This is a genomic window from Streptomyces chiangmaiensis, assembly GCF_036281785.1.
In the GTDB taxonomy this organism is placed as follows: domain Bacteria; phylum Actinomycetota; class Actinomycetes; order Streptomycetales; family Streptomycetaceae; genus Streptomyces; species Streptomyces chiangmaiensis.
Window position 1 is genome coordinate 1 of record NZ_JAYWVC010000054.1, and the last position, 41500, is coordinate 41500.

38 protein-coding genes are annotated in these 41500 nt (G+C 68.4%); 17 read left to right on the forward strand and 21 right to left on the reverse strand.

Annotated features, from left to right (window positions below; genetic code table 11):
• Window positions 1–344 precede the first annotated feature (344 nt).
• Window positions 345–3014, reverse strand: coding sequence for an ATP/GTP-binding protein (locus VXC91_RS17925; protein WP_408057405.1), 2670 nt, complete (start codon window positions 3012–3014; stop codon window positions 345–347).
• Window positions 3015–3397: 383 nt separating this feature from the next.
• On the opposite strand from VXC91_RS17925, the gene VXC91_RS17930 reads away from it, so the two are divergent.
• Together VXC91_RS17930 and VXC91_RS17935 are read left to right on the forward strand one after the other, a co-directional pair.
• Complete coding sequence (locus tag VXC91_RS17930; RefSeq protein ID WP_329508267.1) at window positions 3398–5113, forward strand: hypothetical protein; 1716 nt, start codon at window positions 3398–3400, stop codon at window positions 5111–5113.
• On the forward strand, window positions 5113–5514 hold the full coding sequence (locus VXC91_RS17935; RefSeq protein ID WP_329508300.1) for a hypothetical protein: 402 nt from the start codon (window positions 5113–5115) through the stop codon (window positions 5512–5514). Before VXC91_RS17930 ends, VXC91_RS17935 begins: the two co-directional genes overlap by 1 nt.
• Window positions 5515–5687: 173 nt before the next feature.
• Here VXC91_RS17935 and VXC91_RS17940 read toward each other — a convergent pair whose 3' ends face one another.
• Both VXC91_RS17940 and VXC91_RS17945 read right to left on the reverse strand, forming a co-directional pair.
• Entirely contained in the window at window positions 5688–6236 is a 549-nt protein-coding gene (locus VXC91_RS17940) for a class IV adenylate cyclase (RefSeq protein ID WP_329508268.1), read from the reverse strand.
• A 28-nt stretch (window positions 6237–6264) separates the two neighbouring features.
• The gene (locus tag VXC91_RS17945; RefSeq protein ID WP_329508269.1) at window positions 6265–6546 is read right to left on the reverse strand and encodes a hypothetical protein; all 282 of its coding nucleotides are present in this window, start codon (window positions 6544–6546) and stop codon (window positions 6265–6267) included.
• A 588-nt stretch (window positions 6547–7134) separates the two neighbouring features.
• Between VXC91_RS17945 and VXC91_RS17950 the strand changes: the two genes are divergently transcribed.
• The 5 genes from VXC91_RS17950 to VXC91_RS17970 all read left to right on the forward strand — a co-directional run bounded on the left by VXC91_RS17950 (window position 7135) and on the right by VXC91_RS17970 (window position 13966).
• Window positions 7135–7989 carry a helix-turn-helix domain-containing protein gene (locus VXC91_RS17950; RefSeq protein WP_329508270.1) on the forward strand — a complete coding sequence of 285 codons (855 nt, stop codon included), beginning with the start codon at window positions 7135–7137 and terminating at the stop codon, window positions 7987–7989.
• An 88-nt stretch (window positions 7990–8077) separates the two neighbouring features.
• Window positions 8078–8554 (forward strand): YbaK/EbsC family protein, encoded by a 477-nt coding sequence (locus VXC91_RS17955; RefSeq protein WP_329508271.1) that lies wholly within the window; start codon window positions 8078–8080, stop codon window positions 8552–8554.
• Window positions 8555–8691: 137 nt separating this feature from the next.
• Window positions 8692–10266: a cobalamin-dependent protein gene (locus VXC91_RS17960; RefSeq protein WP_329508272.1), complete on the forward strand. Its 1575-nt coding sequence runs from the start codon at window positions 8692–8694 to the stop codon at window positions 10264–10266.
• 192 nt (window positions 10267–10458) lie between these two features.
• Window positions 10459–11943, forward strand: a complete 1485-nt coding sequence (locus tag VXC91_RS17965; RefSeq protein ID WP_329508273.1) for an amino acid adenylation domain-containing protein — start codon at window positions 10459–10461, stop codon at window positions 11941–11943.
• Between the two features lie 187 nt (window positions 11944–12130).
• Window positions 12131–13966: an APC family permease gene (locus VXC91_RS17970; protein ID WP_329508274.1), complete on the forward strand. Its 1836-nt coding sequence runs from the start codon at window positions 12131–12133 to the stop codon at window positions 13964–13966.
• A 138-nt stretch (window positions 13967–14104) separates the two neighbouring features.
• Here VXC91_RS17970 and VXC91_RS17975 read toward each other — a convergent pair whose 3' ends face one another.
• Window positions 14105–14425, reverse strand: coding sequence for a site-specific integrase (locus tag VXC91_RS17975; protein WP_329508275.1), 321 nt, complete (start codon window positions 14423–14425; stop codon window positions 14105–14107).
• Window positions 14426–14694: 269 nt separating this feature from the next.
• Between VXC91_RS17975 and gltX the strand changes: the two genes are divergently transcribed.
• Window positions 14695–16068, forward strand: a complete 1374-nt coding sequence (gene gltX, locus VXC91_RS17980) for a glutamate--tRNA ligase (protein WP_329508301.1) — start codon at window positions 14695–14697, stop codon at window positions 16066–16068.
• Window positions 16069–16075: 7 nt separating this feature from the next.
• Here gltX and VXC91_RS17985 read toward each other — a convergent pair whose 3' ends face one another.
• Genes VXC91_RS17985 through VXC91_RS18025 form a run of 9 tightly spaced genes read right to left on the reverse strand, consistent with a single transcriptional unit; the run spans window position 16076 to window position 25184 of the window.
• Window positions 16076–17062 carry a glycosyltransferase gene (locus VXC91_RS17985; RefSeq protein ID WP_329508276.1) on the reverse strand — a complete coding sequence of 329 codons (987 nt, stop codon included), beginning with the start codon at window positions 17060–17062 and terminating at the stop codon, window positions 16076–16078.
• Window positions 17059–17673 carry an HD domain-containing protein gene (locus VXC91_RS17990; RefSeq protein ID WP_329508277.1) on the reverse strand — a complete coding sequence of 205 codons (615 nt, stop codon included), beginning with the start codon at window positions 17671–17673 and terminating at the stop codon, window positions 17059–17061. The genes VXC91_RS17985 and VXC91_RS17990 overlap by 4 nt, the downstream gene beginning before the upstream one ends.
• A gap of 5 nt (window positions 17674–17678) precedes the next feature.
• Window positions 17679–19394 carry a carbamoyltransferase family protein gene (locus tag VXC91_RS17995; RefSeq protein WP_329508278.1) on the reverse strand — a complete coding sequence of 572 codons (1716 nt, stop codon included), beginning with the start codon at window positions 19392–19394 and terminating at the stop codon, window positions 17679–17681.
• A 23-nt stretch (window positions 19395–19417) separates the two neighbouring features.
• On the reverse strand, window positions 19418–20215 hold the full coding sequence (locus VXC91_RS18000; RefSeq protein ID WP_329508279.1) for a radical SAM protein: 798 nt from the start codon (window positions 20213–20215) through the stop codon (window positions 19418–19420).
• 25 nt (window positions 20216–20240) lie between these two features.
• Window positions 20241–21368, reverse strand: a complete 1128-nt coding sequence (locus VXC91_RS18005) for a hypothetical protein (protein WP_329508280.1) — start codon at window positions 21366–21368, stop codon at window positions 20241–20243.
• Window positions 21368–22477 (reverse strand): GTP 3',8-cyclase MoaA, encoded by a 1110-nt coding sequence (locus tag VXC91_RS18010; protein WP_329508281.1) that lies wholly within the window; start codon window positions 22475–22477, stop codon window positions 21368–21370. Before VXC91_RS18010 ends, VXC91_RS18005 begins: the two co-directional genes overlap by 1 nt.
• Window positions 22478–22480: 3 nt before the next feature.
• Window positions 22481–23479, reverse strand: coding sequence for a D-2-hydroxyacid dehydrogenase (locus VXC91_RS18015; RefSeq protein WP_329508282.1), 999 nt, complete (start codon window positions 23477–23479; stop codon window positions 22481–22483).
• Window positions 23476–24786 carry a glycosyltransferase family 4 protein gene (locus tag VXC91_RS18020; RefSeq protein ID WP_329508283.1) on the reverse strand — a complete coding sequence of 437 codons (1311 nt, stop codon included), beginning with the start codon at window positions 24784–24786 and terminating at the stop codon, window positions 23476–23478. The genes VXC91_RS18015 and VXC91_RS18020 overlap by 4 nt, the downstream gene beginning before the upstream one ends.
• A gap of 44 nt (window positions 24787–24830) precedes the next feature.
• On the reverse strand, window positions 24831–25184 hold the full coding sequence (locus VXC91_RS18025) for an ATP-binding protein (protein ID WP_329508284.1): 354 nt from the start codon (window positions 25182–25184) through the stop codon (window positions 24831–24833).
• Between the two features lie 371 nt (window positions 25185–25555).
• Here VXC91_RS18025 and VXC91_RS18030 point away from each other — a divergent pair, with 371 nt between their 5' ends.
• The 4 genes from VXC91_RS18030 (at window position 25556) to VXC91_RS18045 (ending at window position 28847) form a co-directional block, all read left to right on the forward strand.
• Window positions 25556–27001 (forward strand): carph-isopro domain-containing protein, encoded by a 1446-nt coding sequence (locus VXC91_RS18030; protein ID WP_329508285.1) that lies wholly within the window; start codon window positions 25556–25558, stop codon window positions 26999–27001.
• A gap of 10 nt (window positions 27002–27011) precedes the next feature.
• A complete protein-coding gene (locus VXC91_RS18035; RefSeq protein ID WP_329508286.1) occupies window positions 27012–27965 on the forward strand; it encodes an FAD-dependent oxidoreductase in 954 nt (317 codons plus the stop codon).
• A gap of 63 nt (window positions 27966–28028) precedes the next feature.
• On the forward strand, window positions 28029–28442 hold the full coding sequence (locus VXC91_RS18040; protein ID WP_329508287.1) for an NUDIX hydrolase: 414 nt from the start codon (window positions 28029–28031) through the stop codon (window positions 28440–28442).
• Between the two features lie 108 nt (window positions 28443–28550).
• Window positions 28551–28847, forward strand: coding sequence for a hypothetical protein (locus VXC91_RS18045; protein ID WP_329508288.1), 297 nt, complete (start codon window positions 28551–28553; stop codon window positions 28845–28847).
• A 325-nt stretch (window positions 28848–29172) separates the two neighbouring features.
• On the opposite strand, the gene VXC91_RS18050 is transcribed toward VXC91_RS18045, so the two are convergent.
• From VXC91_RS18050 to VXC91_RS18070, 5 genes are all read right to left on the reverse strand, one after another.
• Window positions 29173–29541 (reverse strand): hypothetical protein, encoded by a 369-nt coding sequence (locus tag VXC91_RS18050; RefSeq protein WP_329508289.1) that lies wholly within the window; start codon window positions 29539–29541, stop codon window positions 29173–29175.
• A gap of 105 nt (window positions 29542–29646) precedes the next feature.
• Window positions 29647–31362: a relaxase/mobilization nuclease domain-containing protein gene (locus VXC91_RS18055; protein WP_329508290.1), complete on the reverse strand. Its 1716-nt coding sequence runs from the start codon at window positions 31360–31362 to the stop codon at window positions 29647–29649.
• On the reverse strand, window positions 31359–31967 hold the full coding sequence (locus VXC91_RS18060; protein ID WP_329508291.1) for a plasmid mobilization protein: 609 nt from the start codon (window positions 31965–31967) through the stop codon (window positions 31359–31361). Before VXC91_RS18060 ends, VXC91_RS18055 begins: the two co-directional genes overlap by 4 nt.
• 190 nt (window positions 31968–32157) lie before the next feature.
• Complete coding sequence (locus tag VXC91_RS18065; protein ID WP_329508292.1) at window positions 32158–33039, reverse strand: DUF2637 domain-containing protein; 882 nt, start codon at window positions 33037–33039, stop codon at window positions 32158–32160.
• A 203-nt stretch (window positions 33040–33242) separates the two neighbouring features.
• Entirely contained in the window at window positions 33243–34490 is a 1248-nt protein-coding gene (locus VXC91_RS18070) for a DUF3631 domain-containing protein (RefSeq protein WP_329508293.1), read from the reverse strand.
• A gap of 255 nt (window positions 34491–34745) precedes the next feature.
• Here VXC91_RS18070 and VXC91_RS18075 point away from each other — a divergent pair, with 255 nt between their 5' ends.
• The 3 genes from VXC91_RS18075 to VXC91_RS18085 all read left to right on the forward strand — a co-directional run bounded on the left by VXC91_RS18075 (window position 34746) and on the right by VXC91_RS18085 (window position 37348).
• Entirely contained in the window at window positions 34746–35297 is a 552-nt protein-coding gene (locus tag VXC91_RS18075) for a helix-turn-helix domain-containing protein (RefSeq protein WP_329508302.1), read from the forward strand.
• Window positions 35298–35433: 136 nt separating this feature from the next.
• Window positions 35434–35811 carry a helix-turn-helix domain-containing protein gene (locus VXC91_RS18080; protein ID WP_329508294.1) on the forward strand — a complete coding sequence of 126 codons (378 nt, stop codon included), beginning with the start codon at window positions 35434–35436 and terminating at the stop codon, window positions 35809–35811.
• A 31-nt stretch (window positions 35812–35842) separates the two neighbouring features.
• Window positions 35843–37348, forward strand: a complete 1506-nt coding sequence (locus VXC91_RS18085; RefSeq protein WP_329508295.1) for a LacI family DNA-binding transcriptional regulator — start codon at window positions 35843–35845, stop codon at window positions 37346–37348.
• A gap of 58 nt (window positions 37349–37406) precedes the next feature.
• On the opposite strand, the gene VXC91_RS18090 is transcribed toward VXC91_RS18085, so the two are convergent.
• Both VXC91_RS18090 and VXC91_RS18095 read right to left on the reverse strand, forming a co-directional pair.
• Entirely contained in the window at window positions 37407–38540 is a 1134-nt protein-coding gene (locus VXC91_RS18090; RefSeq protein ID WP_329508296.1) for a hypothetical protein, read from the reverse strand.
• A 1-nt stretch (window position 38541) separates the two neighbouring features.
• Window positions 38542–38916, reverse strand: coding sequence for a DUF4365 domain-containing protein (locus VXC91_RS18095; RefSeq protein WP_329508303.1), 375 nt, complete (start codon window positions 38914–38916; stop codon window positions 38542–38544).
• Between the two features lie 68 nt (window positions 38917–38984).
• On the opposite strand from VXC91_RS18095, the gene VXC91_RS18100 reads away from it, so the two are divergent.
• Entirely contained in the window at window positions 38985–39455 is a 471-nt protein-coding gene (locus VXC91_RS18100) for a hypothetical protein (RefSeq protein ID WP_329508297.1), read from the forward strand.
• Between the two features lie 75 nt (window positions 39456–39530).
• On the forward strand, window positions 39531–41036 hold the full coding sequence (locus VXC91_RS18105; protein WP_329508298.1) for an ISKra4 family transposase: 1506 nt from the start codon (window positions 39531–39533) through the stop codon (window positions 41034–41036).
• A gap of 15 nt (window positions 41037–41051) precedes the next feature.
• On the opposite strand, the gene VXC91_RS18110 is transcribed toward VXC91_RS18105, so the two are convergent.
• Entirely contained in the window at window positions 41052–41234 is a 183-nt protein-coding gene (locus VXC91_RS18110) for a hypothetical protein (protein WP_329508299.1), read from the reverse strand.
• Window positions 41235–41500 lie beyond the last annotated feature (266 nt).

Sequence of the window (41500 nt, forward strand, 5' to 3'; positions counted from 1 at the left end):
TGAGGCCCGATCATGTTACTAACCTGCCGCGAAGGGTGTCTGTGCAGGTCAGGGAGTTGGTGGTGGTTGGTCTCGGGTGGTGTGGTGGGGGTTCTGGGAGAAGATCTTCTCCCGGATTTCTCCCAAAGACGTGGTGTGGCAACACGCTTGCCGTGTCTGCATGACGCGTTGCGTCGGCGAATTTGCGCTTCGGCAGTTGGGCAGTGCCGCCGCTGCCTTGGTGGTGTTCCGCCCGCGAGCCCCATCACGGACACAGGTCGCCCCCGCCCATGAAGGGAGGCAAGGGGTGAGGGTGTTGTGTGAGAGCTGGGCGATCTCCTGGCAGCAGCAGACCGTACTGCCGCTCAACGGGCCGTACCGACGTGATCGCGGCGTCCCAGCACTATGTTGCGCCATCGTTCCTGGGTTTGTCGTTCCCCGTCGATCCACCGTGCTCGTTCGGTGTTCGGGGGGAGTGGGAGGTCGCCCATGAAGTGGGCGATTTCGACGTAGTAGGCGTAGTAGCCGTTTTGTGTGAGTTCACGCAAGCCGGCGATGCCGGCCGCGAGGTTGTCCGGGTCGTCGAGGACCGCGTGGTGGAAGCACAGGGCCAGCTGCAGTTTGGCCGCGGCGTAGGAGATGCCGGAGACGCCGATTTCTGCGAGCTGGACGGCCGCCCGGTCAGGCAGGTCTTCGGCGAATCCTGCGTGGCGTACGAGTGTGGCGATGTGAGCGGTCATCTCGTTGGAGCGCAGGCTCAGGGGCGATAGCAGTCGGTCCGCGAGGTCGAGTTCGTCATCGGCACGAAGCGGGTCGACGAAGGATACGGCGAAGGCGAGATGTGCCTGGACCACGGCGGTCTCGCCGACCACACCGTGGTCTTCGGCCTCGCTCCGGGCCGCCAGATACGCGGCTGCCGCCCGCTCCATGTCTCCCTGCACCCACCACACATCCCCCAGCACCCGGTGGTGCCGCCCAGCCCAGCCAAGTCTCCCGGCGGCCTCCACCGCCGCAGGGAAATCTCCGGACACTCGGCTCAGGTGCGCCAGCCCCCGTCGAGCGGCGGAAGCGAGCCGACCCTCGGTGGACGCGACACGCTGCATGCCGCGGCGGGAATCGTCGGTCAACCCGAGGTCCCGCTGGGCCTTCGCCCGGTAATACGCGGCCAGTTCGATCAGGCCATCGGGGAGCAACCCCGATGCAAGGACGGCGGAGAGCCGTCTGACTGTGCGTTCACGGTGTTCGTGCTGGCGCCGGGCGATGGCACTGAGCGTTTCCACCAGGGCATCCGCAGCGGTCCGCACGCCCCCCGACGGCGCGGCGTCGGCAGCGGGGAGCACCAGCGGTTCCCAGATCGAGTCCCCTACGTACTGGAATGCCGCATCGCCGAGCCAGCCGAGATCGAGATGGAAGTTCCGTGCGAGGAGCAGCCCTTGTTGGAGGCATCCGACCAGGATGGCGCGATCGCGTCGCAGGTCCTGGCGCCACTGCGATTCCAGAGCGTGGAAGGCGCGTTGGGCCGCGCGCCGCCAGTCCTGCTCCGACCAGCGGTCGTCACCGGTGTCGTCTGCACTGCGAATGGCGGCGCGGATCAGGTCGTGGACGTGGAACGGCCACACACCGGAGGGGGACTCCCGGATGAAGGGGCGCTCGGTCAACCGCAGGGCAGGAGCGTCGTGCTGCATGCCGGCGGCCTGGGTGGCCAGGGGCACCGAGAACGCGCTGAGCAGGCTGACCGAGCGGAGTACGTGGCGTTCCTCGGCGGTCAGGTCCCTGAGAGTACGGGCGATCAGGGCGGGGAAGTCGTGGTCGAAATCCGTGACCTGTGGCTGTCTGCCGCTGCGTCGCAGTTCCAGGTAGCGCATGACCGACAGGTCCAGGTACAGAGGCAGCCCGTGGGAGCGCTCGGCGATGATCCGGCGGACCGGTTCGTCGATCAGTGGCTGCCCGTTGCGGCTGAGCCTGCGGGACAGGTAGTCCTCGCAGTCTTCCGGGGAGAAGTCGCCGATCAGGATCTGGCGGCCGGATACGCCTGACCCGGTATGGGCCGTGTCGGAGACGAGGCCGGGCCACGCGTTTGGACCGATCCAGTCGAGTTGCCCTTCCAGGCTGCTCTCTGCCCACTGGAGGCGGTTGCGTCCGGTGACGACGAAGAACGCGTTGGGCATCAGCCATACGATGCGCTGGAGCAGGCGCTCGAAGTCACGGTGGGTGCGGTCGCCGGTGTCCTCGAAGGTGTCCAGCAGGATCACGGGCAGTGCGCTCTTGTGGGCTGGGAGTTGGGCCAGGTCCCAGGCGAGGAGGTGTGGGTAGAAGCTGAGGGCTTCCAGGTCGGGCTCGGCTTCCAGGAGGTCGGCCAGGCGGGAGCAGCCGGCGAGGGCGCGTACGGACTGGCGGCGCTCGCGTAACGCCTTGATCAGTGCTCCGGTTCCGTGACCGAGTGCGCTGCCGACGGTGCCGGGCAGGAGCAGGGCCTGGGCGACATCGCTGAGGGCGGACTGCATCTGCTGCGGCAGTGCCGCAGCGGCGCTGAAGCGGCTCAGCAGCCCACCTCTGCGCAGGAAGTCCTCGATCGGTTCGCCCGGGTGGTTGTGCTCCCAGTAGCGGCGCAGGGCGAGGTCGAAGGCCGGCATCGGACGTCCGAGCGTGGCGATGGCAAGTCGGATCGTGAGGACGACACGCTCGAAGTCCATGCCCGCGGCGTGCGCGAGGTCGATGCGGACCGGCAGGATCCGTTCCTCGTGGGATGACGCTTCCCACTGCACTGGGCGGTGCTCGCTGTGGGCGAGTGATGCCTCGATCTTGCGGGAGAGCGTTGACTTACCGATCCCGCCCACACCGTGGAACACGAGGATGTTACGGCGGGGACTTTCCAAGTCCTCCACGTCGAAGTCAGAACGGGTCACGTGCCGTATGTGCTCTGCGAGGCCGCTCGTCACCGCCTGCCACTGTGCCTGCCGGTTCGTGAACGCCTCACTGGCGGAGAGGCTCCGGTCGTTCGAGCTGAACAGCGTTCGAAGATCCCGTCCTGCCACGGTTCCCCCTGACGATCAACTGGAGCCAATCTACGTCCCTTTGGGGGCAGCCTGACAAGCGTGCATTCGGGCAGGGTCCGCAGGCCGCATACAGCAGGCGGCGTCAGGGTCCGATTGTGGCACCGGCTGTCACGCAATGCATGCGCCGAATCCCACCGGACGAACACCAGTCCAAGTCGCGGCGGAACTCTGCGCGAGGAGCCTGATTCGGTCAATCCTCGCTCTTGCAGGTGTTTTGAGTGCATTGCCGCGTTTGTGGTCTGGTGGTTTTCGAAGTTCACCGTGAAGATGCCCGCCGGATCGACGAACGGGGGCGCATGGCTTTGGGGTGGGGGCTTCGGGCTCAGGAGCGGGTGGGTGGAGGTGAGGCCGAGGGGCCGGAGGTGCCGATTCAGATCGACCCCGAGACCTCCGGTGGGGCCCGCGACGGCGAGGTGGATCCAACCTCTTCGGAGGTGACCAGGCTGCTGTGTCAGGCCGTTTACGTGCGTCCTGACCGAGTGGGAGCGGTCAAGGCGTGGTGGCGCAAGTTCAGGGGCAAAGGCAAGAAGCCAAACAAGCCCAGACGCAGCACCCGTAGACGCATCTACCTGGAGGGCAGCGACGACTCCCCGCCGCTGGGCGAGCCTGTGGCGCAGTGGGTGGTGGACCACGTGCTGCATGGGCCGCCGCTGCCTGTTCCGTCGTACGGATTCGACCTCGTCCCCGTGATGGCGCACAGCCTGCGTGCACGGCGCCGTCGGTGGGCTCGACGCTTGACGGTGCTGTTCCTGGCTGCCCTCGCGATGTTCGTGGCACCACGAGCGTCCGTCGTGTGGGCAGTGGCCGTCCTGGTGGCTCTCTTGATGCGTTGGGCCGCGTACCGGGCGTTGCGCGAGGGCAGGAAGTCTCGACTGGCCAGATCGCCCCGGGTGGCGTATCTCGTGCTGGGCATCCCATGGGTGCTCGCGGTCGTTCCGTACAAGCCGGTCGCTGACGAGGTCGTCACCCTCCGGGTCGGGCTTGTCCTCTTGCCGTTCGTGCTGCTGGTTGGAGCCGCGCTGGTGTGCGTCGGCGACCGGCTCGCGGCGCGGGCGGCGCTGGCCCGGCTCGTCCGGGAGGGTGTGTCGCCCGATCGGCTGCCGTGGGTTGCCGTGAAGGGCGGGCACCGGATAACGCGCATAGGCGACGAGCAGGGAAGGCAGGAGCTGCCGTATGACGAGCCCGAGTACTTCGTGGGAGCCGGGCGTGACGTGTGGGGATCCGCCGACATCGCTATCCCGTTGAAGCCGAAGGATCCGGAGGAGTCGGTCAAGTCGTTCGGAGAGGAGGAACTGTTACGGCGGATGGGCGGGGCGCTGCAGGAGCTGGGGCGCGGAGCCCGGGAGATTACTGATCCACTGCCCGGCTTCTCCGTCACGAAGGTTAAGGGGCTGCCGTCGGCTCTGTGGCTCCAGCGCACCCGGGCAGCGAAGCTGGAGCTGCCGGACCTGCGCGGCCGGGGGCGCCGATCGCCGTCCAGTGTGCCGGACCGATTGTATCTGCGGGCGCAGTGTGTCAGCTGGGGCGGCCAGGTCGTGGTCACCGTATTCGTGCACGCCGCGCTGGAGGCGGGCGAACTACGGCTGACCGTGCGTCCGCACGTGATGACGCCCCTGTACAACGAACTGCGGGTGACCGACGCGCCGGTTGCCAAGCGCGGGACACGGTTGCTCGGCTGGGTCGTGACGCAGTCGCTCTTGGACGCCGCTGCGGGTCCCCTCGCGTTGTGGCGCTTGGTGGCGCGACTTGGGCTCGGTGAACAGGCCGAGGACGGCCGCGCCGAAGAGAAGGATCCGGTCAGCCTGCGCGATCGATACTCCACCGAAGAAGTCATGGACATGCATCAGAGCGATGACGCCAAGAGGCACGTTGTGTTGATGCAGACCTGCATCTTTCGGACCGTCGCCGAGTACCTCGACGAACTGGGCGTGGACACCGCCCCGTACGAGCGTCAGGTGGCCGCGGTCATCACCAACATCCAGGTGTACGGCGACAACAACGCGCCTATCCAGAACGTCGCGGGCAGCGGCATCAGCAATGTCGGACAGGACAACAAGGCTCAAGGAGGAGGAAGTTGATGGCTTTAGGACGTCGCCGCCCTGACTCGGAACAGGGGCACGGCTCGGGTATCAGTATCGGCGGCAACAACATCGCCCCGCTCCAGAACGTGGTCGGGCAGAACATCTCGAACGTTCACCAGTCCGCGTCTGTCGAGAGTCCCACCGCGAGCGTAGAAACCGTGCGCGAGTTCCTTGCTGCATTCCGCACCGAGGTAGATCGGAACGGAGCGGTCCTGCCGAACGCGCAGGTGCTCCGGGCTATGGCGGACTCTATCGATACCTCGTTGACAGCCTCGGATACGCCGGCGGTTGGGGCGCTGCGCGGGGCCATGCAAGCGTTGCCGGCCTTGGTGGCGGGGACCGTAGTGCAGCAGGGGGGTGATGCACTGGCTCATGCCATTGCCGGATGGCTTGGCTGAGGTGGGGGTTGCGCCAGTTCCGGCCTGGTTCCCGGGCTGCCAGGGCGTAGAGACGGATTCGGATGCTCTCCGTGTACCTGCATCGCCGCGTGGTGATGAGCCCCGGCCTGGGACTGGGACATGCAGGTGGGCCGTCACCCTCCAAGGACGACGGCCCTCGCGCTGCATGTCGGTTACTCCGCGAAGAGTAGCGTTGGCTCGGCGAGGATGTCCCGGTCCAGTTCGCTCTTGTAGATGAGGTCGATGCTGCCGTAGCGGGCCTGCTCGTAGTCGAAGCCGAGTGCGGCCACGGCCTTGCGGACTGCCTCTTCTGAGGGGCCTTCGATCTCGATGAAGGTGGGGAGGTCGGGCCAGGTGTCGAGATCGTAGGTGATGTCGCCGAGCTGCCATTCCTCGCGGTAGTTCTGCTGGTATCGGACCTGGCGCAGCCCGAGGGCGGCGAGGAGCTCGGCTGTCTTGTCGAGGTCGTTGACTTCGATTTCGATCTCGGTGGTGCCGTTGATGGTGGTGGCGTCGCTGACCTGCTTCAGGGTGAGGGTCTTCTTGCCGCCCTCGTCCCTCAGACGCAGCCACTGTTCGCCTTGGACCGTGTCGTTCTCGAAGATGAGGCGGGTGAACATGGTCTTGTCGAAGGCTAGTTGTGCACCGGCGGCGTGGAGTTGGTCGCGTACCCCGTCGACGTCGATGCTGAGGAATTTCGCCTCGTACTCGTGCTGGGCCATTGCTGTCTGTGCTCCTGGTGATCGGTTTCTATGCGGTCATGTCTCGGAGGTCGCTCTCCCGTAATCTGACGACCTCGTCGCAGGCGTCGCCGACTACGAACTCTTCCACGGGCTGGCAGAGGTCCATGCGTTGAATGCAGACCCCGACATGGAATCGGCTTTGGGTGTCCCGGTACAGGCGCACGCCGTAGTAGCCCTCCTCGCAGTCGGTGCTGATGTTGAACCGGCAGTCGGCGCAGGTTGTCAGCAGCCTCACGGCCCGTATGTGCTTGACCACGAGTGGACGGCCGTCGGGCAGCCGGTAGGACATGCGGAAGCCCGAGGTGCCCGCGAAGAGGCGAACCTCTTGTCGGGTCGAAGTGGATCGCGGCACGAGAGCCCGCGGCGCGCAGGGCGCGTCCCACGCTGGGAATAGGGCGGGTCCTGTGGGAGGAGATTCACGGTCGGAGGGTGCGGAGTGGGCGGGTGGCCCTCCGTCGGCTGCCGAGCTCGCTCATAGGCAGCCGACGGAGGGGGAGGGTCCGCCCCAGGTGGGCCCGGGGGAAGCCGACCCGCGGTGCGGGTACTCGTCTGGGGCGGACCGGTCTCTGGAGTCCGTGCTGTTGCGAGTGTCAGCCCGACGGCGAGGCCGCATGATGCGCTGATGCCGATGATGAAGCGGACTCCGGCGTAGCGGTGCCGACGACGCGCATCACGGCTGTCGCCTCCCGCCGCCGGCGGGTCGCGGTGGCTCGGCCCCCACCCAGAGTGACGGCGTCGGTGTGGGAGAAGATCAGGTCGCTCATTTCCGTGACGGGCCTGGGCCATGGCGCCGACGCCCTGGCCGTGGCGATGCGCAGGGCGGCGGTGTAGCCCGGTTGTGGCGTAGTCGTTGGGTAGTTGGTAGACGAGGAAAGTCGTGCTCGCGCAGCAGGCCGCGGGTGACCTCGATAACCAGCTCGGCGTCGTCCCGGAGCCGGCGCAGGACCCTGGCGAGCCCGCGCATGGCGGTGGTGCCGCACAGCATGGCGATCACTCATGTGGCGTCAAGGGCACGAAGTTGACGCGGCGGATTGCCGGAAGCAGGGGTGCAGCCGCGTCACGGGACATCAGCGGCGGCATCCGTCACTTCGAGGGGGCTGGGCTGGTCGTTTTAATGGACGTTCGGGCATCTTGCCATTACGGGCATGGAGGCGTACTGTCCAGTGCTGTGACGGACATCATGGGGTCGGTTGCCGCCAATATTCGCCGAATCCGTGCCGTGCGCGGGCTGTCGTTGAACGAGTTGTCACGTCAGTCTTCGGTGGCCAAGGCCACTCTCGCGCAGCTGGAACTGGGGCGGGGCAATCCCACGCTTGAGACGCTCATGGCCTTGGCGACGCATCTGGGAGTGCCCCTTACGGATCTCATCGCCTCGGAGAGTGTCCCGCTGATGCACGTCACGCGGGCGAACGAGGGCACGATAGTACGCGGCGACGGCCTTGACCTGCGGCTGATCCACCGCATGACCAACGAGAGGACCATGTACGAGGTATACGACATGCGCATGCCGCAGGGTGCGTACGAGTCACCTCCGCACAGCATGGGAGTGCTTGAGCACCTGATTGTTCATCAAGGGAGTCTGCTCGTCGGGCCCAAGAGCGAGCCCAGCAAGCTCGATGTCGGCGATTTCATCGCTTTTTCAGCCGATCGCCCCCACCTGTATGAATGCCTGACGCCGACTGCGGAAGCAACTTTGATCGTGCTTTACCCGATGGGCGCGGCTGATCGATAGCGGACGTGCCGGATGAGACCGGCGATCCTGCCCCTGGCACGTACCGGCGACAGGGGCAGGGTGACACATGACGCAACGGGGAGAACTCTTGCACACGTCAGTACAACGGGTCCGTGATTTCCTGACCCAGCACGGCTCTACGGCGGAGATCGTGGAACTGCCTGCCCCGGCCCCCACCGCCGCGGCTACGGCAGAACAACTGGGCTGCGATGTGGGTGCCATCGCCAACAGCCTCATTTTCTCCATCGACAGCACTCCCTTGCTGATTCTGACCAGTGGCGCCCACCGTGTGGACACCCGCCGCGTTGCCCAGTTCTTGGGCGTAGGACGCGGCAAGATCCGGCGCGCTGATCCGGACTTTGTCCTACGGGTCACCGGACAGGAAGTCGGCGGTGTCGCTCCCATCGGCCATCCGTCCCTCGTACGCACCCTGGTCGACACGCACCTGGACGACTATCCGTACGTCTGGGCCGGTGCCGGGCTGCCGCACACGGTGTTCCGTACGACGTTCACGGAACTGGTGAAGCTGACGGCCGGCGAGGCCGCCGCGGTCGGCTCCAGCTGACTCTCCGCTCCCTTCGCATTCACGTTGCCCTGCACCATCTCGCCCGAGGTGGTGCTGTTCGACACGCTCGATGACACGTATTACGGCACATCCAGAGCCTGCCCATTCCCCTGCCTGCACGAGAGTGGTGGTTACTCATGGCCGAAGACGTCCGGTACATCCTGTTCATCAACGCGAACGACACCTCGCGCCACACATCGAGCGCGAACACATCGATCTATCCGAATCTGGGCCTGCTGACGCTGATGAGCTCCTTACGGCCCCGATTGGAAGGAACGGGCCTGCACGCCGGGTACCTGGACGGCACGGTCCACGGCAACCCCGCGCTGGAAGAGTTCATCGATGCTCACGCCGACCGAATACAGGCGCTCTGTTTCAGCGTCCTGACCGCGAACTACGGCGCCTCGGTGGCGATGGCCCAGCGCGCCAAGCGGATCAATCCACAGGCTCTCGTCGTCTTCGGCAACGACCACTTCTCCGCTCTCTACGACAGGGTGATGGCCAACCAGCCGGTGGTGGACGTCGGCTTCTACGGCAACGACGTCGTCGAGGGCTTCACCGGCTTCATGGCCGACCGGTTCACCGGAGCCCTGCGGCCAGCGATGGACTATGCGGGCCTCGTCTACCGCGACGCGAGCGGGACGGTGCACCGCAACCCGGAGAACCCTGCGGAGTACGGGCGTCTACCGCTCGTCGACTACTCCCTGGCCGACAGCCTGATGCCGCACGAGAAGCACTACCTCGACGGACAGCAGCAGGTCTACTTCTTCATGCGAGACCGTGAGCTGCGCAGTCAGGTCGTCGACATCGGCCGCGGCTGCGTGAAATTCGCTGGCGAGCGCCTGGAAGGTGTCCCCCTCAACGCCTGCGACTTCTGCGGCATCGTCCCTGGTGTCCGCGAGATCATCGCGCCGGAGGCCGAGCGGGCCTGGGCGATTCTTGAGAACGCCTACCGCCAAGGGTTCAACTACTTCTACATCACCGCGGACGAACTGCCGCTGACCCTATGGCGAATGCTGCGCTCCATGGCCGCCCAGCCACCCGACTGGTTCCTCGCGCTGCCCGAGCCGGACCGCCCGAAGATGTTCGGCTACGCCCGCGCCGAGGCGTTCGCCACCGGCGCCGACCGGATCGACACCCTGGTCAACGGGCTCGGGCTGGACCACTTCTTCATCGGCTTCGACGGCCTGTCGGATGTGTCGCTGCGCGTGATGAACAAACAGCCAATCGGTGGCCGAGGTCGGAACCATGCCCCGATGGACCACAATCTGCGTGCGCTGGAAGGGGTCATCCACCGAGGCGGCATGATCACCGCAGGGCTCGTGGTCACCCATCTCGGCATCACCCCCGAGATCATGGCGGCGAATCACGCGGCCCTCACCCGCATCGTTGAGAACCACCCCAAGACGTTCGCGGCGCTCGATTTCGGCCCGCTGTGCCCGATCCCAGGCTCTCAGTCCTACCGCTACCTCACGCACCCCGAGTACGCGCAGGCCCGCGCCGGGGAATTCGGACTGCGCGTGGACCGTGACTATCTCGAATCCCGCAAGAACTTCTACCGCACTGCGGATGAGCTCGACATGGACGAGATGATCCGTGACTTCGTCGCCGGCTGCTGCCCCGACATCACGATGGACCTCGTGGACGAGTACATCGACAAGATGGGCGCGCTCGCCACCACACACGACATCGTGATCGGCGGCGGAGTCTGAGCGTTCTTCCGCGCTGACTCTCCCGGCGGCTGCCCCCGCATCCACCTCCCGCTGCCTCCGGGCACCTCGCTGCGCCTTCACCAACCTCCGCATGCCCATTTCGCTGCCCGTGGCCAGATCCGGCCGCGGAGAACGGGGAGAACTACATTGAGGACACAGACCGCTTCCAGCAACCAGCTTCTCGTACATGAGATGGTCGCTGCCCAAGCCCAGAAGCACCCCGATGCCGTCGCGCTGCGCTGGCCTGACGGTGAGCTCAGCTACCGCGACCTCCAGACGGCCATCCAGAGGCTGGCTGGCCACCTTGCCGGAACCACCCGGGCCGCGCTGTTCAACGACCGCTCTCCGGAACTGGCCATTGCGGTCCTCGCGGTCCTGTCCGGCGGTGGCTCGTACGTCCCGCTCGACAACACCTACCCGCGGGGCCGACTCGATTACATGCTCGCCGACAGCGGTGCCGACCGCCTGCTGTGCCGCGCCCACCTCGCCAACCTGATCACCATCCCCGACGGCTGCGAACTGGAGATCCTCGACCCTGTCCTGGACGACCTGCACGCCAGCGATCTGCCGGAGTGGGGCGCCAAGTCCGCCCCCGAGGACCTCGCCTACATCAGCTACACATCCGGGTCCACCGGCCGTCCCAAGGGAGTGGCGATGCCCCACGGGGCCCTGGCCAACCTGAACTCCTGGCAGGTGGCCAACTCCGGCTCTACCGTGGGCTGGAACACCCTGCAGCTGTGGCCGCTGAGCGTGGACGTCTCCTTCCAGGAAATCTTCGGAACCTGGTCCAGCGGCGGCACCCTCGTCCTGATCGAGGAGGACGTCCGCCAGGACCCGCGCAAGCTGCTCGCCTACATCGACGAACAGCAGATCCACCGCGCCTTCCTGCCGTTCGTCTCCCTGCACCAGGTCATCGAGGCCGCCGTCCAACAGGACCGCTATCCCGCATCGCTGCGAGAGATCATCACCGCAGGAGAACAGCTGCAGATCGGGGACTCGGTACGGAAGTTCTTCACTTGCACCGGAGCAACTCTGGAGAACCAGTACGGCACCACCGAGACGCACGTGGTCACCGCGGAGAAGCTGGTCGGCGATCCCGCCGCGTGGCCGGTCCTGCCCTCCATCGGCACAGCCATCACCAACACCGTCGTCAAGATCGTCGACGGCGATATGCAACCGGTCTCCGCAGGCGAGGTTGGCGAGATCTGCATCGGTGGCATCGCCGTCGCCGACGGCTACCTCAACCGCCCCGAGCTGACCGCCGAACGCTTCCGTGTCTGGCCCGGCCCCAACATCCCCGCCTATCTGACCGGCGACTTCGGGCGTCTCCTGCCTGACGGGAAAATCGAATTCCTCGGCCGCCGCGACACCCAGGTCAAGATCAACGGGTCACGTGTCGAGCTGGGCGAGGTCGAGAGTCAGCTGAGGGAATTGCCCGGCGTCAGTGACGCGTTGGTCACCGTCCATCCGACCGCATCAGGCCAGAACGTCCTCGCCGCCCACTGCGTCCGCATCCCCGGCACCGAGATCGAGGAATCGGTTCTTCGCGACGGGCTCAGCCAGGTTCTGCCCCGGCACATGGTCCCGGCCCACTACGTCGTACTGGACGCCTTCCCCTTCACCCCCACGGGCAAGGTCGACCGGGCGGCCCTGGCACAGGCCCTGCCCACGGTCTGACCGCAGCAGGTTCTTCCCTCCCCCTCCATCCGTCCGCCTCGGGGCCAGGAGACCCGCTTCTGGTCCCGAGGCGGCGACCGAGCATGCCTAAGCCCCGAGCCAGCCAGCGAAAGGCAGCCTGATGGACCTTCTGAAACGACCACCCGACACTTCTCGCCGCATGCGCAGAGAAGTCACGCTCCCACAATTGATCTTCCTCAGCATCGGCGGGCAGATTGGCTCTGCCTGGCTGTTCGCCGTCCTGTCAGCCGCCGGAATCGCTGGTCCCGCCGCGATCCTCTCCTGGGTGATTGCTGGCGCCGTCTTCATGGTCATCGCCCTCACCTGGATAGAACTGGGCGCCATGCTTCCCATGACAGGCACCGTGGTCCGCTACCCCTATCTCACCCACGGCGCCTTCACCGGATGGATTACCGGCTGGGCCGCCTGGCTCTTCGCCGTCTCCATCCCGGCCGTCGAAGCCGTCGCCGTGATGACCTATCTCGGCAGCCGTTTCCCCAACCTTCACGTCGTCGAGCAGCGCAGCGGCACCACCATGCTGACCTGGCCCAACGGGATCCTCTGCGCCATCGCTCTGATGGTGATCTTCTTCCTGATCAACATTGCGGGGATCCGCAAGTTCAGCGAAGCCACCAACTGGGTCACCATCTGGAAGATCGCCGTTCCCGTCATGACCTTCCTGCTGCTCTTCTTCATCCTGCGCAGCGACAACTTCTCCCTCGGCGGAGGATTCCTGCCCACAGGCGGCGCCAGCACCGTACACGCCGTCTCCTCCACCGGCATCGCCTTCGCCTTCGTCGGCTTCCGCCAAGCCCTCGACTTCGGCGGCGAAATGAAGAACCCGCAACGGGATGCCAAGATCGCCATCATCGTGGCCATCGTCGTCCCGACCATCCTGTACACCCTGCTGCAGATCGCCTTCATCGGCGCCGTCGACTGGCAGGACGCCGGTGTGCGGCCCGGAGACTGGGCCGCCCTCAACAACAGCTCGTGGGCATCCGGCCCCTTCTTCCACGCTCTGGACGCCGCAGGCACCGCTGCCTTCGCGGCCTTCGGGAACCTCCTTCTGGTCGACGCTGTACTCTCCCCGGCCGGTGCGGGCTGGATCTACCTGGGCAACAGCGCCCGCGTCAGCCAGGCCCTCGCCCTGCATGGCGCCGCCCCCGACGTCTTCCGACGCCTGTCCCCGCGTGGCATTCCGGCCACGACCACCTTCGTCTGCTTCGCCGTCGGCTGCCTCTTCTTCATCCCTGCCCCCAGTTGGTACCAGCTCGTCTCCTTCATCTCCGCCGCTGGCGTCCTCACCTTTCTGATGGGCAGCGCCAGCCTCTCCTCGCTCCGCAGAACCGCCCCCGACCTCCCGCGCCCCTTCCGGCTGCGCTGGGCCACCCTGTGGTCACCGGCCAGCTTCACCTGCAGCGTGCTGGTGATCTACTGGTCCGGTTTCAGCACCCTGGTCACCCTGCTGGTGACCGTTTTCGCCGGACTGCCACTCTTCGCCGTCTACACCGCGGCGCGCCGAGGATGGGTCACATCCGCACTTGCCATGCCGCTCAGTGTCGTCTTCCTCGCCGTCTGGATCTACGTCAACGCCGCCGGAGGATGGTTCCTCGCAACGCCGGCCCAGCAGCACAGCGGATGGGGCTTCGGTTGGTACATGGCCGCGTTCAGCGGCAGTCTCCTCGCCTTCATCCTCACGCTGTGGGTTGTCAGCAATCCCACAGGACGCCGTCACATCGAACGAGGCATGTGGCTGGTCATCCTCCTATTGGCGCTCCTGCCCACGTCGTACTACGGCGAGTACGGCCCTCACACCGCCATCGCCTTTCCCGCAGACATCGCCGTTGTCGCCGCGATCTCCCTCCTGGCATACCGCTGGGCGGTCTCCAGCGGCTATCACACGGAAGACCTGGAACAAATCCTCCACTCGGAGAACAATCCCCGAGATGCCGACGAGCGCGACCAGCAAGCCCACAGCCGCACCGGAAACGAGCCAGCCGCTACCCAGCAGGACGGGGCATAGATCACACCCACGTGGTCGCATCCACCGGACGCGGTGGGGTCGCCTACCATCCGGCGCGAAAGCAACGGATATCGCTGGCCGGGACGATGCTGCTCGGGAGCGCGGTGTTATCGGGGAGCAAGTTGTGAGTGCTCCGGTTCAGCCCCGTCGGCTGGCGGCCGGATCGGATGCGGTGACGTGGGCTGCAACCGCGTCGCCGCTGGGGGCGTACCTCTCCAGGGAGCGGACGGAGGCACGGCGGGAGCGGGCCAGCAGCATCGGGGTGGAGGTGCCCCGCTCGGCATCGTGCGTCAGCGCGGAGTGCCGTAGCCGGTGCAGCGTGAAGCCCTCCAACTCGGCGATGCCCTCCGCGCGGGCCAGCGGGTTGGCCAACAACCGGGTGGACTCCTCGAAGATTTCCTCGGCCCGGTGGTAGGACAGCCTCGCTCGGCCGGTCTCCGGGCACACATCCAGCGCCACGGAGAACGGCGTCCTCGCCTTCCATCGTGTTTACCTCGGGCTGTGGAACAGCTTTGTCTCGTTACCGCTCGGCGCGGTGAACGGTTTGGGATGAGAGGTCCTCGGTATCGGGAATGGTGGAAGGCGACGCGCAAGTAGAAGCTGAGGACGGCCGAAAAGCATCGGTGCAGGGGAGGCCGAGTGGTCCGGGGCGGAGGCCCTGCGTCGGTACCCTGGAGCGCATGTCTACTGCCCCGGTTCGCGTTCGTTTCGCCCCGTCTCCGACCGGCATGTTTCATGTCGGTGGTGCGCGGTCCGCTCTCTACAACTGGGCGGTGGCACGACAGTCCGGCGGCATGTTCGTTCTGCGGATCGAGGACACCGATGCGGCCCGGAACAAGCCGGAGTGGATCGACGGCATCATCAACGCACTCGCAGCGATCGGCATCCACGGCGAGGACCCGGCCTTCGAAGGACCGTACTTCCAGTCGCACAACGCCGACCGGCATCGGGAGGCGGCCCAGCAGCTCTTCGAGGCCGGCCGGGCTTATTACTGCGACTGCACACGGGAGCAGCTGAAGGAGCGGACGGGGTCGGAGCACCTCGGGTATGACGGGTTCTGCCGGGACCGGGGGCTGGCCTTCGAGGAGGGGCGGGCGTTGCGGTTCCGGACGCCGGACGATGGTGAGACCGTCGTGGTCGACCTCGTCCGCGGGGAGCCGGCGTTCCCGAACAACGCGATCGAGGACTTCGTGATCGCCCGTGGCGACGGGTCCCCGGTCTTTCTGCTGGCCAACGTCGTGGATGACCTGGATGAGGGAATCACGCAGGTCATCCGGGGTGAGGAGCACCTGTCGAACACGCCGAAGCAGCAGCTGCTGTGGGAGGCGCTGGGTGCCGAGCCGCCGGTGTGGGCGCATCTGCCGGTGATCGTGAACGAGAAGCGGCAGAAGCTGTCGAAGCGGCGTGACAAGGTGGCGCTGGAGGACTACCTCGCCGAGGGTTTCCTGCCCGAGGCGATGGTGAACTACCTCATGCTGCTTGGCTGGGGTCCGGGTGATGACCGGGAGATCATGCCGTACGAGGAGTTGGAGCAGCTCTTTCGGATCGAGGACGTCAACACCGCCCCGGCCTTCTTCGATGTGAAGAAGCTGACGGCGTTCAACGGCGACTACATCCGCGCCTTGTCAGCGGAGCAGTTCGCTGCCGCCTGCGCGCCGTGGCTTGTCGCCCCGTACGCGCCGTGGCGCCCGGAGGCGTTCGACAAGGACGTCTTCGAGGTAGCGGCGCCGCTGGCCCAGACCCGGTTGCCGCTTCTCTCTGAGATCACCGGCTATGTGGACTTCCTGTTCCTCGACGAGCCTGTAGAGGACGAGGCGTCGTGGAACAAGGCGATGAAGGCGGGAGTCGACGGCATCCTGTCGGACGCTCGCTCCGAGCTGGCCGTTGTCGAGGAGTGGAGGGCGGACGATCTGAAGGCCGTCGTCCTCGCCGTCGGGGTGAAGCACGGGCTGAAGCTGGGCAAGGCCCAGGCGCCCATCCGGGTCGCGGTCACCGGCCGGACAATCGGACTCCCGCTGTTCGAATCCATGGAGCTGCTCGGCCGGGACCGCGTGCTGGCCCGTCTGGACGCGGCGGCCGGGAAACTGGCCGCACAGGCGTAGCCGCTGGTCAGGCGACCTGTGCGAGGAGGTCGCCCCAGGCGTTGCCGAAGTAGTTCAGGTCGAACCGGGCCAGGGCCTCGTACGCGGTCTTGGCTTCGGTCTGGCGGGCCGCCGCGCGTTCCCGGACCTGCGCTGGCAGGCGGCCGAGGTCCGGGGTCGGCTGGCCGGTCAGCGCGGCGAGGTCGCCCAGGCCGGCCACCGGGCGGATGAGACAGGGCAGGCCGAGCAGCAGGGCCTCGGCCGCGCAGCGGCTCCAGCCCTCCCGCATCCGGGGGAGGAAGATGCCGACGTCGCACGCGCGCAGCAGGCGTAGGTACCGCTCGCGTTCCACGTCGTAGTGGGCGCCGTTGGAGCCGATGGTGTTGCTGCCACTGGTGATCACCCGCATCCCCGGAACGTCGGCCAGGGCCGCCGAGACCTCCTCGGTGCCTTTCCAATGCACGGCCTTGCCCGTGTACACGCCGATCACGTCCGGGGACAGGCCGAACTCGGCGCGGCATTCGGTTCGGTCGAAGCCGCGGGCCCGCTCGACCTCGGTCATGTCGAAGGCGTTGTAGATCACCCGTACGTTGTGGACGCCTCGGGCCTGGAGGAAGTCCGCCCAGTACGGGGCGACGCACACCACGGCGGCGCATTGCGGCAGCACCCGGAACAGCCGTTCCCAGAGCATGGCCTCGACGGGGGCGGAATCGTGCTGCAAGGGCTCGTAGTGGTGCAGGAGGAACACCGTGCGGGCGCGCATCTCGGGTGTGAAGAGCAGCAGGCTGAGGTCATCCCAGACGAACGTGCCGGTGGCGTCGTTCAGCGCCCGGACGGTTGGGGCCACGCGGGCGAGGTGGCGGAGCTTGCGCCAGCGGCGGATGCGGTAGGTGCGCTTGTGGTCGGAGATCGTGCGCCACTCCACGTCGTCGGCCATCACCTCGTGGAGCATCCGCAGGTAGACCCGGCCGCCGGTCCGACCGACCGGCTCCATCGAGTGGACGACCCGTTTCACGGACGTATCTCCTGTCGGTGTCGGACGTACTCGGTGTGGAGTAGCGCGTGCATGGCCTCCAGGTGGGGGCTGAGGTCACGGGCGGCGTCGGCGAGCGGGAGCTGGAAGTCGGCCAGGCTCTGGAGGAACCGCCGGCTCCGGTCGGAGTTCGGTGAGGCGGCGAGATCGCGCAGGTTGTGGAGGCGGTCGGCGAGCCGCACGAGGAGGTCCTCGGACGGGAGCGCGGCTTGCTTTGCGCGCCAGCGGGTCTCGTCGCCGACAGCCTTTGGGCGCTGTTCGAGGCGGTGGTCCGCCGTCATTGCACGCAGGCGGGCGGTGAACGGGCCGCCGAGGTGTTGGACGAGCAGTGCCTCCGATCCGGGGGCCACCTCCAGGGCGTCGTGGAGGAGGGCGAGGAGGAGGGTTTCGGGGTGGCTGATGCCGATCTCTGTCCTCAGGAGCGTGATGACGGCCAGTGGGTGCTCCAGGTACGGCGTGCCCTGGTCGCGGGTGTGGCCGTCGTAGACGGTGAGGGCGAGGCCGCCGGCCACGCGGGCACGGGACCGCTCGTCCGCGTCCCATGCGGCGGCGCCGAGCACGGCCAGGATGTGGTCCAGGTTGATGGGGTTCATCCGCTTCACCTCGTACGGAGGGTTGTGGCGCAGGGGTCGGGCACGTGGTCGGCGAGCAGCAGGGTGTCGCCGACGGCGAGGGCGTCGAGGCCGAGGTCTGCCGCCGCTGGCACGGCCTGTTCGGCGGTCCGCAGGATCGGGGTGCCCTTGCGGTTGAAGGAGGTGTTGAGCAGCAGTGGTAGTCCGGTGCGGTTGTGGAAGTGCTGAAGGAGATCGCGTAGGCCCTGGTGGTCGGCGGCGACGGACTGGACGCGGGCGGTGCCGTCGTGGTGGGTGACCGCGGCGATGCGGTCGGCTCGGCACCGGCGGACGGTGGCGACTCGGTTCATGAAGGGGTCGCCCGCCGACATGAACCACTCCGTGGCGTGCTCGGCGAGGACGGCCGGCGCGAAGGGGCGGTACGTGGCTCGCTTCTTGATGGCATTGAGTCGGTCACGCGTGGTGGCATGGCCGGGGTGGGCGAGGATCGAGCGATGGCCGAGGGCGCGCGGCCCGAATTCGAGCTGTCCCTGCATCCAGCCGACGATGTGGTGGTCCGCAAGCAATGCGGCCACCGTGGGCGCCAGTTCCGGCCCGAGGCCGGTCAACGCGCGGTATCCGGGCGGCACCGCCGTCGTCGGCAGGGCACCCGGGTATGGGCCCCAGGCCGCGTCGGTCGGTACGGGGAGGCGCTCCTGCCCGAGCTGGTAGATCCAGGCGTACAGCGCGGCGCCCACGGCTGTGCCCGCGTCGTGCGGGGCCGGCGCCACGAAGAGGGTGTCGAATCCGCTGTCGGCGGCCAGTTGGCCGTTGAGGTGGGAGTTCAGGGCGCATCCGCCCGAGAACACCAACGTCGAGGCTCCGGTGAGTCGTTGCAGGTGGCGGGCGATGTGTACGACGGATTCGGCGAAGACTTCCTGGACGGCGGCGGCCAGGTCAACTCGCTCGTGTTCCGGCTGCTCCGCGGCGTTGTCGGCGGTCCAGGCACGGCCACCGAGCAGGAGCGGTGTGCTGCTGTCCGCGGAACCCCAGGGGTGATTGATGCGGATCTCGCCGTCGTCGCCGAGCTGTACGAGGTCCCGAACCTGGGCTCCGTAGTGCTGGGGGTCGCCGAAGGCCGCGAGCGCCATCATGCTGCCCTCTGGTTCGTCGCCGGGTGGGATCACCCGGCGGGCGAGGTTCCGGTAGAAGTGCCCGAGGGAGGAGTGGACGCGCCGGGGCCCGGCCGGGCTGGGGACGATGGTCGGCATGCCCTGGTGGAGGCGGTCGATGCGATCGGGCAGCAGGTCGTACCCGGTGATGCGCTCCCGGCCTGGGCCGAAGTCGGTGCCGAGGGAGGAGCCGCCGGCGTCGATGACGAGGCCCGCCGCGTGCTCATGGCCGGAGAGCAGGTAGCCGGAGAGCACGTGGGCCGTGTGGTGGGAGAGGAGGCGGAGGTGTTCGCCGAGCGGGGTGGGCAGGAGGGCGGCGAGTTCGTCCCGCTCTTCGGCCAGCCACCAGCCGGCGGCGGGGTTGGGGCGCATGGAGGCGGCCCAGACGGCGTCGATGTCCTGCGGTTCGAGGCCGGCGGCCTCCAGGCACCACTGGAGCGCGCGGGTCGGGGAGGCGAGCGTGCCCTTGCGAGTGGGGTGGTTGTGCTTGACGCCGCTCCAGCGTTCCTCTTCGGCTGCGTAGAGACGGCCGTCGACGACCAGGGCGGCGCTGGTGTCGTGGTGGAAGTTCAGTCCGAGGACTGCGGGCATGATGGTGTACCTCCGGTCTGGGGTCAGACGGTGAGGGCGGGGGCGGGAACGCGGGTGGCGCCGGAGTCGGTGTACTCGTGGCAGCGCAGGCAGAACCGGAAGTGGTGGCCTCGGGGCGCGAACACCTTGGCCGCGAAGTCCTCGTCCCAGATGCCGAATTCGCTGTCGACCTTCGCCATGGCGTTGAAGCAGCGGTAGCAGGACCCGTCCATCTCGATCATCAGGTGCTGGTCGAGGTAGCGGTCGCAGATGCCGCGCAGCTCGTTGGTCGGCTGGCCGATGTCGACGTGGTGCACGTGGTTGGTGACGTGGACGGCCCCGTACGTGTCGCACAGCCTCGCGAGCTGCGCGAGGCGGGAAGAACTGATGCCTTCCAGGACGCTGTTGATGACCACGGTCTTGCCGGCCTCGCGGAGGCGGGGGACGACGGCGTGCACCTCGTCGTAGTTCTCGTGCTCGTCGTCGCAGCCGATGAGGACCTGGTCGTACGAACGGAGGGTTGCCTCCATGATCCGCTTGTTGCGGGCCAGGGTGATGGCGTTCGTGCCCAGGACCATGACCTTGCCCGGCAGGCGGGTGCGGGCCGCGTCGCTGAGGGCGGGGAAGTCCCGGTGCACGGTGGGCTCGCCGCCGTTGATGTGCAGCTGCTGGAAGGGGATGGTCTCCAACCGGGCCAGGACGGTGGAGAACAATTCCAGGGACATGTTCTCGCCCTGGGCGCCGTCGGCGAAGATGCAGAAGTCGCAGGACCGGTTGCACTTCGTCGTGATCTTGATCTTCGCCGTCTTCAGGGTACGGGGCAGGGGCGCACGCGCGGGCATGGCGGGACTCCTTGGGCAGGCGGTGTCAGGGGTGGATGTCACTGGTGGTGAGGCTGAGGAAGTCCTCCACGGTGGACTTCTGCCGGTGCCAGAGCGCGAGGCTCGTGCGCAGGGTGTCCGCGGTGGTCGGTCCGGTGGGGATCAGCGTCGCCATCCGGGCGGCCAGCCGTTGGGCGGAAGTAACCTCGTTCGCCGCGAGCGCGGTCAGCGTCCGCGCGGCGGAACGGAGTTCCTTCTCCTCCCGGCGGATCAGGTAGTCGGTCGCCACGCCGGGCGGCGGATCGAGGTAGTAGAGCCAGCGGGCGACGCGTACGCGGAGCATCCCGGCGGTCATCACCCAGTCGGGACAGTCAGGATGGGCGTGTTCGTCGGCCTGGTCGGCGGTGCGGTCGGTGTCGGGGATGCGGCGCATGGCCGCTTCAAGGGCGACGTGGGCCGTGCGGAGCAGGTGACGTGGACTGAGCGGACGGGCATCGGGTTGGTCTTCGGCGTGCCGGAGGAACAGCTCGGCGTACCCGTCAAGCCCGTCCGGGCGCCACTGGGTGAGGGCGGCGGTCTTGCCGGGGCAGCGGGTCCGTGTGGCGAGCGCGGCTGCGGCGAACCAGCATGGGGCAAGGTAGTGCCAGGCCACGCAGTGGCGCCGGTACGCGGTGATGTCCTCGACCACGTTGTCGGTGCTGTCCGCCGCCAGCTGGTACCGGCCGCCCAGCCTGGCCTTGAGGATCCCCTGGTAGAACCGCTCGTCGACCTCGCACCACGGCGCCATCTGCGCCCGGGACTTCCAGCGCTGGAAGTCCCGGGCACTGCCGCTGATCAGTGACCAGGTCGCAAGCTCGGGCGCGGAGACGAGCCGGCCGTCCGCCTCGGCAACGGTGAACGCGAAGCCCGGCGGGTGCTCCAGGAGACGCCGATGGGAAATCTCCCGACCGACCGAGGCGGTATGCGCGGCGGCCAGGCGGTGGTTCCACTCCTCCCAGTCCGCAGGGGGCCGGGGGAGGAGGACCCGGACGTCGATGTCGGAGTGGGGAGCCAGCAGGTCGGCCGGCTGCCATTTGTGGGTGAGCATCACCGCCCCGACGTCGTGCGCGTCCAGCTCGCGTTCGTACAGCGCTCCGAGCCCCGTGTACAGGTGCGGCGCCTCGGCCACGACCATCACCGCTCCCCGGTGGAGGCACGGGCACAGGCGGGCTGTGCCGCGTCCGTGGAGAGGAGGGGGAGCAGGGGCAGGACCGGGGTGCCTTCGGGGCGCTCCATCCGGTCCCAGCGCAGGTCGTAGTCGACGTAGTGGAAGCCCTGCCAAGCGTCGTTGGTGTTGCGGTCGAGCATGGCCTGGAAGAGGTGGGCGAATGCGTCGCCGAGGGTGCCGTCGGCGAGGTGGGGCTTCAGGGGGATGTCGCGGTTGTGGAGGATGCAGGGGCGGGCCACGCCGGTAGGGGTGATCTTGATGCGGTTGGCGTCGGAGCAGGTGGCGCAGCTGGAGTTGGAGATGAAGCCGATCGAGCCCGCCCAGCCGTCGGGGCGGAGGTACTGCCCGGGGCTGCGGACCCCGAGTTCGTCCCTGCGGACCTCGCCGGCGTTCGTGAACCACTCGTGGAGGCGGTCGCGTACCTCCGCCTCGCTGATGAATTCGGTGTCGAACAGCGCCTGGGCGGGGCCGATGTTCTGGAGTTCGATCAGGCGGACGGCGATGGGCAGGTCGCGGGCGAGTTCGGCCACTGCGAAGGCGTCGTCCAGGTAGGAGCGTTGGAGAACGCAGTTGATCTTTACGCGTAGGCCGAGGGAGAGGGCGGTGTCGAGGGTGCGCCGGGTGGTGCGCGGGTCGCCGCCGCCCATGATCTCGGCGGACCGGTCGGGGTCGAGGCTGTGGAGGCTGAGGTTGAGGTATGTCAGGCCCGCGCTGTGGAGCTTCTCGACGCTCAGGCCGCGGCGCAGGTTGCCGTGGCTGGTCATGCCGATCGCGGCGTCGGACCCGAGGCCGTCGGCGAGGCCCGCGATCACGTCGAGGATGTCCGCCCGGAGGGTCGGTTCGCCGCCGGAGCAGTGTGCTTTCCTGATCTTCCAGGCGCCGGCCTCGGAGGCGATGGCCGCGTAGTCGGAGGCGGTCAGGGGACGGTCCTTGTGCCCGTAGTCCGGCATGCAGCGGGGCTTGCAGAACACGCAGTCCAGGTTGCAGAGCGAGTTCAGGGTGAAGGCCAGGTAGGGGTGGTTGCGGCCGGTTGCGGCGAAGGCGGCGGCCAGGTCGTGGTGGTGTGCGGTGGGCATCGGTCAGCCTCCTACGAGGGGTGAGCGGGCATCGGGCACCTCGGCCAAGCCGTTGAGCGGCTGGCCGGCTAGATAGCGGCGCAAGTTGTCGGCGAAGAACGCGACCGCGTCGTCCATGTACGTGCGGCTGAGCGTCGAGCTCTTCGGCGTGAGCAGGACCCGGGGGTGGAGCCGCAGCGGATGGCGGGCGGGCAGCGGCCTCGGGTCGGAGACGTCCAGAGCGGCGCCCCGAAGGTGGCCGGTGTTGAGGGCCGCCAGGAGCGCCCTCTGGTCGACGGTTGCCGCGCGGCCGAGGTTGAGGAAGAGCGACCTGGACTTGAACGCCGTGAACAGGTCACGGTCGAAGAAGCGGTCCGTGCCCCGGGTGGCGGGCAGCAGATCGACCACCACGTCGGCGACGGCGACCGCCTGGTGCACCGCCGACGTGTGCATCCATGTGATCCCACCCTCGGCAGCGACCGGCGGCGTCCGCCGTACGCCGATCACGTACATGCCGAAGGCGCGGGCCACGCGGGCGACGTGTTCTCCGATGCTGCCGCAGCCGACGATGGTCATCGTTGCCCCCGCCAGATCGAAGAACTCGTCGGCCAGGTCGTCCTTCCACCAGGTCCGGTTCCGCTGGGCGAGTCGGCTCATGAAAAGCCCGCGGGAGAAACCCAGGACCATCCCCATGGCGTGCTCGGCCATCGGCCGGCCGTGGAACCCGAACGAGCGGGTCAGGGCCACCCCGACGGAGCGGGCCTCGGCGACGGGCAGATGGTCGGTACCGGCGGCCGGGGAGGCGATCCACCTCAGACGAGGTGCGCCGGACAACCACGACGGCTCGAACCTCCAGCCGAAATAGATGTGAGCCTCGGCCAGCTGGCGCGGTACGGCCTCCTCGGTCGCCGTACGGAACTCCACGTCGGGGAAGGCGGCGGACAGCGCACGCTCGTGTGCGGCGGACAACTGCCAGAAGGAGTGCGGGGACTCCAGACTGATCAACACCACCGGTCGGTTCATCGTCCTCGGCCCTCCGCGGTGGGCGACGGCGCCAGTGCCCAAGGGGCGATGCGTTTGATGACGGAGCCGATGCTGGCCGCGTAGTTGTGGCGCGAGCGCACCAGGGCTGCCCCGGCGCTTCGGAGCCGGTCGCGTTCTCGGGGCAGGACGGTCAGTGCGCGATGGAGCGCGGACGCCAGGGATTCGGGATCCCGTGGCATGGCGGTGAACCCGGTCTCGCCGTCGACGACGGTTTGGGCCAGTCCGCCGGCGGTGGTTGCCACCACCGGGCCGGCGCCCGCCGCGAACGCTTCCAGAGGGATGCGCCCGAACGGCTCCTCCCGCGATGGCACGATGATCGCGCGCAGTGCCGGGTTGTGCAGCCAGGCGCGGATCGCGGGGGTGAAGTGCGTGATCAAGGTCGCGTCCAGGTTGCACCTGCGGATGTATGCCGCCAGGTCCTCCTGGTACGAGGTCGGGCGCTCGTGCTCGTCCGCGGTCACGGCAGCCAGGAGCAGGTGCGGGGTGCGGACCTTGCGCTCCTTGAGAATGCGCAGCGCCTCCAGGAGGTCGTCGAAGCCCTTCGTCGGCACGGCGCGGCCCATGGCGAGCAGGAATCCGGCGCGGGCGTTGAAGGGCAGGGGCGGTGCGCCGACCGGCTTGGCCATCTCCTCCCGGATCAGTCCGTTCGGGACGCTCACGATGCTCTTTCGCGGGACGTCGTAGCTGACGATGAGATGGCCCTGCATATGGGAGGAGATGGCACCGATCCGCCCTCCTCGGGTGGTCGCCGCGCGCAGGGCGTCGCGCTCCCATCGGACTCGGGACATGTCCTTGGGCCGCGTCAGCGCGGTCGTGGAGCGAGGTATGAGCAGCAGGTCCATGGCAGGCGACGTGTAGGGAGCCAGCCCGAGGAACGGGATGTCCAGGCCGATGAGCAGGGACCGGCTCGCTCGATCTGCGATACGCAGGGCTGCCTCGCCCGCCAGGTCGCACAGTTGCACGGAGCCGTGGATCGAGTCCGGCGGCGCCTGCACCTCAGGAATCGTGATGACCTCGGCGCCGACCTGTCGCAGCATCTGCTGGACCTCGCTGGTCCACCGCCGGTCGTGCGCTCCTGCTGTCTGCGGAACGTGCGGGGTGATCACGGAGAGGCGGCCCGGCGGCAGCAGACGGGTGAGGGCTGTGAGGAAGGCGCGGTTACTGAAACCGGTGCCCGACTCCGCGCCGAAGAAGCCCTCGTGGAGGGCAACGACGACACGGGGCTGCCGGGCCGCGTCCGGTACGTCCGTGGGCGAGGGTGGTGGAGTCGCGTGGTCGATGCGCACCGTCTGGTGCCTCCTTCGAAGACGGGGTTTCGCGGGCGTGGGCATCAGGTCTCGGCGGTCGAAGGGTGGGCCTCGCGGGTGAGTCGGCACCAGGCGCGGGTGCCGTGGGTGCCGGTCGTCAGCGACCAGGCGTCGGCAAGGGCCTCGACGATGACCAGTCCGCGTCCCGATTCGGCCTCCTCCCCAGCGACCGGAGGAGGTGCGGGTGTGGGACGAGAACAGCCGCCATCGGTAACGGTGATCTCGACTTCCAGGCCGCCGACGGTCGGACTTTTGCGGTCGACACACAGGACCAGGGGCGGGCTGCCCGAGACGAACGCGTTCGTCGCGAGCTCCGACGTGATCAGGCGGGCGTCATCGAGCAGGTCCGTCGCGGTGCCGTGGAGCGCAACCGCCACAGCCTCACGAGCGACCTCGGCTGCCTTCGGTCCATACGGCAGATCTGTGATCAGCGTGGTTGCGTGGTCGCCGTCCGTGTGGCCGTGGTTGGGGGCGGAGGCCGGCTGCGCACTTATCGGCCAGCCTCGGGAGGTACTCGTGCGGTGTGTCAAGGCCCCACCCCTTCTCCGTCGGCATCGAGGGCGGCGCCTTCCGCCCGGCTCCAAGAACACCGGAGGAGGGCGGTCACGCAGGACCCGATCAACGGGTCAACTCGGTCAACTTCCTTGAGGAGGAGGTGAATCAGCCGCCTGAGGGCGTCACCATGAGGGAGCGCGAGAAGTGATGCGAGAAGTGATGGACGAACCACTGGGGCAAGAGGTGGTCGCAGGTGGCACCACAGGCAGGGGAACCCAACGCCGTGCTGGCGGGGTGTCTCGACGAACTCGGGTGGAGCCCGAAGGCTCTCGCCCGCAAGCTCAACAGGGTGTTCGGAGTGGGGACGGTAGCCGAGTCGGCGCCGTACCACTGGCGGGACGCCGGTTCCCTGCCGCGCTCTCCGCTACCGATGATGGCCGCCTACGTGCTCTCCCAGGAACTGGGTAGATCTGTCTCAGTGGCCGAACTCTGGCAGGGCCGCGTGGGCGACTCCTCAGCGCTGGTCCCGGCTGACACGGATCTCGCACGGCCCTGGACCGTGCAGGGCATGGAGGCGATCGTGGAGGACTGGGTGATGGGAGGGCTCGTCGACCGCCGCCGGTTCCTCGCGATCTCGGGCGCGGGGCTCCTCGCGATCGTCGCCCAGTACCTCGACGGCACCGCGGGGCGTGGCCAGTACGCGCCTCGGATCACGCCGTCTCCGGGCACCGATCCGCTGGTGGACCAGGTCGAGCAGCACCTGCCTATGCTTTCCGCGCTCGACGACGAGCACGGAGGGGCACGTCATCTCCCTTACGTGGGTGTCCAGTTCCGGGCCGTCGGGCTGCTGATTCGCGAAGGCGGTCACTCTCCCGGCGTCGCGAGTCGCCTGATCCGCGCGCTCGCGGAGATCGGTCAGCTGGCCGGCTGGATGGCCTTCGACGCGGCCGACCACGGTCTGGCCCAGCGCTACTTCGCCACGGCGCTGCGGGCGGCACACCAGGTCAACGACCTGCCCTTGTGCGCCCACATCCTCGGGGACCTCTCCTTCCAGGCGGCGAGCCGGGGCCACCCCGCGGACGCCATCGCCCTCGGCGAGGCTGCCCGCCGCGCCAGCGACGCCGCCCCGCCCGGCGTTCGGGCGTCCGTCCTGTCCCGGCTCGCCTACGCGTACGCCGCTGCCGGCCGCGACAACGACTTCGCCCACACCCGCGGGGCCGCCCGCGAACTGATCGCCAGCCGGGACGGCAGCCAAGAAGAACCACGCTGGATGTATTTCCTCACCGACAACCACCTGGACTGCCAGGCCGGTTACGGCCTTGTGCAGATGGGCCGTGCGCAGCTCAAGGCAGACGGCGGTACGAGGGGACGGCGCTTCCTCACCCGGGGGGCTGAGATGCTCCGGTCCGGGGCGTACGACGTCCCGCGCGGCGACCCCAGTCAACGCAGGGCCATGTTCGAAGGGGCGTGGCTGGCCCTGGGGCACAGCGCCCACGGTGAGCTGGAGGCCGCCTGCAAGGTCGGCCAGATCGCCGCTGACCGCCTCGACGTCGTGCGCTCGCCTCGAAGCGCGGCCCTGCTCCACCGGCTTGCCGCCGACCTTCGTCGCCGACAGCGAAACCCTCACGTGCGCAGCTTCCTGCCGACCCTGGAGCACGCCCTCGCCGAACACGCCCCGTCCACTCCACCCGGCCGTTAAGGTCGGCAACATGACCGCAGGGGAGCGCGTTGTCGTCGTCGGCGCCGGGGTGACCGGGCTCACCACCGCCGTCGTTCTCGCCGAGGCCGGAGCCTCGGTGCACGTGATCGCCGAACAGGTGCCGGGCGGCACGTCGCTGGCCGCCGGGGCGATGTGGGGGCCCTACCTGGTCGAACCGAAGGACAAGGTGAACCAGTGGGGGCAGAGGTCCCTGGAGATCTTCAGCGAACTGGCCGAGGACCTGGCTACAGGCATCCGGCTCACCAGCGGCATCGAGGCGTCCCGCACAGCCGAGGCTCCGCCGGACTGGGCCACCGCCCTGCCAGGCTTCCGGCCCTGCGAGCCGGCCGAACTCCCACCCGGCTTCACCGCCGGCTACCGGTTCACCGTGCCCCTGATCGACATGCCCACCTACCTCGACTACCTCCTGCGTCGTCTCCATGCCTCCGGAGGAACCGTCGAGCGGCGACGTCTGACCTCGCTCGCGGACGCCCACCCCGCCCCCGCGATCATCAACTGCGCGGGCCTCGGCGCCCAGAAGCTGGTCCCGGACCCTGGCCTCCAGCCCATCCGCGGCCAGCACGTCGTCGTCACCAACCCGGGACTGACCGAGTTCTTCTCCGAGGACACAGGCCCGTCGCCCGAATTGCTGTGCATCTACCCCCACGGCGACACAGTCGTCCTGGGTGGCACGGCCATCGACGGCGAGGGCGACCTCGCCCCCGACGACAAGGCGGCGGCCGACATCCTCGCCCGCTGTGCCGAGATCGAACCCCGTCTCGCCCAGGCGCGCATCCTGGAGCACCGGATCGGAGCCCGACCTACCCGAGCCACAGTCCGGGTGGAGGTGGACCGGTGGGAGGACGGCACCGTGGTCGTGCACAACTACGGGCACGGAGGTGCCGGCGTCACATTGTCGTGGGGATGCGCTGAGGAAGCTCGGGGGTTGCTGTCGGTCAGGTGAAGGTAAATGCGGCGCAGTTCATCTATTGCGGCGCATCCAGGTGCTGACTCTGGAGGAACAGGCGTGGTATCGCCGAACGCGGAGAAGGATCCGGATGTTGCCGCCGCCATCATCGTTCACGGGGGACGTGTTCTGCTGGTGCGTCGTCGTGTCAGCGAAGGTTCGCTGTCCTGGCAGTTTCCCGCTGGAAAGGTCGAACCCGGCGAGACCCGGGAAGACGCCGCTGTGCGGGAGACCCAGGAGGAGACCGGCCTGAGAGTGGTAGCAGTGGAACTGCTCGGTGAGAGGATCCACCCGACGACGGGCCGGCGGATGTCGTATACCGCGTGCGGGGTAGTGAGCGGCACGGCCGCCGTTGCGTCTCCCGAGGAGTTGGCCGGAGTGGCTTGGGTCGCCCATGGCGATATCCCGCGGTATGTGCCGTACGGCCTGTTCCAGGTGGTACAGGACTACCTTGACGCGGCCCTGTCCTCCTGAGCGGCCTCGGGTTGGTTCTGTTCATGAGTTCCGGATGGCAGATGTGCACGACTTGGGGGCCCCGCCCGGGCCGTGCGCCAGCGTCCGAGCGCCCCATAGGGTGATCTGATGTTCGATCGCTTGGAGATCAGGGTGTTGCCGCCTGGACCGCGGTTCGCTGCGCAGCTGCGGTTCTGGGTAAACGGTGAGGATGTGGTCGAAGAGGCGGTCGGCGAAGGGGGCCGCGGACCGTACGCGGCTGATGTGCTGCCGTTGGGCCGATCCAGCCTTCTACGGGCGACCGGTGAGGCGCGCCGCCTGGAGCTGGGGGAACCGGACTGCACCGGTGGACGCTGCGGCTTCCTGATCGTGGTCGTGCAGCGGTTCGGGCAGGTCGTGCAGTGGTCGGACTGGGAGGTTCCGTAGGAGGCGCATACCCCCGTGCCCCACCTCCCGCCGGAGCTCCACTTCGACGCGAGCCAGTACGACACCGAAGTGGCTCGCGCTGAAACGGACCCCTGGTGGCAGGTGCACCCGTAGTCCAGCACTGCGCGACCTCGCCCGGCCCGCGGGGGCTCTTACCAGCTCAGCTTCCTTGGCCAACGGGGAACACCCAGCGGGTCACGGCCCTGCGGGCAGGGGCGCGGTCCGAATAGAACTCGCGGCAGGCGGAGTGACACACGCCCGGCGGGCAGCCAGTGGCCGTCCGCCGAGCGCTTCCACAGGTGGATTGTGGCCGTGTCGCCCCTTGTCAGAAGGTGTACGGGGCGAAGAGGCGAACGGGCTCGAGTATGGAGCCGAGCAGGTGGTCGAGCTCGGCACGATCGTCTTCTGTCATGAGTTCGACGGCATTGCCGAGGGTCTTCTCGGTGAGCTGTTCCATGTATGGGGCGAGGAAGTGCTCCAGGGCTTCGGGCGTTTCCGCCTTCTGCATGTAGCGGTCGATCTGCGCCTTTACCTCCTCGACTTCGGCGCGAGTGGCGCCGAAGGCCGTGACCTGTTCCTCCTTGGTGAAGGGGCGGCCGTCCCGGTGGGACCAGGTGTTCGTGTCGGGACGGTATTTGAAGTCCGCATCGCAGAGGAGAGTGACGATGTGCGGTCGGATTTCGGACTGGGTCATGCAGGATTCCTTCCGGTGGTCGGGTGGGAAGGTCCATGGTCTGGAGAATCGCCGGTTGGGCTAACCGGCGATCGTCGGCTATGTTCGTCGGCTCACGAATTGCGGTCAGCGTCGTCGCGGAGAGCTGTTTGCGGGCCTGGTCCCGGTTTGTGCGGCTCGTGCTGGCGATGAGTCGGCTCGGTTGCCTCGTGTGCGGCGGCCTGGGAAGTTCTGGGGATCGGCTGGGAGATCGGCCATTCGCCGCAGTCGCCAGACCAGCACGTCGCTCACCCGCTCCGCTGTGTCCAGCTCCCGTCGCGCAGCGGCTTTGACGAGCAGGCTGGCCGGGTTGCGGCCGGCGGTCTGGGCGTCGGCGAGGGTAGCTGCGAGAGCGGGCCAGCCGGGTTCGACGAGGATTCGGTCGGCCAGGTCGGGCAGGGCGTGGCGCAGGACGGAGGCTTCGTGCCGCTGCAGAGATGGGGCCAGGCGGCGGCCCCGCTCGCGGAGTACGGTCATCGGCTGATTGGCGGCGGCCTGGTAGGCGGCGCGCAGGTGTTCGGCCGCCTGCTGAGCGGCTGCGGCCTGCTGGGCGTGTTGCTTCTTCGCGTGCCAGTTCGCCGCCGCGATCGCGAGGAAGAACACCGTGTCGATGAGCATGGCCGTGGTGGCGCCGTCTTCTCCGCGGCCGAAGGCCGAGCCACTGTGGACGAGGTCGCGGGCGGCTCGCCGCAGGGCTTGGTCGTGGCCGTGCGCGGCGCGGATATGGGAGCGGGAGGCCCGTTCGAACGCGGTGGCGGCGGCCTGGAGTTCGTGGCGGGTGTGGGCGGCGGAGGTTTTGGCGAGGGCGTCGAGGACTTCCCCGGTGACGGCGATCTGGGCGGCGATCACGCCGTCGTCGCCGTGGTCGGTGACGAGGAGTGCCTGCCAGGCGGCGGTGGTGGCGCGTCGGCGCGCGGACGCGGGTTCGGTCACCGGCGGCGGGGTCGGTTGCTGGGCTTCGTCGGGGGCGGGCTGGGTCCAGCGTTCGCGGATGCGGGGCAGGGACAGGTCCGGGGCGAGTTTGGAGCCGGAGTAGAAGACGGGCTCGCCCTTGCCGTTGCGGTCGCCGGGGAGGGCGACGGTGTAGCCGAGGGTGTCACCCGACGGTGCGATGCGGCGTCGGATGAGCAGTCCGGCGGCGGCGAGGCGGTCGAAGAACTCCTCCTCGCTCGCCGCGCCGGCCACGGAGCGGCGGACGGACTCGCGGAGTTCCTCGCGCGGTGTGCGTTGCCGGTTGTGGCGTTGGGCTTTGTGGCGTTCGGCGCTGGTGGGGCGTTTGGCGGCGGTGCCGTCGCCGGGTGCCACACGGTGGAGGCCGTATTCGGTTTCGATGTGGCGGCATTCGGCCTGGGCGCGTTTGGCGGAGCGGTGGTGGTCGGGGCGGCGGCCGTCTTCGCGGACCAGGGTGGCGATGAGGTGGATGTGGTCGTCGGCGTGGCGGACGGCGGCCCAGCGGCAGCCGGCGCCGTCGCCGGGGTCTATGCCGGTGGCGGAGATGACGCGGCGGGCGATGTCGGCCCATTCGGTGTCGGTGAGGGTGCGGTCGCCGGGGGCGGCGCGGACGGAGGCGTGCCATACGTGTGTGGTGGGGCGTGTGTCTTGGGGGAGGAGGTGGAGGGGTTCGTCCAGGAGTTGGGCGAGGTCGTCGAGGGTGGTGTTCGGGTTGCGGCCGGGGTCTGGGGCGAGGCCGTCGTAGGAGGCGGCGAGGTGGGGGTCGGTGTGTTCTTCGCGGCGGCCGGGGCCGTAGAGGTAGGCGAGCAGGCGGGTGGTGTCGCGGCCCTGCTTGTGGATGGAGGGGATCAAGCGGTACCGCGCTCGGTGTTCGGATCGGTGATGCGGGTGGTGGTGCGGCGGACGTCGTCGGCGGCGCGGTGGACGGCGGTGATGGTGGCGTCCAGGCCGTCGGGGTAGGCGCCGCTGTTGAGTGCGTGGGCGACCTGGTTGAGGTTGTTGTTGGCGTACCCGAGCTGGCGCCGGATCGCGAAGAGGGCGGTCAGGGTGTCCTGCTGGGAGGCTATGGTGGCGGCGGTGCGATCGAGATCGCGGGCGGCGGCGAGGGCACTTTGCGCGAGGAAGCCGGCGATGCTCATGCCGACAGCTTCGGCGCCGGCGGCGATGATCTCGTGCTCGCGTTCGCTGAGGCGGACGCTGTGCGCGCGGCGCTGCGTACGGGCGCGCAGGCGGGGCTTGCCCCGGCTTCGGCCAGGCTGCGGACCGCCCCCGGCCGCTGCCCCTGCCTCCCGTGCCCCCTGGCGCGGGAGGACGCCCGCCACCCCCGGGGCGGGCACGGGTTCGAACGCTCCCCCCGCGGGGGAGTGTCCGAACCTCCAACTTGCTGGCGCGTGGGTGGCTGGTGTGGTGGTCGTCTCCTGCTGGATGGTGGGGAGTTCGTGGTGACGCTTGTGCATGAGCGGGTGCTCCGTGGGGTGTAGGTGTGCTGGTGGCTGGTCGGGACTGATGCGGACGGGGTGGCGGTGACGGTTGGCTCGTCACCGGGTGGTCACTCGTCCCTGCGCTGGCCTGCGCAGGGACGAGTACGGCGGAGTCATGTGGGTGCTGCGTAGTCGGACGGGCGCGGTGGTGCGTGCGTGTGAGGGATCAGGGGGCGTCGACGGGGTCTTCGCGGAGGTCGTCCTGCCGGTCTGGTGCCGCGGTCTCGTTGAGTTCGGCCTGCAGTACGTCTTTGAGCGTCTCCGCGTCGGCCCTGCTGATGGACAGGCCCTTGCCGCGGATCGTCGCTTCGATGTGGCGGCGCGAGGCGCGGCCTCCGCGTCCCAGTGGTGCGGTGCGGGCCACGGTGAGGAGTTCGTGGTCGACAGCGTGGGGCTTCTGTGCGTCCGTCGTGGTCGACGGCAGCGGGGGTGGCGCCACATTCGCCACATCAGAGGTCTCCTGCGCTAGATCGATGTGGCTGCCGGCCACGTTGGGGAGGGCGGGGGCCTGCCGTTCGAGGGTGTCCTCGGTGCGGGAGGTGGGTTGGGGGCTGTCGTGGCCGTGGTCGGCAGGACTGTGGCGGTCGGTGGCTTCGGCCCGTTCGGGGCGGGGTGTGGGGTGGCGGCGGATGACGATGTAGAGGTGGACGGCGCCGGCCAGCGCGAGCGGGGCGACGGCGGACAGGACACCTGCGGTGACGTTGTCCAGGTGCAGTCCGTCCGGGCGGGTCTGCTCGTTGAGGCGGACGGCGTGCAGGGCGTTGGCCCAGATGCTCGTCACGGTGGCCACACCGACGAGCGTCCACACGTATATGCGGGAGTGCAGCGGTGCGGTGCGGAGCATGAGCAGGGCGCCGACGCCGATGGCGATGAACCCGTCGATCACGAGTGGGAAGGCGTAGGTGAGTAGTCCGCGGACGTGGATGGCGACGGCCATCTGGCGCAGGGCGTCGTAGGAGAGGGCGAAGGCGAACGCGGCGAGCAGGGCGACGCCGACGCGGATCGCGGACGTACCGGGTATGGCTTCGGGGGAGGTGCGAGCAGGCAAGGAGGGTGCTCCTGGCGGGGGTGGGGCGGGGCTGCTGGCGTCGGGCGAGGGGCCCGGCGTGAGGTGTGGCGACTCGTACCACTCGTTGCATGCCTGGTAGGGCTGGTACGGGTGGTGTGGTGATGGCGGGTCGACCCGTTGCGGGGCGGTCACCTGTCCCCGCTCTGACCTGCGCGGGTACGGGTGGTACGAGTCGAGGCGGGTCAGGCGGCGGTGTCGGGGGCGGGCTCTGCCGCCGCCTCGGCGCCTTGGACCGGAGGCTGGGGTTCGGGGCAGTAGCGGGTCCAGGCGTCGAGGAACTGGTTGCGCGTGAAGCCTCTGGCCTGGGTGCGGTCGGGGAAGCGGCGGTTGGCCGCTCCGATGCCGTAGTCCTTCAGCAGCAGCTGCAGACCGCGTGGCGTCAGGCCGTGGGCGCCGTACTCGGCCCATGGCGCTTCCTTGTCGGCGTTGAGGAACTCCAGCAGGCGGCTCGTGCGCAGCACTGCCGGGTCGCCCTCGGCGGCGAAGGCCCGTCGGATGTCGACGAGGACGCGGGTGCGCAGCCCGCCTTCCTCGTCCTGCCCGGCCTCGTACGCGGTCATGGCGCGGCAGGTGGAGCGGGCGAGCACGGGCCATTCGCCACCGGCGAGGTCGGCGACGATGACCAGCGGCTCCCAGGTGTCGGCGGCGCGGTCCTCGACGGGCATGGCCGGTTCCATGTTCATCGCCTGCGCGTGCAGTGGCTTCAGCCAGGCGGCGAGCCGGTTGCGTACGGCGTGCAGGGCGGGGGTGTCCCGTCCGGTGCGGAACGCCGCGACCGTTTCACCCGGTCCCCGTCGACGCATCCGGATGACCACGGACCGGTCCATGATCGTGTCGGGCAGGTCGCCGATCCCGGCGAGCGCGGCCATCGCGAAGGTGGGGAACGCCTGCGGTTTGTGGTCGGGTCCGGACACGCGCAGGGTGGGCCGGTTGCGCTGGTGACCGGCGTTCAGGAGGCCGCGCAGATCCTCGTTCTTCTCCGCGGCTTTGGCGGTTCCGAAGAGGGTGTCGGCCTCGTCGACCAGGAGCGTGGGCGGGTCCTCGTTGGTGATCGAGCGGAAGATCGCGGCTGGGCTGGCGTTGACCGTGATCAGGTGGTTGTGCACGGTCTCGGTCACCACGTCCAGCAGCCGCGACTTGCCGCACCTCTTGGCCGGCCCGACCACGGCCAGGCGGGGCGCGTGCTGCCAGGCGCGCTGCAGGTGGGTGGCCGCCACCCACAGAGTCACAGCGGTGAGGGCCTCGTCGCTGGGCATCACGACGTAGCGCTTGATCTGCGCCCGCAGGTCGATGAGCACCTGCGCCCCATCGGGCAGGGGCGAGGTTTCGGGCGGGTCGCCGTGATCGCCGCCTATGGGCGGCGCTGCTGTCCGGCACGGCTCGGTGCCGTTGACCTCGGGGGATGGCGTATTCGGCTGGGTATCGTCCATACTTGGCATCAGCTCCTCTGCTCGCGGGCCATACGGGACGGCAATCCCGGCCACGCGGGTCGATCGCTAGGGATGGCGGTTGAGAGGTTTGCGCGTGGCCCCCGGTGACAGCCGGGGGCTTTTTCTATGCGGTGTTGGGCGCAGGTACTCCTTGGGCTGGTGGGGGTGTGGTTACCAGTATGCCACACGAATTGCCGATCGCAGAAGTGTTCTGCATCTCGCAGAATGCGTGCTACAGTGGATGGGTTGCTGCGTATGGCAGTGGCTCGCTACGAATGGAAGGAGGAGGTGGCTGTGGCAGACGAAGACGCTCCGCAGGGTGTCCTGCTCAGCGGCGAGGCGAACGTCGCGGTACGCATCAAGCTGGAGCGCGAGGCACGCGGCTGGAGCACCAACGCCCTGTCCGACCGCCTGAACGAGGCCGGCTTCGAGATGAACCCGTCCGCGGTCTGGCGCATCGAGAACGGCAAGCGCCGGATCAATCTCGACGAGGCCATCGGCTTCGCCGAGGTCTTCGGCATCGACCTGCGCAACCTCGTCGGGCCTCCGCAACTCGCCGCCAAGGCCCGCGCCATGGAACTCATCGACGACGTCATCGACGCCTTCCGCGCCACCCAGAGAGCCAACCGGACCTTCACCGAGGCACGCGACGCCCTGGACGCCTACCTCGCCGAACACCCCGACATCCGCGAGGAAGCCGACGTCATGGTCGCCAACGCGATCGCCGAGGAGTCCGGCCGCACCTGGCAGAAGATGCACGGGCAGCCCGCGCACGAGAACGGCGAAGGGCCCATCGACCAGGTGTGACCACACCGCACTGACCTCCCGTCCGGTTTCGCAAACCGCCGGCGCGGGAGCCCCTCTCCCTCCCCATCCCACATCCCTAGCGATCAACCGGCGGGCCGGTGTTGCCGCACCCACGCCCGCCAGAGAAGGACACATCTTGCCCGCACCCGCGATACCCCCTGCCTCCGCGCACCCCTCGCGCCCCGGCGCCGCCCTGCCGCACCTGTACCGCCCCGAGGAAGTCGCCGAGGCCCTCGGCTGCTCGGCCTGGTGGGTCAAGGACCGCGCCCGGCGGGGGCTCATTCCTCACGCCCGCATCGGCCGCTCGTACCGTTTCTCGGACGCGCACCTCGCCGAGATCGTCCGCATGAACGAGGAACGGCCCGACCCGCAGCCGCACCGCCCTCAGCGCCCGTCCGGCCCCGCCGCCCCGCGTGTGGCGCGCCCGCAGGACGAGGGAGCCCCACCCACGGTCAGGCTCAGGGCTCGACCGCCGCGCCGCATGCTCAAGTCCCAGTACGAAACCACCGCGTAGCCCACGCCACAGAACTGAAGGGAGAGAACCCGTGGGGTACGCGGAGAAGCGCGGCGCCTACTGGCGCGGCCGATACAAGATCGAGGACGGCAAGTACGGCACCGTCTCCGACGCCACCGGAGCCGTGGTCAAGTTCGCCACCAAACGCGAGGCGAAGCAGGCGGCAGACGCGGAGGAGGTGGGCGTCCGACGCGGTGAGTGGCGCGATCCGGCCCTGGGACAGGCGACCTTCGGCGAGTACGCCAGCCGCTGGTACGCCGCGCAGGACCTCGCCGCCTCAACCATGCAGAACTACAAGCGCCACATCGAGGAGCACCTGCTCCCCGACTTCCAGGACAAGGCGCTCTCCGGCATACTGCGCACGGACGTCGACGCCTGGGAGAAGAAGGAGAAGGCCGTCTACGCGGCCTCCAGCGTCAAGACCTGGCGCTCGACGCTCCACCTCATCCTTGAGGACGCGATCGACGAGGGCCTGCTCACCTCCAACCCGGCCGCACGGCGACGCGGACGCGGCAAGCGGGCCGGCCGGTCCCGCGACCGCGGCCCCGAGAAGACCGTCACCGATGCGCTCGGCATCCTGCTCACCGCCGAGCGAGCGGCCCTGCTGTCCGGCCGCGACGACGAGTTCGTAGCCGTGGTCCTCAAGGGCTACACCGGCATGCGGTGGGCCGAAGTCGTCGGCCTGGAGACGGAGTACGTCCGCTCCCGCGCCTTCCGGGTCGAGTGGCAGCTCTACGAGCTGGACATCGGCGAGCTGGTGCGCTGCCCGCCCAAGGACGACAGCTACCGCACCATCGACTCGCCGGACTGGCTGTCTGCCCTCGTCCTCAACCACATCGCCCGCACGAAGCCGACGGCCTGCCCTTGCCACGGCAAGTCGTACGTCTTCCACGGGCAGGGCACGGCCCGCACCGGAGGCCACCACGGAGCCAAGCTCGTCGACGTCGCCCGCCTCGCCGGCGTCTCGACGGGCACCGTCTCCAACGTCCTCAACCACCCCGACCGGGTCACCCAGGCAACGCTGGCGAAGGTCGAACAGGCCGTCACCGACCTCGGGTTCGTCAGGGGCGGCGCGGTGACGGAGAACGCAGCCCACTGGCGCAGGAACGGCTTCGGTACCTGGCTGTTCACCCCAGCGGTCTCCGGCTGGTACCCGAAGAAGGCACCGCAGGAAGCCCGACCGGTGCCGGTGCTCGGCGAGCCATGGCCTGGTATCCCCGCCCGTGGTCGCGGTGCGGCTGCCCGGGCCGACGCCTGCTGGCTCCCGATCGCCAAGGGCCTCACACCCCACGGCCTCCGCCACACCCACCGGACGATGATGGAGGACCTCGGCACCGAGAAGGTACTCATGGACGAACGCATGGGCCACATCGATGGCTCGGTCTCCGCGCGCTATGCCCATGTCACCCCTGGCATGCGGCAGCGCCTTATGTCCGGTCTCACTGAGCGGTGGGAAGCCGCTCTCGACGCCCGGCGAGCCGTCTGCCCTACTTCGCCGGTGCGCGTCCTCAATGACCTTCTGGGGGTGGAAGCGTAATGGCGGCGGGGGCTGCGTCGGTGCAGCCCCCGCCTCGCCCAGGGTGATGGCTATCTATTTAGGCATCCGGTCCCAATGAGGGGTCTGGGCCGAAGTCGACGACTTCCATGTGGGCTTGTCCCCCGGGCGGGCTGGTCAATGTGCCGCGCACGCGAACGGGGATTCCGGCGTCGTGGCAGTGCACAGCGGCGTGGTAGTCCCTGTCGGGGAGATCCATCCATACCGTGCGGCTTCGACGCTGGATGAGCGTTTGCACTCCGACGCGGCCGGTGTCGTCCTCGGGGTGGCGGCTGAGATCGGTGACCACACCGTAGATCAGGTGCTCGCGTGTGTAGATCTTCGTCTTAAGCTGCTCGGAGACGCGATCCACGATATCGATCGCGTCGCGATTGAACTCAACTTGCGCTGGCGTTCCTGGCGGTGGTGCTGCCACGCGGGACCAGTTGAAGGATACGTCGAGGGTGCTGACGGAGTCAGTGTTCACCACTTTGGTGAGCGCTCGGCACAGTTCGTAGGTCACGCCCTCGCCGATGGAGTCGTTGATCTCGCTGCGTGTGGGCTCGCGTTCGGCGCCAGCCATGTCCTCCAGGACGCCCAGCGCGCGGGACATCGTCGCAGTTACCCTGCGGTCGAAGAGAGTTTCCTCCACCTGGACGTCGATGTGGTCCTGGCGAGGTGCGTAAACGTCCTCGGGAGAGCGTGCCTGGCTGATGATGGGCACGATGTACGAGCCGCGTCGGGTCTGGCCCAGGCGGACTTCCCGCGCTTGGTCGCGTGCTCGACTGGGGAAGTTGCGGAAGTGGCCCTGCCGTCGGATAGTCGCGGCGGCGGAAGCCACACGCAGGCGTTTGGTGGAGACGAAGAGTTCGTACCCAGACTCAAGCGAGATTGACCCGTCGCTCAGTGATGGGTCGGAGGCTCGGAGGTCTGTGACGTCGTGATACACGGTGGCAATGGCGTCGTGGACGGTCTGGACATCTCGGGCCTCCACCCGTGCGAGGTCCTGGATGAGGATCCGTGTCCGCTTGTTGAAGTCTGGTGCGCCGGGTTTCATCGGGACCAAGACGACTTCGTCGGCCGGCCCGGGCAGGTTCCACAGCTCGGCAACACTGCCGCCTGACACGGGAGCCCACCCCGTGACCTTCAGGTAGCTGCGGATCTGTTCGGGGCCGAAGCCCAAGGTCTCGACCATGTCACCTCAACCCCAGATCAGCACTGTTGGTCATGCGCCGCGCTGCATCGAACATGGTGCCCATAGCCTTCACGGTGAGCTCCTGGTGCTCAGGAAGGTGGATTGCGGTGGTGGCGCTGCTGGTGGCGTCTCCCAGACCGTGGAGGGAAGCCCAGTAGCCATGGCACGCAAGGATTATCGAATCGGACTGGTGTGTCACCCAGCGTCCGATGTCGGGGGGAACGATGAGCAGTGCGAGGTGTCCAGGTGCCGACCGCTCTGGGTCACGTAACTTGTTGTAGGTATCGATGTCCAAGTCGTAGCTGTAGCCGCTGCGGAGAGTGCGCGGGCTCTGAGTGCACTTGAGCTGAATGGGGTGCGTTTTTTCTTGAGTGATCTTTGTGACTTGTCGCGATGCGTCTCGTTGCGGTAGCTGGTGATCAACCGGCGTGGAGGCGTGGTCGGATGGGTTGTGACGAGGTGCTGCGGCAGCTGGAGGAGCGGGAGTCGGCGTTCCGGGTGGAGGTGGAGCGGCTGCAGGACGAGTACGAGCGACTCGGCGTGCTGCTGGCGGATCGCCGTGGAGAGTTGGATCGGGTGAGGACCGCCCGACAGGTCATCGACGAGTTGCCCGCAACCCACCCGGCCCCGGGGCCGGTGCCGTCGGTTGCGGATGTGCTGCCTGCCCCACGAGGCGAGGCGGCGGCTTCGGCCGTGGGCGGTATGACGGCTGAGGCGGTGCTGGCGGTGTTGTCCGAGCGAGGTCCGCAGCGCTGCCGGGACGTGGTCGGGGCGCTGGGCGGCGACGGGATGGCGGCCCGGGAGATCGAGCGGGTCCGTCACCGGCTGAAGCGGCTCAAGGACCAGGGGCTGGTGGCCGAGCCGGCGAGGGGCGTGTTCACCCTGGCGGGGACGAAGGCCGCGGCGAAGGGGTGAACTTCCGTGCGGGAAGAGGTCCTTCTTGTGTTGGCCGGGTGATTGAAGCCTGATCCAGCACAAGAAGGACACCTGGTGGAACCGTACCCGCAGCCCGCACCCGCCGATGACGACTTCGCTGCCTCCCGCGCCTTGTTCCAGACGATGACCGCCCGATTGGGCGAAGCGGAGATGATGGTCGGTACGCAGGCCGAACTGGAGGACTACCTCACCGTCTGCGGGCGCGAGCTGAAACGACAGCTGATGCAAGACCAGATGGACGCCCGCGCCCGCCGCGAGGAGCGACTGGCCGCCCTGGCCGGGGCGGACGGCGTGGTGCGGCGCCGGGTGGAGCCGGACCACCGCCGGCTACTGGCCACCACCGTGGGCCCGGTGGAGATCTCGCGCCTGGCCTACCGCGCCCCGAAAGTGTCCAACCTGCACCCGGCCGATGCCCAACTCGCCCTGCCCGCAGGCCGGTACTCCTATCCACTGCGGCGCCTGGCCGTGCACGAGGTCGCCGCCGGCGCTCTGCGCGCGGCGGGCACGGCCCTGGAACGCACCACCGGCCAGAAGATCGGCACCCAGCAGCTCATGGAGATCGCCGTCGGCGCTGCGAGGGACATTCGCACCTTCTACCAAGACGCCGCCTGCACGCCCGTCCCCGGGGTCGGCCTGCTGGTGCTGTCCGTGGACTGCACCGGAGTGAACATGATCCCCGCCGCGCTGCGCGAGGCACCGACTGCGAAGGCCGAGGCACCGGACCGGCCCTCGGCCCAGCTCGCCAGCCGGGAACGCGCCGGACGCTGCCGCATGGCCTGCGTCAGCGCGCTGTACGACGCCGAGCCGGCCGAACGCGGCGCGGCCGACGTCCTGCCCGCCACCGCCACCGAACGTGAAAGCCGCCGCAAAGGCCCCACTGCCGTGGGCCGACGACTGGACGCCTCCCTCGAGCACTCCGTCGCCCCGATGGTCACCGCCCTGTTCGACCAGGCCGAACGCCGCGACCCCGACCACCGCCGCCGATGGATCGTGCTCGTGGACGGCGCCAACCACCAACTCGACTGCATCGCCAAGGAAGCCGCCGCCCGCGGCGTGAACGTCGACATCATCGTCGATTTCGTTCATGTGCTCGAATATCTGTGGAAGGCCGCCGACGACCTGCACGCCACCCAGCCCGCTCGCACCGCCTTCGTCCAGCACACCGCCCGCGCGCTGCTGGAGGGCCACGCCCCACAAGTGATCGCCGACCTGCGCCACCACCTGCGCACCCGCGATCACTCCGGCCTGCCCTCGCCCGGACTTCAGCGATGCGCCGACTACCTGACGGCCAAACAGCCCTTCCTCGGCTACGACCTCGCACTCGGGCTGGGCTGGCCCATCGCCACCGGAGTGATCGAAGGCAGTTGCCGCTACCTCGTGAAAGATCGTCTTGATGTGACAGGGGCGCGGTGGAGCCTGGCCGGAGCCGAAGCCGTCCTGCTCCTACGCACCGTCATCGCCAACGGCGACTTCGAGGCGTACTGGAAGTACCACCTCCAGCGCGAGCACCAGCGCACCCACGCCTCCCGCTACCAGCACGAATACGCCCCAGCAGCATGACGGTTCACCGTCAGCTCACTCAAGGCAAAACACACCCAGCTGAATGTCGACCATCAGTCCGCGCGAGCGGAGTGTGACGTCCACCCCGTCCTTGTCCACGTTCCAGTCGCAGACTGTGTACCCGCCCTGCGTGGCCAGGGCGTGCACGAATGCACGGCTGACTTGTTCCTTCTGCCAGCTCGTCGCCTCAGCAGCCATGCCACCCCCCCAGTCGCGTGATCGCGAGAATAGGCCGGATCGCAAGGTGGGGGAATAGCGCGTGCGTGAAAGTGGCCACGTTCCCTGGCCACGTCCGGGGGGTGGTTGGCGAACGTACACGCCGTGCGGGCTGTCTGCGCTGCGGATCAGAAGGTCAGACGTGCGGGCGCTGGGAGACGCCGACGAAGATCATCTCCCAGGTTTCTCCCAAACGATCACCAGAGATGCAGAAGGGGCCTGATCCTCACTGAGGATCAGGCCCCTGA

Excerpts from the sequence above, each read along its gene's own strand:
- VXC91_RS17935 (WP_329508300.1), top strand. The coding sequence starts at position 5,113 with ATGGCTTTAGGACGTCGCCGCCCTGACTCGGAACAGGGGCACGGCTCG.
- VXC91_RS17940 (WP_329508268.1), bottom strand. The coding sequence starts at position 6,236 with ATGGCCCAGCACGAGTACGAGGCGAAATTCCTCAGCATCGACGTCGAC.
- VXC91_RS17945 (WP_329508269.1), bottom strand. The coding sequence starts at position 6,546 with ATGTCCTACCGGCTGCCCGACGGCCGTCCACTCGTGGTCAAGCACATA.
- VXC91_RS17960 (WP_329508272.1), top strand. The coding sequence starts at position 8,692 with ATGGCCGAAGACGTCCGGTACATCCTGTTCATCAACGCGAACGACACC.
- VXC91_RS17965 (WP_329508273.1), top strand. The coding sequence starts at position 10,459 with ATGGTCGCTGCCCAAGCCCAGAAGCACCCCGATGCCGTCGCGCTGCGC.
- gltX (WP_329508301.1), top strand. The coding sequence starts at position 14,695 with ATGTTTCATGTCGGTGGTGCGCGGTCCGCTCTCTACAACTGGGCGGTG.
- VXC91_RS17990 (WP_329508277.1), bottom strand. The coding sequence starts at position 17,673 with ATGAACCCCATCAACCTGGACCACATCCTGGCCGTGCTCGGCGCCGCC.
- VXC91_RS17995 (WP_329508278.1), bottom strand. The coding sequence starts at position 19,394 with ATGCCCGCAGTCCTCGGACTGAACTTCCACCACGACACCAGCGCCGCC.
- VXC91_RS18000 (WP_329508279.1), bottom strand. The coding sequence starts at position 20,215 with ATGCCCGCGCGTGCGCCCCTGCCCCGTACCCTGAAGACGGCGAAGATC.
- VXC91_RS18005 (WP_329508280.1), bottom strand. The coding sequence starts at position 21,368 with ATGGTCGTGGCCGAGGCGCCGCACCTGTACACGGGGCTCGGAGCGCTG.
- VXC91_RS18010 (WP_329508281.1), bottom strand. The coding sequence starts at position 22,477 with ATGCCCACCGCACACCACCACGACCTGGCCGCCGCCTTCGCCGCAACC.
- VXC91_RS18015 (WP_329508282.1), bottom strand. The coding sequence starts at position 23,479 with ATGAACCGACCGGTGGTGTTGATCAGTCTGGAGTCCCCGCACTCCTTC.
- VXC91_RS18035 (WP_329508286.1), top strand. The coding sequence starts at position 27,012 with ATGACCGCAGGGGAGCGCGTTGTCGTCGTCGGCGCCGGGGTGACCGGG.
- VXC91_RS18045 (WP_329508288.1), top strand. The coding sequence starts at position 28,551 with ATGTTCGATCGCTTGGAGATCAGGGTGTTGCCGCCTGGACCGCGGTTC.
- VXC91_RS18050 (WP_329508289.1), bottom strand. The coding sequence starts at position 29,541 with ATGACCCAGTCCGAAATCCGACCGCACATCGTCACTCTCCTCTGCGAT.
- VXC91_RS18060 (WP_329508291.1), bottom strand. The coding sequence starts at position 31,967 with ATGCACAAGCGTCACCACGAACTCCCCACCATCCAGCAGGAGACGACC.
- VXC91_RS18070 (WP_329508293.1), bottom strand. The coding sequence starts at position 34,490 with ATGGACGATACCCAGCCGAATACGCCATCCCCCGAGGTCAACGGCACC.
- VXC91_RS18075 (WP_329508302.1), top strand. The coding sequence starts at position 34,746 with ATGGCAGTGGCTCGCTACGAATGGAAGGAGGAGGTGGCTGTGGCAGAC.
- VXC91_RS18090 (WP_329508296.1), bottom strand. The coding sequence starts at position 38,540 with ATGGTCGAGACCTTGGGCTTCGGCCCCGAACAGATCCGCAGCTACCTG.
- VXC91_RS18100 (WP_329508297.1), top strand. The coding sequence starts at position 38,985 with ATGGGTTGTGACGAGGTGCTGCGGCAGCTGGAGGAGCGGGAGTCGGCG.
- VXC91_RS18110 (WP_329508299.1), bottom strand. The coding sequence starts at position 41,234 with ATGGCTGCTGAGGCGACGAGCTGGCAGAAGGAACAAGTCAGCCGTGCA.